Source organism: Streptomyces sp. CC224B, assembly GCF_030010595.1.
GTDB lineage: Bacteria > Actinomycetota > Actinomycetes > Streptomycetales > Streptomycetaceae > Streptomyces > Streptomyces longispororuber.
In genome coordinates this window covers 56,910-101,633 of record NZ_JASCXL010000018.1, presented here as the reverse complement: position 1 = coordinate 101,633, position 44,724 = coordinate 56,910, and the positions used below count along the sequence as shown (strand labels likewise).

The following is a 44,724-nucleotide window of genomic DNA, read 5'->3' as shown; positions in this document are numbered from 1 at the left end:
ACCTACCCATCCACGGCGGATCGCTACACCCGACCGGCCACAGTGTGTGACGCCCTTGGCACGGCCAACATACCGATCTGGCATGAGAGTTGCAGTAGGTGCCGAAGACGGCGCGGCGCTCGGGGCCGAGACAGCGGGTGCGGACCTCGTCTACGACGTGGCGCCAGTCGGCGGGTTCGAGGTCGCCGGTGGCGCCGCCGGAGGCGAGGCCGATCGCTCCGCCCAGCTGGATGATCTGGTCGAGGTCCCGGGCGACCTGGTCGCGGTCCATCCAGTGGTAGGCCGCGCCCATGACGGTGAGCAGTACGGGACCGATGTCCATCGTCGCCAGAGTCACTCGCTCTCCCGCCCCGCGATGAGATACAGGCAACCACCGGATCCGTCCGTGGCGAAAGGGACAAAATGCGGGGGGGGAACGGGGAGGGGAAATCTGCAGGCCAGATACTCGTCCTCATCTCCCAGACGGGCAGGATCTCGCTACAGCTAATCATTTGAAAGCGTGGCGGACATGCAAAGATCCCGCTTCCATTGTGACAACTGAGCGAATCAGCGAGCTCCGGAGGAATCGGGAAACCGAGATGTTCCTCCATGAGAGAAATTTCGTCAGGCGCGGCAGGGGGCCAGTTCGCCCTCCTCTCCTCGGCCGCGGAGCCAGTTCTGGATGCGCCACCAGGAGTGACTAATGGAACTATTTGTCACACTGCCCCCCCAAAAATTGCCCGATTCTGCGCGCAGATGGTGACACTCCACGATGTCTCTACAACCTCTTTGGCACCCGCGAGGCGCTTATCGACGAAGTGGTGGCCGGCCTGGCCGCGGACCGTCTCGACGAAGCCGCCGAGCACGCCCTGTCCTTCGAGGAGGTCGGGGAGGGGTTCGCGTACTACATCGAGAGGATCTGCGAACTGCAGGCCACCGATCCCGCGGTCGCCGATGTCGTCAGCGGACGTTTTCCTGCTGCCGAGTGCCTGATGGCCATCTGCAGCCAGGCGCAGGAAGCCGCGACACGGATCATCGAGCGAGCCCAGCTGGCCGGCGCCGTCCGCCCGGACTTCACCGGCGAGGACCTCCTGCTCTTCTTCGGCACCAACGCCTCCCTCGCTCGTGCAGGCGCCGACACCGCCCCCGACGCCTGGCGCCGCCAGGTGGCCTTCTTGCTCCAGGGACTGGGCACGGGAACAGCGCAAGAACCGCTGTCCGTCGCCCCGCTGACCCCGCAGCAGGTGTACGAAGTGATGGGCAGACTCGCCAGCGCGCCGTAGCAGGTGGGGGCCGTTTTATGGGGCGGAAGGACGCGGCCGACGACCTCAGCCCCTTGCCCGGCCTACGGGGAGTGGGACGCGCGGTGGCCGCGGTGCTCCTGCGGCTGCCGGAGACGGCCATCCCTGAAGACCCGCCGCCGCGCGGGACTGCGTCAGCCCGTACCACCTTCGACCGCATCCTGGAGACCTTGGCATGACCGTCAACTACTACGCATTAGGCCCGTTCCCTGGCGGAGAGCTGGGTGGCGAAGGGCGAGCTTCGCCGAATGGAAGAACTTCCTGTTCCGGAAGTACGTCACGATTCGAGCCGAGTCCGCCTACGAGGTCAGTCCCAGGTGATCGAGGTGCTCATCCTCTAGCGCCAGGACCATGCAGGCCAGCCGTTGCGGGCACGCTTGGGGATCCGCGGCCCTTCCCGGCCCGGTCAATTCCGCGACGCTGAGGGCTACGAACTGTACGACGGCGAGCTCCGCTGAGCACAACCCGGCGAAAAGCTAATCGCCCCCCGCCTGGACAGCCGAGGCGCGGCCCAGTACGGCCACCGCCCCGAGGAGCCCTGCGACTCTGGGATGCGCCGGTCGACATCGTCGAGAGCAGCCAAGGCGCGGCTCCCGGTTCACCACGACCACGGGGTTTCCGTGGAACGGGCTTAGTGGAGTCGGCGAAGCTGGAGCTGTGCCTTGGCCCGCGCGTCCGGCACCTTCCTGTCTTTCTCCCAAGGCGGCGGCGTCGGTGGGGGCGTGCTGCGGGAGCGGATGATGCGTTCACCGTGCCCATCGTGTGGTGGCCGCGACCACTGCGCCTGCCAGCAGCGGGAGGGCGGCCGGGATGAGGGTGGCGGACACGGACACATGTTCGGTGAGCAGTCCGGCCGTCAGTGGGCGGGCCGCCAGCACCGCGTCGAAGGCAAACGTTCCGCCGAAGAGGCGCGGGCCGCACTGGCCGGGCTCGTCGGCGAGGCGTACGACGAGCAGTGGCGCACCTGGCGCGCGGCCGCCGAACGCTTCCAGGCCGCGGTCCCGAGTACGCCGCACGCGACGAGGTCTCCCTGTCGCGGTACGAGTTGGTGCAGGCGGTCAAAGAAGGCCGTACGCCGCGTGGAAGTGGGCCTGCCGGAGGAACCTCAGCCGAATTGGACATACGTCGGGAACGGGGCCGCGTACTCGTCCGACTGCCGAGACCCGAGGAACCTGCTGGACGACGTGCAACTGCTGTTCGTGTACAGGCGGGCATCCGTGTCGGTGTCGTTGGTCGCCTGGCGGGCGCCGCCCGGGATGGCAAGGCACTGACCGTTCGGCGTCGAGCCGAGGAAGGTCTCGCGTCCCGTATCGGCGCGCGTGTAGAAGAACGTCCCTTCGGCGGCCTGGGCGGATGTAGCCATACCGGTCACCGCCATCAGCGCCGCCGCGCCAGTCATGGCGGCGATCCCTGCCGAGCGCCTCAGTGCATGCATGGTCAGATCTCTCTTCCTCCGAAGGGACCGCTGGTCCGGAGAAGCCCGCCCCCGGCTGACCAAGCGTCTCCCGCTCACCCCTGAAGGACAATCACTCACAAGAGGGGCGTTCCCCCGAACGGCGGAGCCACCGCCCGCAGCACGATCACGTGACCCGTCAGACACCCCCTAGGCGCGCTCTCTCCTGGCCTCCTTCCCGCCATGAGGTCGACCAAGTGCTCGCAGAGCGGGGTCACCTGGTGCGTGCGATGTGGTCGAGCTGCGCGTCGAGCGCGGCGAGGCAGGGGCGGTTCCTGGATCAACGACCAGACTCGCAACCGGGAGAGCCGCCGGGCCCGGATGTACAACCCCAGCGGCACCATGATCTACAAGACGCCGACGGCGTACAGCTTCGACGCCCACGGCGACTGGAACCCCGTCCGCTACGTCATCCCCTGCGGCTAGGACCCAGGTCGTCTGTGGCCGGAGTACGGCACCTACACGCCGTACTCCGGCCACAGACACGCTACGGCCGACGAGGAACACCCGGTTGCGGCTCCACGGTGCCATCGACCCCTGCGAGGAGGCGAGCGTCCGCCCGGTCGGTCAGGGGCCACGCCCACGGCCGCTCGGCGAGCCACGGTCTTGCCGACGTCGCCGCCCTGGTCTGTGGCGGGTACGTTGGCGGAGGTCTTGATGCTCTGCGCATCGATCACCATCGTGGTTGGTCGGCGAAAGCCATTCCGGAGGAAGTTGAGAGCCGCGGGCCGCGGCCCGGGATCGTCGTCCGTGACCACGACCTCAGGGGTTGCCCACGTAGAGAGTGCGGCGTGGCGTGAGGATGACGGTGGCCTCGGTGTTGCCGGTCCAGGTGTGGCCGTGGCCGTTGTAGCGCGGGGTGATGTACGACCATTCCAGGTTGCCGGCGATCATCCACCGCAGGGCTTCGATGTACGGGCCGGCCGCCGGGTCCCGGCCGCACGCTCCGCGCAGCAGGCGCTGGCTGAGGGCGCAGAACTCTTTTTCGGTGGCTTCGACGGTTTGGGCGATGCGGTCGACGGCGGCTTGGAGGTCGCCGCCGTTGGTGGCCAGGACGAGGGCGATCTCGTTGACGGTGTCGCCGCTGTAGAGCTCCTTGCGGTAGGAGAAGATGTCGTTGACGGCGACCCAGTGCCGGGCCACCAGGTGGCCGAGCCGGGCGAGCTCAGGGAAGGCGGGTAACCGGTCGCCGAGGTCGATGCGCAGCCCGTACTCCAGCAGGGGGAAGCAGCACGCGCCGATGCTCCGCATCCGGGACGCCTCGTAGGCGGCCGGGTCCACGGCCGTGCCGGCGTCCATCCAGGCCCGCTCGTTGCGGCAGGCCACGAAAAACCCGCGCATCTCCCTCGCGAAACGGCCCCACAGCCCGCCTGGCATCCCGGCGCGCAGGTGCTTTGCCAACGCCGCCAGCACCGTGGGGTACGGGGCCCGCGGCGCGGGCTGAGCGTAGTCGAAGACGGCGGGAAGCCGGTGTAGGCCCAGGCGTTCCAGACGTGCGTGGGGTGCGTGGACGAAGAGGTCGTCGATGCTGAACAGGACGTCGATCCAGTGGCAGATGGTCCTGGTGCGCTCGGTGCCGGTCGTGGGATACGTCAGTAGGTTCCACAAGGTGGTGCGGTGGTCGAGGAACTCCTCGAACGCGCGGTGGTCGTCCGGGTCGTCGGCGTGGGCCGGGCGCAGCGCGTCGTCCAGCCAGGCGCGGCAGGACGCCTCCAGCTCCTCCAGGCCGGGACGGCGCATCGCCGGCCGGAACCGGGAGAAGGACGGCAGCCTGAAGCTGGGGTAGGCCTTCGGGTCGCCGTCCTCCCGTGGCGGGCCGGGCGCCGGGGAGGCGGTCACCGCTGGACCGCTCGGGGGGCGCGCCGATGCGGGACGAGGGGCTGTTCGGCGGGGACGAGGAGGAACCGCGGCACGGGATGGACGGGGCCCGGCCGGGTGGGGTGCAGGTGCCAGGCGCGGGCGATGGACGCCAGGGCGACGGTGGTCTCGGTCATGCCGTAGAACTCGCCCATGCACCGGCGGCGCCCGGCACCGAAGGCGAGGAAGGACCGGCGCTGGGCTGGGGTGAGGCGTTCGGGCAGCCACCGGTCCGGGTCGAGGCGGCCGGGGTCGGGGAAGACGGCGGGGTCGCGGTGCAGGGCGTAGGGACTGATCAGTACGTCGGCCCCCCGCGGCAGCACGTGGCCGCAGATCTCGGCGGGTTCGACGACGATGCGGCTGAGCAGCCAGGTGGGCGGGTACAGGCGCAGCACCTCGGTCAGCAGCCGTCTGGTGAACGTCAGGCGGGGCAGGTCCTCGAAGGCAACCGGGTCCTCGGCGAGTTCGCCGTCGACTTCCTCCCACAGCCTGCGTTGGACGTCGGGGTGGTGGGACAGGAGCTGGAAGGTCCAGGCCAGCAGGGAGGCGGAGGTCTCCACGCCGGCCGCCAGGACCGACATCACTTGGTCGCGCACCTCCGCGTCGCCGGGACGGCGTCCGGTGTCCTCGTCTCCCGCGATAATCTGGGACAACAGGTCCTGCTTGTGCTGGTCGGCCTGCCGGTACTGGGCGATGACGTCCCTGACGGCCGCATCCAGGCGGAGGCGGGCCGCGTCGAAACGCCGGTTGGCCGGTGTCGGCAGCCGGTGCACCCACGCCGCGGGGATCAGCATCCGGCGCAGCAGCCCGCGCAACAGCTCAGGCAGCGCCTCCCCCATCACCTGTGCCGCCTGCCTGCCAACTGGCGCCGACACCAACGTCCGCGCGACCACCAGGGCCGCCAGCCGGTACATCGCCGCCCCCACGTCCAGCCGCCGGCCATCCTGCCACGACCTCGTTGTCTCCTCCACGCAGGAGCGCATCACCTGGGTGTAACCGGCGACCCGGCCGCGGTGGAAGGCGGGCTTCATCACCGGACGCTGTAACCGGTGCTCCGCCGCGCCGCAGGTGATCACGCCGTTGCCGACCAGCTGACGGGCCGCTTCCATGAACGGGCCGCCCTTGTCGAAACAGTCCTGTCGCGTGACGAGCACCTGCGTCGCCGCCTCGGCACCGTTGATCAGGTAGCACTCCCGGCCCATCAGGCGCAGTACGACCACCGAGCCCAAGGCCCGCTGCCGCTCAAGGAAGCCCAGCGGGTCAACTGCCAGCCGCGCCACGTGTCCGACCAGCGGAAGCTCTCCCCTGGCTGCCGGAGCCGTCTGTCGCATGCGTTGCCCCCATTGACACCGAGCTTGGCGGGCAGGTTGACCGAGCCATCAGTGCCTACCCGTCACGACCGGCGTCCGCACGCGCGCACACGGAAAATGCAAGATCACATTGCATATCCGGAAAAGACCGCTCAAACCTTCATAACCCAGCCGGTTACGTCGGATGCACGCAGAGGGTAGCCGGTCGCGGCCCATGCGTGAGAGGCCCTGTCGGCCGATTCCGCCGGGGCGCCGACGGCCGGGTTCGACGTCGCGGGGAGGCCACTTGGCTGGGCGGACGCCCAGCTGGTGGCCGCAGTCCGCGACCTTCTCGGCCGCGAGCCGGACGCCTCGACCGGGACGCAGTCCCGGCTGATCCGCCGCGTGATCAAGACGGTAGAGGCGGTGCACAGCGATCGGTACTGGGGGCGGGGTACCGGGCCGCCACGGCCGGCCCGGCCTGCGGTCGGCCGGGGAAGGCTGCTGAGGGGCTGGCATGGGCCCGGGTTTTCGCACGACAGCGGAGGCCTGGCCTTCTGCCGGTCGGCCGGCAGGGGCGAGCCCATTATCTGGTTTGCGTGAGAAGTCTGGGGTGTCCTACCGTGGAGGAGTTCCTGTGCCGTGGTGTCGGTGACAGGGGCCGGATTTCCTTTTCCTTCTGTGTCGATCTTGAGGTGACGACTTATTAACCGGGCCATGTAGTCGTCCGCGTTCCCCGCGTGCTGTCGTGTCGCACGTGTCTGAGGGGCGGACGTCGCGCTGGCCTGAGTTGCGTCACCCTTCCTCGCAGTTTTCTTCCCGGGTGCAGCTCTGCCGTCTGCCCCGGGTTTCGTGTTTTCCGGCCCCGGTGCGGCTGTCGGCAGGGCTCCCCGATCCGTTTGGATCAGGAGTTTTCCGTCGTGTCTTCCTCCGCGCTCGGCAACGAGCCACAGCACACCACCTCGTCCCCGGACGACCCAGCACCTCACCGCCCGAACATGGCCCTGGCTGCCCGCATCGCCCTCTTAGTGCTCTTGGGGGCCGAGCTTCTGAACCTCCTCGACCAGTCGGTCGTCCTGACCGCGCTGCCCGCGATCCAGGAGTCGACCGGCGCGGGACCGGCGGCCCTGCAGTGGCTGACCACCGGCTATTCCCTGCCCGTCGCCATCGGGCTGATCACCGGCGGACGCCTCGGCGACCTCTACGGCAGGCGCAGGCTCCTCCTGATCGGCACCGTCGTGTTCACCGCGGCCTCACTGCTGTGCGGCCTCGCTGCCGGGCCGGGCATGCTGATCGGCGCCCGCCTGCTCCAGGGCGTGGCCGTGGCCCTGATGATTCCGCAGGTCCTGGCCACCCTCCATGTCACCTTCGAGGGGCAGAGCCGCAGCAAGGCGTTCGGCCTGTACGGGGCCGTCCTGTCCATCGCGAACGTCCTGGGCCCGGTGATGGGCGGCCTGCTCACCGAGGCAGACCTGTTCGGGCTGTCCTGGTGGCCGATCTTCCTGGTCAACGTGCCCGTCGGCCTCGCCGTGTTCCTCCTGGGGCGCATGTTCATCCCCGAGTCCACCGCCCGGAAGGCCGACCGGCCCGACCTGACCGGTATGGCGTTGTCCGCACTGGCCATCGTCCTGATCGTCTTCCCGCTCTCCGAGGGGCACCTGCATCACTGGCCGCTGTGGTGCTTTGCCATGCTCGCCGCAGGTCTCCTCGTCCTCGGTGTTTTCCTGCGCCACCAGCAGCGCAAGCAGGACAACGCCCCGCTCGTGCCTCTGTCCCTCTTCCGGGGCCGGCAGTTCTCCGGCGGCATGGCCGCGCAGCTGATGCACGGCCTGCTGTGCGGGCTGTTCTTCATGACCTGGACGCTCTACCTCCAGCGCGGACTGGGCATGAGCCCCTTCCTCGCGGCGCTGGCCTTCGTGCTGCTCTCCGTCGGAGAGCTGGGCGGTGCGACGGTCGCGGCGAAGAGCGCCGGGCGCTTCGCCCGCCGCCTTCCCCAGGCCGGGACGCTCGTCACGATCGCTGCGATGGCCGCCTACGGGGTTCAGATCCACGCAGGCCAGGCGGGACTGACTCTGCTGGGGATGACCGCTCCGGTGGTACTGATCGGCTTCGGTCTCGGCATGGTCGGCGGCCCGCTCGCCGACCTGTCGCTGGCTAAGGTCCCACACGAGGACGCCGGTTCCGCCTCGGGCCTGTTCAACACCGCCATGCACCTGGGCATCGCCCTCGGCACCGCGCTGACCGCCCTGGTCTTCTTCGCCACCACCGGCGGCTCACCCGAGGCCGCACTCAACCGCGACGCGTTCATCACCGTGCTGTGGTGGGTCGGCGGTCTCCTCGCCCTGCTGTGGGCCCTGATGTTCTGCCTGCCCAAGCAGGCCGACAACCAGGCCGACTGAGCAGCTCCGGGCCCCGGCCGCGACGTCGGCCGGGGCCCTCAGCCTTCCTCGTCGTTCGCCCCCGCGCTCACGGGCGCCGCCAGGACACCTCCTGTCGGCGGCCGTCGACCACTGCCGTTCCCGGCGCTTCGACGTTACTGGCCAGCACTCCCGCACACCTGTCGCGGGCGCAGCGGGGTCGCCTTCGGTGACGCAGTTCATGCGGATCCGCCCAGGCCCACCAGCTGCTCGCGGTATCGGTGCGGGACGAAGGTGTCGGTGCGGTCAGCGGCCTCGGACATGCCCATGGTCGCGCTTCTTGCACACAGTGGCCGGTGGCCCGGTGCGGGGCAGCGGCGTGTAAGTGAGTGTTTGGGGTCCCGTGTGGCGCCTGGCGAGGGAATGTCAGAGGCCCGACTGGGCGTCCCCGGTCGGGCCGCACGGAGCGACGCCCGGCGCTCGTTCAGTGCCCCTGGGGGAAGGCGGCGCGCAACGCGGAGCCGCGGGTGATGAACGCGACGCGGATGACGGGCAGCATGCAGACGACCTGCATCGCGGCGTACCACGGCGGACAGACACCTGGGATCAGGTCGACGCCGATGATCGCGATCGGCATGATGACGGTGAGAGCCCTCCCGCGCTCGAAGGCCCGTCGAGATCCGCGGGAAGCGGATCCGGTCATCCGGTGGAGCAACACGGCGACTACGGGCAGCAGGACTGCACGGACCCACATGAACGTGTTCACCATGTGACCGCTACTCGACACCGCGATGACCGCCAGGAGGGCGACGACGCTCAGTACGCCGTACACCTTGATGCTGCTCTTCGCTGTGCCGAAGGCTCCTTGGGCGCGGGGGCCGTTGAGGAGTGCCGCATCGGCCGTGGTGGGCGCGTTGGTTTCCATGCTCACCGACGCTATGAAGCGCCTGGTTGACGCGGTATCCGCCTGGACACACAGGCGGGTGGGGGTAGCCCCACTCCCTGGCCGACCAGGGAAGTAGCGGGCTCCGCGCGGTGCACAGTGGGAGCACCGGACGGCGATCGAGGGAAGAGTCATGAGACAGCTGGGTTCGTGGGTGGCGCGCGTCGGCGTGGGGTTCGTGCGGGCGTGCGTCGTGGTGGTCGTCAGCATGCTGGTCCCGGCCGTGTGGGCCGTGGCCGTGGCTCTGGGGTGCTGGTGGGGGGCGGCCAATCCGTGGTCGTGGGTAGCGCCGCTCGTGCTGGTGTGCGGGGGCACGTTCGCGTTGTCCCGCCCGGTCTGCCAGATGGTCCGCTTCCTGGTCGCACGGTGGACCGCCACCGTCATCCCCGCCGGATACCGGCAGGCCGGACCGGTGATGCGGATGTCCACAGGGTACTGGTGGAACAGCTTCTCCTACGAGCGCACCCGTCGGGACGCCCTCCTGGATCAGAAGTGGCGGCTCCGGTGGAGAGACCCCGCCAACTGGCGCGACCTGCGGTTCACAGGGATCGTGCCCCTCACCGCGGGCGTAATCGCCGCCCTCCCGCCGGCCGGGGTGGCCGCGGCGGTTCTCGGGCTCAGTCGGCCCGGGCCCGCCGCGCGCCTCCTCGGGGCACTCGGACTGGTCGTGGCCGTCGCCTCCGCACCGTTCGCTTGGCGGCTTGTCGAGCCGGTGGCCGTCCGCTTCCTGCGTCCGTCGCCTGCGATGGTGCTGGCGGACCGGGTGGATGAGTTGACCGCCCAGCGCGCGGATTCGACGGTCGCGCAGGCCGCCGAGATCCGCCGGATCGAAAGGGACTTGCACGACGGGGCGCAGGCCCGCCTGGTTTCGCTCGGGCTCTCCTTGGCCACTGCGGAGAAGCTGATGGAGACCGACCCGGAGCGTGCCAAGGCACTGATGCGGGACGCGCGGGTCGGCGCCACCGCCTCGCTGGCCGAGCTGCGCGAGCTGATCCGTGGGATCAGCCCGCCCGTGCTGAACGAGCGGGGGCTCGTCGACGCAGTGCGCGCCCTCGCCCTGGACATCCCGCTCAACGTGGCCGTCAGCGCCGACGGCCGGCTGACCCTGGACCCGCCGATCGAGTCGGCCGTCTACTTCGGCGTCGCCGAGTTGCTGACCAACGCGGTCCGGCATGCCCAGGCGTCTCGGGCGCGCGTCCGCCTCGTCAGGGACGAGGCCGAGCTCGTTGTCGAGGTTGAGGACGACGGCCGGGGCGGGGCCGACGAGCGAGCCGACGGCGGGCTCGCGGGCCTGCGCCGCCGCCTCGCGGTCTTCGACGGCACTTTGGAGATCACCAGTCCACCGGGCGGTCCGACCCGTGTCAGGATGGCGCTGCCATGCGAATCGTTGTAGCCGAAGACCTCTACCTCCTGCGCGACGGGATGGTCCGCCTGATCGAGGCGTACGGACACCAGGTGGTAGCGACAGCGACCACCGGACCTGAAACGCTCGACGCGCTGCGGACGTGGCGCCCGGATGTGTCCGTCATCGACGTCCGCATGCCACCGGACCAGTCGGACGAGGGCCTGCGGGCAGCCCTCGCCGCCCGCAGCGAGATGCCCGGACTGCCGGTCCTCATCCTCTCTCAGCATGTCGAGCAGTTGTACGCCCGCGAACTCCTGGCCGACGGCTGTGGCGGCGTCGGCTACCTTCTCAAAGAGAGCGTGTTCGACGCCGACCAGTTCATCGGCGCCTTGGAGCGCGTCGCGGGCGGCGGGACCGCCATGGACCCGGCCGTCATCGCGAAACTGCTCTCCAGCAGTTCCCCGATCCGGGGACTCGAACGGCTCACCGAACGCGAGTACTCCGTGCTGGCCCTCATGGCCGAGGGACTGTCCAACCAGGCCATCGGCCGCCGCCTCTTTCTCAGCGAGAGCGCCATCAGCAAGTACACCACCTCCATGTTCGGCAAGCTCGGCATCTCCGACGATGACGACACCAACCGCCGTGTCCGCGCCGTCCTCACCTACCTGAACAAGTCTTAGTGAGTGATTGAGGATCCCGTGTGGCGCCTCGCGAGGACATGTCAGAGGCCCGATCGGGCGTCCCCAGTCGGGCCCTATGAGTTGTGCGGCCGTCATCGCCGGCGAAGGCGGCCGAGCCTTGCGCGATCACCGTCCCAGGGTCTGGGGGTCGTCTAGTACTCCAGCCGTGGATCGCTGGTGCGACGTCCGACCGACCGCGCCTACGGGTGCGTGTCCGTGATCGCGATGACCTCGTCGAGGCGGTCCAGGGCAGCCCGCAGGTCGTCGACCTTGGCCTGGATGCGGTCGCGCTCGGCGCGCAGCATGGCTCGTTGCTCGGCGTCGGTGTGCCCGGAGTCCCCGCACGGAAGGAGTTCCGTGATCCTTCGGCTGGTCAGGCCGGCGACGAACATCTGCTGGAAGAAGCGGACCAGGGGGATGGCGTCCTGCCGTTCAACGCCGCGATGGGCCGCGCCCTGGCGGCGCTAACGGCTGCCTGAGGGGCTGTCTTTCAACCTCAGCGTTGCGGGCACCGTCCTGGTAGCGAGCGTTCGGGCCCTGGGGCATCTCGCTGGATGACACGTCCGCTGCTGCGTCCCGCCCGTCAATCCGCGCTGGGGCGGGTTCCGTCGTGTGGGTGCGTGCCCTTCTCCCGGGGTGGGGCGTTGTTCAGCGCACTGGATGCTCATGTGACTACCTGCCGATGGCATGAGCGGTATGGCGGCCAGAACATGGCCAAGAAGAACACCCTGAACCACGCGCTGGTCGACTACGCCGAGGTCGAGACCGTCACCACCCTGCTGCCCTGAGACCTCTCCCGCGAGGCCGCACGACAGCGGCCCTTCCGCACGCGGGCCCCGCCCCGCCGCTTCACTCCCTTTTCCCCCTTGCCCGAAAGGAACCACTTATGCGCACCCCCCGGCGCTTCGCCGCCACCACCCTGCTGGCCGCCACCGCCCTTGCCGTGCCCACCGCGGGCACCGCCGTGGCCGACACGAACAAGAGCGAGCAGACGTCCGCACTCAGCGGGCCCACCGCTCCAGTCCTTTCTCCGGCCGCCGGCCCCTCGGACAACGCCCAGGGCAATCAGCAACTCATGGACAAGGCCAACGCCAGCAACTGGTCCCTCATCGACTACGTCGGCCTGCCCATTGTGAACGACCTTCTGTAGACGCATGGTCTGCGCGAGCCAGCACTCTGAGTCGTGGCCTGAGACGTCCCTGAGCAGCACACCTTCGCGACTCACCCCCGCACGAAAGCAGGCACCCCTGTGAAGAAGACCACCGCCCGGGTCCTCACGCTGGCCCTGACGGCGACCGCCGCCGTGGCACTGACCTGCGTTGGTACCGCCACTGCGGACACCAACAAGAGTGAGCAGACCTCGGCGATCAACGGGCCCACCGCGCCGATCCTGTCCCCGGGCACCGGCCCCGGCGACAACATGCAGGCCAACCAGCAGGCCATGATCAAGCGCAACACCACCAACTGGTCCCTGATCGATTACATCGAGATCCCCAGCCTGCCCGGCGCCGTCGTCAACGCCCTCTGAGCCCCAAGCACGACCAGCCGAGTTCGGCGACGGGCCACCAAGCAGGGGCCCGGCGCTCCTCCCGCCGGAGCCCTGCCTCTGGGAGTCCACACGGGTCCGTACCCACGCGGGTAAGGACCCGCGACATGTCCCGGCACCACCCACGTGGCCGCAGGCACATACATGACCTTCTCCAGCTGACCCGTGTCACCTGCGGCTTCTTAGATCTGCCGGGAACAGGGAAGTGCTGATCTCCTGCGTTTCGGCTCCGGCCGTGGTTCGCAGAGCCGTCGGCGGGCCGATGGTCGGCGTCCCAGCTTTCCGCGCCGCACGCTCTTGCCGGGCCCTGCGCAGCGCGGCGGCCTGGCGGCGGCGCCGGGCGCGGGCCTGCCCCGGGGCGGGGCGGCCTGCAGCTGGCGGTCCTGGTCACCGCGGCCGGCGTCCAGGACTTCACCGCGGGCCGCACCCTCCTCAAGCAGGCCGCCGCCGACCACCCCCGCCTGCGCAAGGTGTGGGTCGACGGCGGCTACCGCAAGCACTTCATCGACCACCCGGCCTCGCTCGGCATCGACCACGAGATCGTCCAACACCCCCGGACGCGGGGGCTTCACCCCGATTCCGAAGCGGTGGACCGTCGAGCGGACCTACGTCTAGCTGATGCTGCACCGCCGCCTGGCCCGCGACTACGAGCCCCCCGGCCCGCTCCGAGGCCATGGTCCACTTCGCCATGACCGACCTCAGGGCCCGCCGCCTCCCCCAGCGAGGACACCCCATGTCCAGGCGCTGCCAGCGCAGGTGGAGCACACCGGTCGTGTCGATCTCCGATGTGGACAGGGGTGCGCTCAGCGCGAACTGGGGCGGCCCGGCCGGGACGGCCATGGCGCCCAGTTCGGTGCCGTCGCGGCGCAGGACGACGCGGTGGGCCCGAGGGGCGTAGGGCAGCCGGGCGCTAAACAGTGCCTCCTGCTGTTCGGCGCTGTCGAAGACCACCGCCGTCGGCGCGTCGGCCAGGACCTGACCGGCCGCGTCCTCCACCGACACGGTGTAGGCGGGTCCCGGGACGGTCCAGGGCGGGGACGGCTTGCGGGAGGTGCGCAGACCGGGTGCCCAGCGCACGGTGCCGGAGCGGGTGACCCTGCCGCGCACCCGCACGTACTCACCCGGGAACGGACGGCTGGTGGAGGTGAGGACGGCGGGGACGGCGGGGACGGTGCCGGGTACGGGGTGCTCGGGGGACGCTTCCCCGGCCTGGTCGCCGCGTGTGGACAGCGTGTTGAGCAGCCTCAGCCAGTGATACCCGCCGATCCACTGGGGGGCGGCGTTGCAGTAGCTCATGAAGTCGCCGACGGTGGCCGGGTGGATGTTGCCGGGATTCAGCGGTTCCACGCCGACCTCGCCCGTGCGGCCGTCGGGCGGGGTGTAGTCCTCGTCGACGTTCTCCGGGCCACCGCAGGGTGCGTGGCGCAGCCCCAGGAGGTGTCCGACCTCGTGGGCGAAGGTGATGTCGTGGTCGTACCCGAACGAGACGTGGTCGTCGTACCGGGCCTTGCCCCCGATGTCGCCCATGGGGACGGCCCGGGCGACCATGGCGTAGATCAGCTGGTCGTCGTTGCCGTGGTCCTCCTGGATGTCTTCCAGGTCGTCGAGGAAGTCGCCCTGGCCGTCCTCGTCGGTGAGGTCGCGGGTGGTGTGGATCTCGGTCAGGCCCGGGACCGTGTGGTAGACGATCCCGCCGGTGTCGGCGATGGGGTAGAGCAGGGGGAGGGTGTCGGAGACGGCGCGGTAGCGGGCCGCGCTCACCGCCGGGACGGTCGGAGTCGACACCCGCACCATCCACACGGTCACGGGCCGCGTCGCCCGGAAGTCGGCTGTGACCTCCATGGGGTTGCTGAGGGTGCCCGCGACCTCCGCCTGCACCATGATCTTGGCCGTGCCTGCCGTCACCCGGTCCGCGGGGATGAGGAAGTTCAGGGTGTGGTGGATCCGGGTCCGGTCCACCTGGGCGACGGGCCGGGCCGTGATCGGATTCAAGGAACGGGCGGTGAACGAACCCCCGTTGAGGCTCAGCGTCCCGGTCACCCCGTCGACGGTGCCGCCGCCCTCGCGCGGATCGATGCCGGAGTCCAGGTAGACGCGGACCAGCGTGGCCTTGCCCGCCGCGAGCGCGTGCTGGGGGCCGCCCGCGGGCGGAGTGAAGTGCTGCGTGGCCTGGGTGACTTCGACGCCGGTGATCTCCAAGTTCGGGGCGGCGTCGGGCGGAAGCAGCTCGCTGCTCATGGTGACCAGGAAGCCGTTGTGCGTCTGGTCGGTCTGGGTGGGGCCGATGACGTGCCGGCCCAGCGTGTCGGGGTCACCGGGGTCGATGGTGATCATCGCGCGGCCGAGGTGGTTCTCGTAGGCGCCGCCGCTCGGCCAGGCCTCGTCGTCGTGGGTGTACGCCTCGACCCAGATCCGGGTCGGCCCGCCCACGGCCAGCGTGGTGACGGGCGAGGGAAGGCCGCCGGCGAGCGGGAAGAGCGCCTCGTCGAAGACGCGGTCCCCGTTGTTGTTCCAGCGCAGGAGCTCCTGGTCGATTGCCCCGGCGTCACCCTGTGCCGGGGCGAAGGCGCGGACGTACAGGCCCATGTGCGTGAAGTCGCTGTTCTCGTCGTCGAAGACCACCACGTCCTTGAAGACGAGCCGTACGTGCCGGAATCCGCGTGGCGGGACGGTTTCGAGGAGGCCGGTGACGGCGTAACCGGTGTTGCCGTTGTCGGTGGTGGTGGGGCCGAGCAGCACCTGGCCGAGCTGGCTCGGCTCGCGGGTGTCGAAGACGACCTCCGCCTCGCCGAGGAAGTTCTCGTGATGGCCCTCGTCGGGCCAGCGCTCGTCGTTGTCCGTGTACGCCTTGACGTGGAGGCGGCCGATGCCGCCCGGTTCGCCGCCGATGTCGAACACCAGGACGCTCGGGTATTCCTGGTCGCCGTCCAGCGGGTACTGGAAGTTGTCCTCGACCTCGCCGTTGCGCCGGTTCCAGCGGAACTCCGCCACCTGGGTACCGGAGTTGTCGAGGACCTTGACGTACAGGCCCAGGCGGGTCGATCCCGCTTCTTCTTCCTCGAAGAGGTAGAGGGTGTTGAGCGTGAGACGCATGAGCGTCATGAGCGCCGCCTCTGTTCGTGAGCTTCCTCAACGCGTCCGCGCCTGCAGAGGCGCGGGGATGTCGACTATGTCGGGGGGCACGACGCGAGGCCAGCGTGCGTTCCGCTCAGCGGAACGCGGTGAGAGAGGGCCCGCCCGGGCGGGCTACTCCTGCCGAAGGAGGCCCGCCGTGGAGAGCCCGGCCTCGAAGCCGTCGGGGATGGCCCGCACGCAGGCTCCGAGGCGCACGCGGCTGCCCCCGCCGAGCCCCCTCCCCGGCTCGCCGAGGTCGGCCACCATATCGAGTACGGCGTCCCGCCGAGCCGAGAAACGGCACGACACGCATGGCGCGACGTTGTCGCAGCCTTCCATTCGCTTTCGATGTCCTGTCGTGGCGCTACACGCTGGCCTTACGCAAGAGTGCGTTGTGAGCGTCACGCGCGCGACGCGAGGTGTCGCCAGTCGTTCCACGTGTCGAGCCGCTGCCGGTAGGCCGCCTCGACAATGGGATAGGGGTAGGTGCCGAGGAAGAGCCGCAGGGGTGGTGCGTCGGTGTCGACGAGGTCGAGGACGGCGGCGGCGGTGGCCCGCGCGTCCTGGGGCGCGCGGGCGGACGCGCCGGCCCGGCGTGCGGCGCGGACGGGTTCGTAGGCGGGCAACGGCTCGGTGTGCACCGCGGAGGCTCCCGACCAGTCGGTGCCGTAGGGGCCGGGTTCGAGCAGGGTCACGTTGATCCCGAACGGGGCGACCTCCTGGGCCAGGGCCTCGCTCATCCCCTCCAGGGCCCATTTGGAGGCGTTGTACAGCCCGAGTGTGGGGAAGGCGGCGAGGCCGCCGAGGCTGGACACCTGCAGGATGTGGCCGCTGCCCTGGGCCCGCAGGTACGGCAGGGCCGCCTGCGTCACCCACAGCGGGCCGAACAGGTTGGTGTCGAGCTGGGCGCGGGCCTGTTCCTCCGTGGTCTCCTCGACCGTGCCGAACAGGCCGTAGCCCGCGTTGTTGACGACCACGTCGAGGCGGCCGAAGACTTCGGAGGCCCGGCGCACCGCGGCAGTCACGGCGGTGCGGTCGGTCACGTCGAGGCGGAGCGGGAGGACGTCGTCCCCGTGGGCTTCCACGAGGGGCCGCAGGGTCTGGGGATCGCGTGCGGTGGCGGCGACGCGGTCGCCGCGCTCGAGGGCGGCTTCGGCCCAGATGCGGCCGAAGCCGCGGGACGCGCCGGTGATGAACCAGGTCTTCATGTCATCGAGACTGCGCCGCTCGCACCTCGGCAGCCAGCACCCCCGCGGGGTTACCCTCGCATCATGGCGGCCGACAACCCTCTGGGCGACTTCCTCAAGGCCCGTCGCGGGCGGGTCACTCCGGCGGACGTGGCGGTGCCCGCCACCGGACGACGCCGGGTGACGGGACTGCGCCGGGAGGAACTGGCCCGGCTCGCCGGTATCAGCGAGCCGTACCTGGTCCGGCTCGAACAGGGCGTCGACCGGCACCCCTCGCCCCAGGTGCTGCGCTCCCTCGCGCGGGCGCTGGAGCTGGACGCCGACGCCTCGGCACACCTGCTCGCCCTTGCCGCCCCCGGCCCCGTGCCGCCGCCGTCGCGGACCGAGGTCTCCGCGGATGTACGCCGGCTGCTCGACGCGTGGGCGGACCGCCCCGCGTACGTCCGCGACCGGTGCTTCGACGTGCTGGCGGCGAACGAGCGGGCCCGCGCGCTCGCCCCGATGTACGAGCCCGGGCGCAACCTGGTCCGGGCGGTGTTCCTCGACCCGGCGTCCCGCCGGCTCTTCCCCGACTGGGCGGAGGTGGCCGCGCAGACCGCGGCGGCCCTGCGCGCCGAGGCCGATCCACGCGACCCCGGAACCGCCCGCCTGGTCGCCGAGTTGGAGACGGACGACGAGTTCCGCCGTCTGTGGGCGCGGCACGAGGCGCGGCCCGCCCGCGACGAACTCAAGCGCTTCGCGCACCCGGTCGTCGGCAGCCTCGCCCTGCGAAGGCAGGCACTCACCGTCGGCGGCGCCGAGCAACAGGTGATCATCGTGTACCAGGCGACGGCCGGGAGCCCGTCCGAGAAGGCCTTGGCGCGTCTTGTGTGACACACCGGACGTGTGCCGCCGGACATGTGCCGTGGGCCAGGGGGCCCCGCTCTTCGTCCTCCCCGTCGCAGGCCGCGACGCCTCCGGCCGGTGGCGCCACCTCGCACACCGGCATCGCGCACGGCCGTACCTCTCCCCCGCCGACGCCCGCCGCCTGACGTCGCAGCGTCCCGCCGCCTGACGTCGCAGTGCTGAGAGCCTGATCCGTAGCGCAGCGTTGTCCCGTACGGGATGACGGTCCGGAGCGGTGCGGTCCGGCGGCTCGGGATCGCGGTCCGGAGCGGTGCGGTCCGACGGCTCGGTATCACGGTCCGGAGCGGCGCGGCCCGACGGCTCCTGACCCGCAGGCCCCCGGGCCCGCTGTCAGTCCCGCCTGGCAGGATCACGCTCATGACCAGCGGCACCGGGACTCCCATTCCCCTCCCCACCCATCACCGCAGCTCCGAGACGTACGCCGACTGGGCGCGCACGCAGGGGCCGGGCGTCGAGAGCGGCGCCCGCGACGTGCTGGAGCGGGCGGGCAGCAGTCGGCACCGGTCCTGGGAGAAGCCCGGCCGGTTCGTGGACGACGCGGAGCGCCTGGCCCGGGGCCTGCCGGCCGCCCACCTGCCCTGGTTCTGGGACACCATCGGCCATTGGATGCTGGAGACGCACCGCCGTTCCGCCGCCCGCGCCTACGGGCAGGCACGCGCCGCCGAACGCGCCCACGGGCTGCCGGTCGACCCCGGCTGGCGGCGGGCGAACCTCCTGCTGTTCGCCCGGTTCGGCGCCCTGCCCGCCAGCGAACTCAGCGGTGCGCCGGCCTGGTTGGCCGGTGTCCTCGAACCGGCCGACGCGCACCACGAGTTCGTCCGCCTGCTGACCGCCTGGGCGGCGTCACCCGGCGAGCTTCCCGCCGACCTGGCCCGCCGGGTCCGGGACTCGGCCCGCGCGGCAGGTCTCGGCACCGCGGAGGAGGCCCGGGTGCTGGGCGGGGTGCTGGCCGCCGCCCGAGGCAAAGCCGTGCCCGACCGGCTGCTCGACGCGGCCGTCGGCCCGCTCACCGCGCACCCGCCCGCCGACGAGCAGGCCACCGCCCTGCTCGACCTGTTTCCCGAGTCGAATAACGGTGCGGCGGCCTGGCTGCGGCTGCTCATCGCGTGCGGCGCCGCGGACGCGGCCGCAGCCGGGCGGATCGCCCCGCAGGACGGCCTCGGCGACTGGCTGCGCCGGTACGCCGCCGGTTACTCCCACCGCACCGTCGCCGGCGGCGGGGTGACCCGCCAGGCCATGCCCGCGGAACTCCTCGACCTGGTGCGCCGGTTCGCCCCGGCCCTGCGCGCGGACGGCACCCCGGTCCGGCTGCACGAGGACCGCTACGGCTGGCCGCATCTGGACGCCGACCTGCTCGACCTCTGCCTCGCCGAGGGCATACCCGTGCACGACCCCGGTGCCGCGGTCAGCCTGGAGTTCTGGGGTGACCGCTCGCAGCGCGACCTCAAGGCGCTCGCCGCCGACCCGGTGTTCGGCCCCCGGCTGGAGGGCACCGTGCACGCCGGGCTCCGCACCCGCGGTGGCACTGCCATCAGCCGGCTCCCGCACAACCCGGGCATCACCGCCGAGGTGCACGCCCGCGTCGAGAAGCTGCTCGAAGCCCTGCGCGGAGGCGGCCTCGCCGCCGCCGACGAGGCCGTCGACGAGCTGCGGGGCCTCCTCGACCGGCCCACCGCCACGGCCCTGGACGGCATCGAGGAGGCCCTTGACGCGCTCGACCTCACCGGCCCGCTGGCCCGCGCCCTGCGGGCCGGGCTCCCCGAGGAGCTGGGCTGGCCCGCCCTGGAGCAGGCCCTCGCCGAGTTCGGGCCCGACGAAACCGTGCACGTCACCTGCACGTGGCCGGTCCTCACCGTGTACGGGGCGACCCGCGCCTTCGCCGTCGACCACGCCGGGCTGTGCGGGGACCACACCTTGGCGCTGCCCGACGGCGCACTGGGCCACAGCGTGCACTGGGTCGGCGGCCAGTTCCTCGTAGCCTGGAACGAAGAGCACGAGGAGAACTTCGCCGACACCGCCTACTGGTCCGACCGCCCCGGCGAGTGGTCCGAACCGGAGCAGACGTACGGGCTGCGTCCGTACGGCGGCAGCATCCAGGGCGGCCTGGGCTACCAGTTCGCCACCCCGGACGGTGACGGCCGGTTCGACGGCGAGCGCGTCCTCCGAGCCGGTGGCCGTGAGGGCATCGGCCACCGTGACTACCAGATGCACGACGGCCGCGCCTTCTGGAGCGCCCCGGTGTTCAGCGAGAACCACGGCGGCTGGTACCGCCTCGACCCGGCCACCGGTGTTCCCACCGCCGACTGCGCCCTGCCCGCCTTCCACGACCCGGCCCACTTGCCGCCCGGCACGAAGCCCTTCGTCGACCACAGGATCCTCGCCGCGCTGCCGCCCGGCGCCCCGCCCTCCCCGCTCGGCCAGGACGGCACGCTCACCGGCTGCCGGGTCGCCTACCGCACGCCGTACGCGGGTCCCTCGCCCCGCGAGTTCGTGCTGGAGTCCATCGACGGCCGCACCGCCTCCTACCGCAGCCGCACCTGGGGCCGTCGCCCGTGGGGAATCCTCGCCCTGCCGCTCGGCGGCGAGGACGCCGTCCTGACCGGCGGGACCACCATCCGCTGCCATTCCGCCGCCGACAACTCGCTGCTCTGGCAGGTGCGAGGCTTCCCCGGCAGCCGCGACAGCTCCCGCGGCCGCGCCACGCTGGGCGAGCTGGCCGGACCGGTGCCGCCACCCGCTTATTGGCACTTCCTCACCCCGCGCGACGAACGCTCGTCCCAGGCCCTCAGGACGGTCACGGACACCGCGGTGCGCGAGCTGCTGCACCAGGGCACCGGGAGCGCCCTGCCCGGGGTGACCCACCCGCGGGTCCAGGAGGGCGTCGACCGCGCCGTCCGGCTCGCCGCCGACGTACTGCGCCGCCGCCGGGAGCTGTCCCACCGCGTCGCCGTCATGCGGGCCGGGCCGGTCGTCGACCTGCCCGACCCGGCGCCGGACAACCGGCTCGTCCCGGCCCTCCACGGCCTGCTGCCCCAGGTGCGCGCCTACGAGGAACGCCGGCCGCAGCCGCAGCCCGCCCTCCTCACCGCGGTCGCCGCCGACGGCCGGTACCTGCGCGGCGAGATCGACGACGAGGTACGCGTGCTCGCCCTGCCCGCACCGCCCCCCGAGTGGGCGGTGCTGACCGGCCGGATCGATGCCGTGGCCTGGCGGACCGTTGTCGCGGCCACCCCCGACGAGCAGCGCCAGGCGCTCGCGGCGCTGCTCGGCGTATGGAGCCGGCAGCCGTTCGCGGAGGCCGGCTCCTCCTGGCGGACCGGACGGGCCCCGGAGCAGCGGATCGCCGAACTCCGCGCGGACGGCTGCGCCGTGGCTTCCGGGCCGGACCGCAGCGGCCTCGCCCCCTTCCTCCAGCGAGCAGCCGACCCGGTGCCCGCCGACGCCGAGGAGTGCGCCACGCACACCGTCGCCGGCGACGACACCACCCGGCTCCCGCGCCTGCTGGCCCTGCTCGTTGAACAGGGCCCGCTGCCGGTGCCCGAGGAGGCCGTGGACCTGTTCCGCTGGCGCACCGGGGTGCCGCGCGCGATCGCCGCCCTGGTCCTCGACGGATTCGCCGGCAGCGACGACTACGACGCACACCGCAAGCTGCTCCGCGCCAAGCCGTACAAGGCGGACCGGACCGCCTCCCACGCGTACGCCGAGTTCAGGCGACGGCTCGGTCCGGCCGGCCGACGCGCCGTGCTCGCCGCGGCCATGCCCGGCGACCCGGCGGAGCTCTGGGCCCCTGGCGGGATGACCGCGGCCGCGGAACGCATGGCCGCGGTCTGGACCCAGTTGCTCGGCAGGGCCCCGTACACCGATGACGGCAGCCATGCCGCCGCCCTCGCCGAGGCCCACGGGCTCCCGGAGGTCTGGGCCACGGCCCTGCTCACCGGCCGCCTCCAGGCGCCTCTGGACGCCGACGGCCTGCGGGCCGCCGCCACCGCCGCCGCCTGGGCTCTCACCGAGCGCCCGGTCGCGGATCCTGCGGCGCGGGGTGCCCGCGCCCTGCTCGACCGGCTCACGGACCTGCCCGCCGATCACCTCGCCGCGCTGCGCAGGCTGGCGGACCGGTCCGCCACCACCCCCGTTCCGCCGGGCCAGTACGAGGCCAACCCGCTGTTCAGCGTCCCGGACCTGGTGGACGAGGTGGCGGCGGCCCTCGGCGTCAGCCGCGACGCGGCCGCCCTCCACCTCCAGTTGCACACCTTCAACCGCCCGGCCGACCGCACCGTCCGCCGCTGGAACACCTGGTCCCTCGCACGCCACCGCGCCAAGGCCGCGGAGTTGAGAACCGCGAAGGCTCCACGCCCCACACCCACCGCCCGAACGGAAGCCCCCACCACCATCCCGGCACCCGCGCACGAGCTGTTCGTCCGGGCCTGGACGAAGGGAGGGGCCCGGCCGGGGAGGAAGGCGTGACGCTACGCCTTTCCAGACGCCGACGCCCGCGTAAGACTTCTGAGGGTGCCGCCCTCCGCACGCGGGCCCGTGGTCGTACTCGGCGCGGAGGGCGTTCGTCCAGCGCGCCTCAACGAGGCACTCGTACGGCTCGCGGTCGAGCGGGAGCTCCGCCTCGATCAGCCTCTCGGTCGTATCAGGACCGTGTGCGTGCTGGTGTGCATGGCGGGACTCACTACCGGGAGCGTCGTGTGCGGGTGGCCGGGGGTCACCGCTGAGGGCCCTCGCCGCCGTCGGCTCCGTCGTCCTGGTCCCCGTCGTGCTGGCCGAGGAACCGGACGAAGCCGCGGTCCGTGCGGGCGAGTGGGGTCGGTGAGGGGGCGCCCCAGGCAGGCGACCGGAGGCCGCGGCCCTCCGGGGCCGGGGCGGTGCTGTCGGTGTGCGCGCATGAGGCCCCGCCTCTCCGGCTGGAGGTCCGTGGAGGCCATTGACACTACGCACGCCATGGTGCTCTGTCCTTCTCTTGCTGTGCCCTGCGGTCTTGCCCGGCAGGGCTTCAGTCCCGCAGGCCGGCCGCCTCGGCGATGCGGCGCAGCTCGCTCAAGTGGGCGGTCAGGGCCTTGCGGCCCTTGGGGGTCAGTGCCAGCCAGGTTCTGACGCGGGAGTTGTGGGTCTCCTTGCGCACGGCGAGATAGCCGGCTTCCTGCAGGACCTTAACCTGTTTGCTCAGTACGGAGTCACTGACGCCGAGGGCGTCGCGCACCTCGGAGAAGCCGAGCGATTCGACCGAGCTGAGCATCGCGCAGACCTGGAGGCGGTTGTACGGATGGATCACCTCATCGAAAGCCGCCCCCGTCATCCCCGCCCCTCGGTCTCCCGCAGCTCCGCCGCCCGGGCCCGGTCGAGCCGCCGGCCGGTGACCACCGTGACCACGAGCGCCGCCACTCCGCACACCGCCATGGGCCAGCGCAGGTCCGCCACCCGGTCCAGGACCAGGCCGACGGCCGCGAGAGCCGCCGTCAACATCACGAAGGCATTGCTGATCCCACGCGTCGCCGGTGTGGTGTACACGCGGTACGGCGAGGCGCCTGCCGTGTTCCTGGCCACCATGTCAAGCGTGACGGGACCGATCACGGCACCCAGCGGGACACCGAAGGTGCCGAGGCCGAGACTGAACGACGCGAACGCGAGGAACAGGCTGAGCCCCATGGCCGGGTAGTACCACCCAGGACGCATGCCGTGTGCGGCGCCGCGGGCACGAGCACTCGTGGCCTGGTCCAGCGCGGTGCGCGCCTCTTGCGGATTCATCGATCCCATTGCCTTCCCCTCTCTTTCCGCTATGGAAAGTCTAAGGGCGGCTTTCCATAGCGGAAAGAGAGGAGGGCGGGTTGTGCCACCAGGCCACCGCCCGGTCGCCCAGCTCCCGTTCCCGTACGCCCGAAACGCGCTCTTGCCCCGCCGCCGAAAGGGTGTTGAGTGAGAGGGCAGGAGCACGTCCCTTCGCCCTCCGGGAGGGTTTATGACGAACCGGATCGACCAGCCGCGCAAGCTCGACCTGGTGGACGACGCCGTCCACGTGGGCGGCGTCGGCACCGGTCACGAAGCGACGCTGCACTACCGCGTCGGCGACGGGCACGACGAGGTGACCGGCCACTTCTCGGTCGGTGGCGGCACCGGTGAGCACGGGCAGTTCCACGTGCGGGTCGATGTCCGCCGGGCGGCGTTCCGGGCCGACCGGCTGCTCGTCCAGGTCTTCGACATCAGCGCCGAGGACGGCAGAGAGATCAACGTCGCGACCGTCCCGGTTCTCTACGGGCCGCGCATCGTGCCCGGTTACTACGGCTACCGCGAACACAAGGTGGTCAGGGGCGACACCCTGTCGGCGCTCGCCAAGACGTACTACGCGGACGCCTCCCTGCACCGGCGCATCATGCGGGCCAATCCGGACCAGCTCACCGACCCCGACAAGATCGTGCCGGGTCAGGTGCTGCGCATCCCGATCGGCTCCTAGGGGCGCCCCACCGGCCACGGGAGAGAGATGAGGCGGATGGAACTCCCGCTCGTCGTGGGCGTCGACGGCTCCGAGCACAGCCTGCGCGCCGTCACGTGGGCCGCCGACGAGGCAGCCCTGCGCGGGGTGCCGCTGCGTCTGGTGCACGCCGCCTCCCGGGAGGACGAGGAGGAGACGGCGTTCCCCGGGGAGCCGGGCCGGTTCGCGGGTGCCTTCGCGTTCGCGTTCGCGTTCGCGTCGAAGGAACGGGCCGACGCCGTCGTCGACGCGGCGGCACGGCGTGCCCGGCGGGCGCACCAAGACCTCAGGGTCTCCGTCCGCGTCCGGGACGAGGAGCCGGTCCCCGCCCTGGTGCGGGAGGGCCGCAACGCGACCGCGCTGGTCGTGGCCTCCCGCGGCCGCAGCGGCGTCGTGGAGCTGCTGCTCGGCTCGGTCAGCCTCGGGGTCGCTGCCCGCGCGGCCTGCCCGGTGATCGTGTTGCGCGGCAGCCACGACAACCAGGCCCGCGCCGGGACGCGGCAGCGCGTCGTGGTGGGCGTCGGCGAGGGGCCGGAGTGCGCGGCCGCCGTCGGGTTCGCCTGCGCCGAGGCGGAGCGCCGCCAGGTCACGCTGGAGGCCGTACGGGCCTGGCGGCGACCGGTCCGGTACGACGCCTCCGGGCCCGCGCGCTCCCCCGAGGAGCCGGCCTCCGCCGCGCGGCGGCGAGCCGCGGACGGGCTCGCGGCGGCGCTGCGCGGCGCCGTGGCGGACCATCCGTCCGTCGCCGTCCTCCAGCACCCCGTCGAGGGCTTCGTCCGCAGGGCGCTGCTCGACGCCTCGTACCGCGCGGACCTGCTCGTCGTGGGCGTCCGGCGGCGCCGCGCGCACCTCGGGCCCGGGCTCCAGCTCGGCCGGGTCGCGCACGCGCTCCTGCACCACTCCGCCTGCCCGGTCGCCGTCGTACCGCAGCGGGCGTGAACTCCGCGAGGGGGGTGGCCACCCGATGACCGGCCCTGCCGCCCACGGTCGCGGCCACCCCGTCCGCGAGGACCGCTGCGGCCCGCCGCGACGCGCGAGGCGCGAGACCTGAGACGCAGCCGAACGGGCCGTCCGTACGCCGTCTACTGCTCCGTGACCGGTACCCGCCACACCAGCGTCGTGCCGCCGCCCTCGGGGCTCGCGCAGTCGAGGGCTCCGCCGAGCTGCTGGGCCCGTTCGGCCATGTTGCGCAGCCCGCTGCGGCGGCCTCCGGCCGGGATGCCCACGCCGTCGTCGGAGACCCGCAGCCGTACGTGGCGCCCGTCGGTCTCCAGGACGACGTCGACGCGGCTCGCCCGCGCGTGCCGGGCGACGTTGGTCAGCGCCTCGGACAGGACCGCCATCACGTGGTCGGCGGTCTCCTTGGGCACATGGGTGTCCAGCAGTCCCTCCATGCGCACGCTGGGCGCGAACCCCAGGACCGGCGCGCTCTCGCCGACCGCCCGTACCGTCCGTGCCCGCAGGCCGGGACCCGCGGTCTCGTCGCGCGAGCGCAGCCCGAAGATCGTGGACCTGATGATTTTGATGGTCTCGTCCAGGTCGTCCACCGCCCGCGCCACGCGCTCCGAGGCCTCCTGGTGCTCGATGAAACGGCCGGCGCTCTGCAGGGTCATGCCGGTGGCGAACAGCCGCTGGATGGCGAGGTCGTGCAGGTCCCGGGCGATGCGGTCGCGGTCCTGGAGCACCGCGATCTGCTCCGCGTCCCTGCGCCGCTCCGCCAGCTCCATCGCCACCGCGGCCTGCGCGGCGAAGCCCTGCAGCGGTTCGGTCTCCCCTGCGGAGAACACCGTCCGGCCCGCCGCCCGCACCAGCAGGACCACGCCCCGCAGGCCGTCCCCGGAACCGACGGGAACGGCGACGGCCGGCCCGAGGCCCGTGAACCGCGACGGCTCCACGGAGATCCGCGGGTCGCACGAGATGTCCGGGCTGGAGACCGGGGTGGCCCCCAGGAAGGCCGCACCGATGAGGCTGCCGTCCACGGGCAGCACGAGGCCGCGGTGGGGCTCGGCGTGTTGCCCGATGGCGAGTTCCACCGTCAGCGAGTCGGTGCCCTCCATGGGCACCGCGACCACGGCCAGGGCCGCGCCGGTGATCTCCCGGGCCCGCTCGGCGATGAGCCGCAGCACCTCGCCTCGGTCGCTGCCGGACATCAGGCTGTGGGTGACCTCGGCGCTCGCCCGCAGCCAGCGCTCCTGGAGCCGGGACTCCTCGTACAGGCGGGCGTTGTCGATCGCCACGCCCGCCGCCACGGCCAGCGTGGAAAGCACCGACTCGTCGTCCTCGTCGAACTGCGCCCCGCCCCGCTTCTCGGTCAGGTACAGATTGCCGAAGACCTGCTCGCGCACCCTGATCGGGACGCCGACGAAGCTGTTCATCGGCGGGTGGTGGGGCGGGAAGCCGTACGACGACGGGTGCTGCGAGAGCTTGTTCAGCCGCAGGGGCTCGGGGTGGCGGATCAGCTCCCCGAGGATGCCGTGGCCCTGCGGGAAGGGGCCGATCTTCGCGATCTGCTCGTCGGTGACGCCCACCGTGAGGAACTCCGACAGCCGCTTGCCGTCCGGCCCGATCACGCCGAGCGCCGCGTACTCGGCGTCCACAAGGACCGCCGCGGCCTGCACGATGCTGCGCAGCGCCTGTTCCAGGTCCAGTTCACGCCCCACCGAGAGGACGGCCTCCAGCAGGCTGTGCACCCGGTCCCGGGTGCTGCGGGCCGCGTCCAGGCGGGCCTGGAGCTCCTCCAGGAGTTCGTCCAGCCTCAGCTGCGGCAGCCGCACGCGGGCCACCCGAGCTTCCTCGGCGCTTCCCACCGGCTGTCCTCCACGTCCCCTCAGCATGCTGACGGCGGACCGTCCCCGTGGTGTCACGGTAACGGTCGGCCGCAGGGGACGGTACAGGATCAGGTGGACGCGCCGGGGGGCACCCGGCTTGGGCCTCCGGGTGCGGACGGGCCCGGCGTCGTGCGGCAGGGCCCACCGGCGCCCGGCATGACACCGCGTCAGCGGCCTTACCGCCGCAGCCGGTCGCGGGCCTCGGTGGCTATCACGGCGGCCTGGATGCGCCGTTCGACGCCGAGCTTGGCAAGGAGTCGGGAGATGTGGTTCTTGACCGTCTTCTCGGCCAGGTACAGCCGCTGGCCGATCTGGCGGTTGGTCAGCCCCTCGCCGACCAGGGCCAGGATCTCCCGCTCCCGTTCGGTCAGCCCCGGCAGCACCTCCGGCTCCTCCTGCTTCCGCTGCTCGCCGCGCAGCCGGGCCATCACTTTGCCGGTGGCGCTCGGGTCGAGCAGCGACTGGCCACGGGCCACCGTACGCACGGCCGCCACCAGGTCGGAGCCCTGGATCTGCTTCAGCACGTACCCGGAAGCGCCCGCCATGATCGAGTCGAGTAGGGCCTCCTCGTCGTCGAACGAGGTCAGCATCAGGCAGGCCAGGTCCGGCATGCGGGAGCGCAGTTCCCGGCAGACGGTGACGCCGTCGCCGTCCGGCAGCCGGACGTCGAGGACCGCCACGTGCGGGCGCAGCGCGGGGACGCGGACGAGCGCCTGCTCGACGGTGGCGGCCTCCCCGACCACGGTGATGTCGGCCTCGTCGTTCAGCAGGTCGTGCACCCCGCGCCGGACCACTTCGTGGTCGTCCAACAAAAAGACCCGGACCGGGGTGTCGGGGCCGCTCTGCTCACTGTCCGCCATGTCCGCCATCCCAAGCTCCTGTGCCGTCGGCGTCTGACCGTTTTCCCCTCGCGGGGTCGCGAGGGGCTGTTCCCGCGCGAGGGCACGCGGAAGGGGTATCCCGGTGGAGATCCTTCTCGGTTCGGGGCCGGACGACCAGGGCCGATCGGCCCTGTCCGCGCGGCCTGACCGAACAGTCTGCCAAGACAGGAGCACCGTACGGACACCGACCACGGCGGCGGCAGCACGGCACCGGCAGGCCACCCGGCGCGCGGGACGGCCTGCGGGCGGACAGGCCTCCTCCCGGGCAGGCCCCCGGAACACGGGCCAGGGCCGAACGGCCCTACCGCCGCCCGTACCAAGGGCGTTCGAATGACGTGACCCGCGCCCGTCGCGATCCCCGGGCGGAGACGTCCGGGGGCGTGGCGGGCTCCGCCCCGATGCGTGAAAGGACGCACGGATGCCGTACCGCCCGGCGGGAAGCGACACCGCGGCCCTCGGCGCCGTCCCGGGACCGGCACCGACACCGGCACCGGCACCGGCACGCCTGCCGAGGACACCCGGCAGTACGTCACGAGCCCGTACGGAAGCCTCCCCATGACCGCCGACAGCAGCCTGCGCCCCGCCGCGGGACCCCGGCACAGCGTGCACCTCGACAGCGCCGAAGCCCTCCGGCTGCTGGGCAGCGTCTCCCTGGGCAGGGTCGTCTTCACCCAGCACGCGCTCCCCACGATCCGCCCCGTCAACCACCTCGTCGACGGCGGGGACATCGTCATCCGCACCCACGAGGGCTCGGCCCTGACCTCGCGCACCCGGCACTCGGCGGGCTCGGGCGTCGTCGTCGCGTACGAGGCCGACGCCATCGACCCCGTACGGCACCTCGGCTGGAGCGTGGTCGTCACCGGCTACGCCCGCCTGGTCACCGACCCACGCGAACTGGCCCGCTACCAGGCGCTGCTCCACCCCTGGGTGGACCGCACCATGGACTACGCGGTACGCATCCACCCCGACTTGGTCACCGGCATCCGCCTGACCCCTGCGGACGAGCCCACCGACGCCTGAACTCCGGCCCCTTCACCGGACGCGCTCGCACCGGCGCGTGTCGGCGATGCCCCGCCAAGCGTCGGGCGTCGGGCGTCCGGTGGGCGGTGCCGGCCAGGGCTTGGCGCAGGTGCCGTCCGGTCGACCCTTCGGGCTGGTCCCGGCCTCGGCCGTGCGAGAGCGCGTGCCGACGCGGGCACGCACACGGCGGATGTCCGGGACGGCAGGGGTGCCCGGGGCCAACCGGCCCCTCGGAGGGGACCGCCGGCACCTGCCACGCACCGCCCGGCACGCCCGAGGCTGAGACGGTCACCCGCGCTGGACGAAGCCCATGGAAGTGACAGCAGGTGAGCGTCATGGAACCGACGTGGAGGAGAGAGCGCCGTGACCGTACGCACCGTCGGCGAAGTGATGACGAGGGACGTGGTGCAGACGAGCCCGACGACACCACTCCAGCACATCGTCCGGCTGCTCGACCACCATCGCCTCAGCGGACTGCCCGTGGTGGACGAGGACGACAAGGTCCTCGGTGTGGCCTCCAGGACCGACCTGGTCCGCACGCGAACCGGCTGGTTGAATTGGTCCCCGGCCGACGCGGTCACCGTCACCGTCACCGTCGGGGGCGTGATGTCGAGCCCCGCAGTCACGGTCCACCCCGAGCAGACCGTCCCCGACGCGGCCCGCCTGATGGAGCGCCGCGGCGTCGAACGCCTCCCCGTGGTCGACGAGGAGGACCGCCTCATCGGCATCGCGACCCGCAGTGACCTGCTCCGGGTGTTCCTGCGCACGGACGACGACATCCGCCGCCAGGTGACCGAGGAGATCCTCGTCGGCGTCCTGGGACTGCCGCCCGACGCCGTACGGCCCTCCGTCCGCGACGGCGTCGTCACCCTCGACGGCCACGTCGACCTAGGCGGCCAGGCCGCCGAGGCCGTCCACCGCACGTGGCGGCTCGACGGTGTCGTCGGCGTCGTGAACGGCCTGACGTACGGAAGCGGGAACCGCGAGAAGAGTGGCGTCGCAGGCGGGCGTACGGCCCCGATGTGATACGAAGGCGAGAGGCGGGCGCGCACCCGAAGGCTTCCAGGACATCACCCGCAGCCACGGACCCTCCACCATAATGCGGCCTGGATAGAACGCTCGTTCCAGCCCGTCTATGGAGACGAGCAGGCGCCCCCCGACGCTCCGCCCGTCAAGCGGACGGCGCGCCCCCCTGCGGCGCGACGGTCATCGCACCGGGAAGCCGAAGGAGTACCCCTGCTGCTTGAGCCAGGGCAGCAGGCGGCGCAGGGCCTCGACGGTCTGGGTGCGGTCGCCGCCCGCGTCGTGGAAGAGGAGGGTGGGACCGTTGGGCAACTCCCGCTGGACGGTGGCGACGATGGCGTCCGTACCCGGCCGCTCGAAGTCCTTGGTGTCCACGTTCCAGCCCAGCGGGCGCATGCCCCGGGAAGCGGCGAGCTTACGGCTGTACGGGGTGAAGGCCCCGCCGGGCGCCCGGTAGTACATGGGCCGCACGCCCCCGGAAGCCTTCGTGATCATGCGCTCGGCGTCGAGGATCTGCCGCGACTGGTAGGCCTGGGTGTCCTTGTCCATGGCGGTGTTGTGCGACACCGAGTGGTCGCACAGCCGGTGCCCGGCGGCGACGACCTTCTTCACGAGGTCGGGGTGCGCCTGCGCCTGCGTCCCGACCATGCAGAACGTGGCCTTCACCTTGTACTGGCGCAGCAGGTCGAGGACCCGGGGCGTCCACACGGGATCGGGGCCGTCGTCGATTGTGATGTTGACACCGCGCTTCCCCGCCTCCGAGGCGTGCACGATGGACGCGTCGACCGGCTTGACGTCACTGCCCGGCGCGGCCGACGCGGAGGCCTTCGGCGCCGGCTCGTCCGCGCCACCGGCCTGCGCGGTCCACACCGAGGCCCCGGTGGCCAGCACCGTCACCCCCAACGCCGCCCCGATCACCTTGCTGTACCAGCTCCGCCCACCACGATGCCGTGTCATGCCCCGCCCCTCTCACCCATGTCCTAGCCGATCCCCCGGGCCACCTTGCGACCACCCCGCAGGACGAAACCCACAGGCCAAGGGCTCCCTTCGTTACCGATCACGGACAATTCCGTGAGGATTCCCGGACAACTCCCGGGCTCGACGGGGCTACGCGACCGCGGCCGAGCAGCGACGCACGGGCAATGCGAGAGCGTGAGGCCGACGGCCCCGCGTGCGATCCGCTCGGATCACGGCCCTGTCTCTCCGAGTTGCTCTGAGCATGTCTTGCGGGTCAGTGCGGCAGAGTACGAGCGGGCCGGGAGGGTGCGGATCCGGGCGGCAACGCCGGACCGCCTCATGACCGCCTCACCGTTTCGCTGCGGAATCCTCATCTACCAGGTAGTAGAGAAGCCGGTTCAGGCGACGTAGGTGCGCCTGCGGAACATCTTGGAAATCTCGGCGAAAGGGGTGTCGAGCGCATAGACGGCGATGTGTTCGAAGGAGCCCCATACGCTTCCGGCGTTCTGTGCATTCAGCAGGATCCGTTCCCGCTCAAGGTAGGGCCAGACGGCCAGCCACACCTCACGGAGGAAGCGGTAGTAGAGAGCCACGACCAGGTACTCCGGAATGACCCCCAGGACGACCAGGGTGCCTACATCCTGGTAGAAGCCCCCGACTTTCTTGACCCGGCTCTGCAGGGGCTCGGGGAGGCCGGAGATGCCCCCGTGCGGATCCGGCGCCGTTTCACTTCTCAGTTCCGCCACCACGGCGCGCTGGCAGTCCTGGAAGTCCTCCGTGCGGTACGTGACGCTGAACTCGGCCACCAAGCGCATGATGGCCGCCTTCTCGGCGTCAGCGGCCTGCCGACGGGCGGACCATAGCGACACCAGCAGGGCCGAGAGGGCGAGCAACAAGCTCAGGCCGGTGGCAGCCCATGACGCGGACTCCATGCGGGCAGTATGGACAGCCCTCGCGGCCGGTGGAAGCACGCTGCCGCACCTGACCGACCCCATCATCCGGAGCGCGGCGTGCCAGTTGAAGGCACTGATGGCGACGGGGGCCGGAGGGAGCGTGAGACTTCCTTCCGGGGGTTTTCAACTGGTGGGGTCGACGCTCTCCCACCCTCAGCGTGCTGGGGCACACCGTCGGCCCCGCCTGCACCGGCGACTGAGACCGTGGGCGGGGCGGTGACGGTGCCCGTGTGAGGTGTCGTCAAGCTTTTGTCTGTGGGCTCACCCTGGCGCTTTTGTGAGGTCTGGCGTGGGGCGGTGGGGTGTTTATCGTATGGGTGGTCATCACATTGGTGGCTGGTCGTGTGTCCGGTGCCGGTGTGGTGGGCGTGGTGGCCGCCGAGGTTCGCAGGCCCAGCGGGGCTGCGGTGCGGGGGCGGTGGTGTGGTGGAGGGCCGCAGGGCGAGGATGCGGGCGAACAGGCCTTCTGGGGGCGCGCGTTGGCGTCGGGCGGACGCCCGTACGAACGGTGACGCCTCGGCCCGGTGAACCGCGCGCGTCACGCCCCGAGGCGTTTGACTCGACGCACCCCCTTCTTCATCGTTACTCAGCGCATAAGTTGCGCACGGTGCGTGACTGTGCCGGGAGGCGGGATGATGGGGACTCTGCCCAAGACGGACGCGTTCGCCATGGTGGGGCTGGGGTGTCGGCTGCCCGGCGGGATCACGGATGTGGCGGGGTTGTGGGAGGCCCTGGAGGCCGGGCGCGACCTGGTCGGAGAGGTGCCGGACGGGCGGTTCGAGGTGGCGCGGTTCGTCGACACCGCCATGGCGCGGCCGGGGAAGTCGTACACCGCCAAGGGCGGTTTCCTGGGTGATCTCGGTGAGTTCGACGCCGACTACTTCGGGATCTCGCCGCGGGAGGCGGCGAAGATGGACCCGCAGCACCGCCTGCTGCTGGAGACGGCCGTCGAGGCGCTGGACGACGCGGGCATCGACCCCGGGACGCTGGCCGGCTCCGACACGTGTGTGTTCGTCGGCATTTCGGACTTCGCCTACGGCGGCCTGCAGATGGCCAGGCCCCGGCAGATGAACGCCTACTCCATGGCGGGCACCGCCCACTCCATCGCGGCGAACCGGCTCTCCCACTTCTTCGACCTGCGCGGGCCGAGCATGGCCATCGACACCGCGTGCTCCTCCTCGCTCGTCGCCGTCGAACGCGCCTGTCAGGAACTGGCGTCGGGCCACAGCCGCCTGGCGCTCGCCGGCGGGGTCAACGTCCTGCTGAACCCGAACGTCTTCGTCGGCTTCAGCCAGGCCTCGATGCTGTCCAAGCGGGGCCGCTGCGCGGCGTTCTCCGCGCACGCCGACGGGTTCGTCCGGGCCGAGGGCGCGGGTGTCGTGGTGCTCAAGCCGCTGGCCGACGCGGTGGCCGACGGCGACCGGGTGCACGGGGTGATCGCCGCCGCCGGCAGCAACTGCGACGGGCGCACGCCCGGCCTCGCCCTGCCCAGCGCGCGGGCACAGGAGGATCTGCTGCGACGGGTGTACGAGGGCGCCGGAATCGCCGCGGACGAGGTCGTGTACGTGGAGGCGCACGGTACCGGTACGCAGACGGGCGACCCGGCTGAGTGCGTGGCGCTGGGCCGGGCGTTGGGTGCAGCCCGCACGGTGGGCCCGCTGCCCATCGGGTCGGTGAAGTCCAACCTCGGGCACCTGGAGCCCGCCTCGGGCATGGCGGGCCTTTTCAAGGCCCTCGCCGTACTGCGGTACGGCAGCATCCCGCCCTCGCTGCACCTGGACCCGCTCAACCCCGACATCGACTTCACGGGGCTGAAGCTGGAGCCGGTCGCCGCGACGCGTCCGCTGGCGCCGACACCGACACCGTCCCCGACACCAACACCGACACCGTCCCCGACACCGACACCGACAGCGGGCGAGGGCCGGCGCTTCGTGGGCGTCAACTCCTTCGGGTTCGGAGGGGCCAACGCTCATGTGGTCGTCGCGCCACCGCCCGCCGCCTCGTCTTTCAGTCCCCCGTCCGCCGCTTCGTCCTTCAGTCCCCCGTCTGCCGCCTCCCCCTTCAATCCCTCGTCCGCCGCCTCGTCCTTCGGTCCCTCGTCCGTCGCCTCTTCCTTCGGTCGCCCGTCTGCCGTCTCCCCTTCCAGCCCCCCGTCCGACACCACCCCCCTCGGGCCGTCGCCCGCCATCCCCCACCCCGCCCCGGCCCCGGAGGCAGCACCGCGCCCCCTGCCCGTCATCGCCTCGGGGCGTACCCCACGGGCGGCCGAGGAGGCGGCGCGGCGGCTGGCCGCCCGGCTGGCGGACGCCGGGCCGCGGGAGTTCTACGACATCGCAGCCACCACCAGCCTCCGCCGGGCTCGTCACCGCTGTCGCCGGGTCGCGCTGGCGGAGTCCGCGCACGAGGCCGCGCGGCTGCTGTCCGACGCCGCCGCGGGAGCCTCCGGCGAGGCAGTCGGGCGCGGGCGCGTCGCGCTCGTCTTCGCGGGCAACGGCTCGCAGTGGGCGGGCATGGCCGCCGACCTGCTCGGCGACCCGGTGTTCCACGCCGAGGTGGACGCGGTGGACGTCGCGCTGGCGCCCCGGCTCGGCTGGTCGGTGGCCGAGCAACTGGGCCGGCCCGCGGACGAGTGGGCGCTGGACGCCACCGAGGTCGCGCAGCCGCTGCTGTTCGCGGTGCAGGCCGGGATCACCGCGGTGCTGCGTGAGCGGGGCCTGCGGTGGAGGGTCGCGCTCGGGCACAGCGTCGGGGAGGTGGCCGCCGCGTACGCCGTCGGGGCGCTGACCCTGCACGAGGCGGCGTGGGTGGTCGCCGTGCGCAGCCGGGCCCAGGCGGTCACGGCCGGGCGTGGCCGGATGGCCGCGGTGGGGCTGCCGCTAGCCGAGGCGCGAAAGGCTCTGGAGGCGTACCCGCGCCTGGTCGTGGCCGCGGAGAACAGCGCGCAGGACGTGACGGTCGCCGGGCCGCCGAACCAACTCAAGGCCTTGGGCGATGAGTTGACGGGCCGGGAGGTGTTCTTCCGGCTCATGGACCTGGACTACGCCTTTCACAGCCCGGCCATGGAGGCGGCCCGGGCGCCGCTGGCCACGGGGCTGGCCGGGCTGGCCCCGCGCGGCGACGCCGGGGCGCTTCTCTCCACGGTGACCGGGGGCCCGGTGCCCGCCGACGGGCTGGACGCCGACTACTGGTGGCGCAACGTGCGCGAGCCGGTGCGGTTCGCGGACGCCGTCGGGCACGCCCTGGACACGGGCGTCGACGTACTCCTGGAGGTCAGCCCACACCCTGTGCTCCGGACGTATCTGCGCCGGATCGCCGCCGGCCGCGAGCGGGTGGCCGTGCTCGGCACGCTCAGCCGCGACACCGACGGCCCGGGCGCCCTGCGCCGGTCGGTGGAAGGGCTGCTCGCGGCGGGGGCGGAGACGGACTGGGCGCGCCTGTTCCCCCGGCCCGCGCGCGTGGCGGAGCTGCCCGCCTACCCCTGGCAGCGCGAGCGACACTGGAGCGGCACACCGTCACAGTGGATCGCCAGCAGCGGAGCCGGGCACCTGGACCACCCGCTGCTCGGCGAGCGACTGCCAAGTGCGGAACCCTCCTGGCAGGGGCCGGTCGAACCGGCGCTGGTGCCGTGGCTGGCCGACCACAAGGTGGCCGGGTCCGTGGTGTTCCCCGCGGCGGGGTACGTCGAGATGGCCCTGGCCGCGGCCCAGCGGGTCCTTGACGGCCCGGTGGAACTGGCCTGGCTGGAGATCAGCCGCCCGCTGGTCGTCCCCTGGGACCGGGCCGGGGACATCCGCGTCCAGCTCGCCTACTCACCCGACGACGGCATGGTGACCCTCACCAGCACCGAGGCCTCCGAGGGCGACGACGGCGACCCGCCGCCCCGGCCGCACGCCCGGTGCCGCGTCCGTGAGCTGATCGGCCGCTCCCCCGCGCGGGTCTACCTGACGCAGGTGCGCGCCCGCTGCCCGCGCCGGGGTGACGCGGACGCTCAGTACCGTGCTCTGGCGGCCAGCGGTCTGGACTACGGTCCCGCGTTCCGCCAGCTCGTACGGCTGCACACCGGGCAGGGGGAGGCGCTGGCCGCCTACCGGCACACCACGGATGCGGCCGACGCCGCCCGGTACGTGGCGCATCCGGCGCTGCTCGACGGCGCGTTGCAGGCCTGCGCGCCGCTCGTGGCCGCGCGGGCGGGCGACGGGCCCGGCGGGTGGCTCCCGGCCTCCATCGGGGCCGTCCGGGTGTGGCGCAGCCCGGCCGCGGCGGGAGTGGTGCACGTCCGCGATCGTACGAGTACGAGTACGAGCGCGAGCACCGGCAGCGGCACCGGCACCGGCACCGGCACCGGCACCGGCACCGAGCTGTGCTTCGACATCACCGTCGCCGACCCGGACGGCAGTGTCAGCCTGGAACTGGACGGCGTACGCCTGCGCCGCGTGCCCGGTCCGGCCGCGCGGGCGCCGCAGCGGTACGAGACCGTGCTGCGCGCCGTACCCTACGAGCGTCTGCCGGCCGCGCCCTCGCCGCTGCCCGGCAACCAGGATCTCGCCGGGGCGGTCGCCGTGCGGGTCGACGCGGCCCGGGCCGAGGTGCGCACCACGCGCTTCGGGGACTTCCTGGCCCAGGTGAAACTCCTGACCGCGCATACGGCCGCCGCCGCGTTCGCGGACCTGGTGCCCGCGGAGGCGGACGGGTTCACGTTCGCCGACCTGGTCGGGCAGGGGATGCTGCCCGGGCACGAGCGGTTCGCCCGGGCGCTGCTGCGCCTGATGGCCCGCCACGGCCTGGCCGGCCTCGGGGACGACGAGCGGTGGCGGCTGACCGGCACCCCAGGCCCGCAGCCCCTCGCGGCCCGGCTGCCGCTGGACTTCCCCGCCTGCACCGCCGAGGTGCAACTGGCCGTGCGTCAGCTCGCCCAGCTCCCCCGGGTGCTGCGCGGCGAACAGGACGCCCTGCACCTGCTCACCGACCACGGCTCCCGGGGCGCTCTCGAGCAGTTCTACGACACCGCGCCGACCTGCCGGGTCCACAACGCCATCTGTGCCGCGTTCGCGGCGCAGATCGCGCGGGACTGGCCTCAGGACCGGCCGCTGCGGGTCCTGGAGATCGGCGCGGGCACGGGAGGCACCACGGCCGCGCTGCTGCCGCTGCTGCCCGCGGAGCGCACCGTCTACCACTTCACCGACGTGTCGGCCGGCTTCCTCGCCCCCGCACGGCACCGCTTCGACGATCACACCTTCGTCGACTACCGGCTGTTCGACCTGAACGCCGACCCCGCCGGGCAGGGGTACGCCGACGGCACCTACGACCTGATCGTCGCGACCAACTCCCTGCACACCGCCGCCGACCTGCGGACGGCCCTGCACCGGGTGCGCGCCCTGCTGGCGCCCGGCGGCCGGCTGCTGGCCGCCGAGACCCACGACACCGAGTACCTGCTGCCCTTCTTCGGCGCATTGAGCAGCTTCTGGGGACACCAGGACGAGCTGCGCCCCGATGCGCCGCTGCTAAGCCGTGAGCAGTGGCTGGAGGTGCTGCGCGCCTGCGGCCTCACCGACGTCGTCTGTGTCGAGGACGCCCTGGGCACGGGCACGGAGGTCGCCTCGGTGCTGCTGGCCTCGGCGCCCGCGGACCAGATGGTCGCCGAGCCCGCGCTGCCCCGCGCCGAGGACGGCACCCGGTGGATCGTCGCCACCGAGAGCCCCGGGGAGGCGCCACTGGCCGAGCACCTCGCGACCCTGCTGGGCGGCGACGGCCCGGCGCCCGTCCCCGTGCTGGACCTGCCCCGCGACCCGGCGGCCTGGACGACACCGCTGACCGGCGCGGGCCACCCGGCGGTCGTGCTGCTCCTGGGCGAGGCCCCCGACGACCCAGGGGCGATGCTGGACCAGGCCGTGCGCCGGGCGGCTGCGCTGGGCGCCGTGGCCTCGGCCTGCCAGGGCCTGCCGGAGGAGGCCCGCCCGGCCGTGTGGCTGGTGACCCGCCCCAGCGGCGCGCTGCCCGCCCCGGAACGCCCCGGCCACCCGCAGGACGCCGCCGCCTGGGGCATGGCCCGCACCCTGGCCAACGAACAACCCCGGGTGCGCGTGACCCGAATCTCGCTGGAACGCCTCGGCGACCCGACCGCCGACGCACAGCGCCTGGCCCGCGAACTGCTGGAGTCCTCCGCGTCGGCCGACACGGACAGCGGAACGGCGCCCGAGGACGAGATCGTGCTCACCGCGAGCGGCCGCTTCGCCCCGCGCGAGCGGCAGCTCCCGGCCGACGAGCACGTCGAGCCGAGCGGCGAGGCGCCCTTCGCCCTGGAGATCCGCGCGCCAGGGCTGTCGTACGAGACGGTCTGGGCGCGCCGGGAGCCTCGTACGCCCGCGGCCGGCGAGGTGGTGGTCGCGGTGCGCGCCGCGGCGCTCAACTACCGGGACATCATGCAGGCGACCGGGCTGCTGCCGCCGGAGGCGACCGAGGGGACGCCCGGTGAGGACGGGCCCGGCCTGGAATGCGCGGGAGTCGTCACGGCCGTGGGCGAGGGCGTCCACCACCTGGCCGCGGGGGACCGCGTGTGCGCGGTGGTCCCGGCCTGCCTGGCCTCCCACGCGGTGGTGCCCGCGCCGTTCGTCATGCGCATCCCCGATCGCCTGGGGTTCGCCGAGGCCGCCACCCTGCCGGTCGCGTTCCTGACCGTCCACTACGCCCTGCACGACCTCGCGCGACTGACGGCCGGAGAGACCGTACTCGTCCACGGCGCCGCGGGCGGGGTCGGCCTCGCCGCGATCCAGTACGCCCGCCTGGTGGGCGCCACAGTGATCGCCACCGCGGGCAGCCCCGCCAAGCGGGAACTGCTGCGCGCGCTGGGCGTCGAACACGTCCTGGACTCCCGCACCCTGGAATTCGCCGGCCAGGCCCTGCGCCTCACCCGGGGCCACGGAGTCGACGTGGTGGTCAACTCACTGGCGGGTCAGGCCATCGACCGGGGCCTGGAGATCCTGCGGCCGGGCGGCAGGTTCGTCGAGCTGGGCAAGCGCGACATCTATGCCAACAAGCCGCTGCTGATGCGGCCCTTCAGCCGCAACATCGCCTTCTTCGGCGTCGACGCCACCGCCCTGATGGCCGACGAGGCCGCCCTCGTGACCGGCCGGCGCATCCTCGCCGAGCTCGCCGAACGGGTGGCGGACGGCCGCTACCGGCCGCTGCCGCACACGGTGTACCCCGCCGCCCGCGTCAAGGAGGCGTTCGCGCTGCTCCAGCACTCGCGGCACGTCGGCAAGGTCGTCGTGGACCTCGACCCGCTCACCGGGCCGGTCCCCGTCCGGGCCCGCCCCGAACCGCTGCGGCTGGACCCGGACGGCAGCTATCTGGTCACCGGCGGCCTGAGCGGCTTCGGCGCCGCCACCGCCCGTTGGCTGGCCGAGCGCGGGGCCCGCCACTTCGCCCTGGTCTCCCGGCGGGGCGCCGACGGCCCCGAGGCGGGCGCCGTCCTGGCCGACCTGGCCGAGCAGGGCGTGACGGCGACGCCGTACGCCGCTGATGTCACCGACGCCGCCGCCATGGCCGAGGTGATCGACGCCGTCGACGCCACCGGGCACCGGCTCGCGGGGGTCGTCCACGCGGCCATGGCCCTCGACGACTGCCTGCTCACCGAGCTGACCGAGGACCGGGCCCGCACCGTCCTGGCCCCCAAGACGGCCGGGGCGGCCGTCCTCGACGCGCTGACCCAGCGGCACGACCTGCGGCTGTTCTGGACGTACTCCTCCTTCACCACAGCCGTCGGCAACATCAAGCAGGCCGCCTACGTCGGCGGGAACCTCTACGCCGAGGCCCTGGCCCGGCACCGCGGCAGCACGCGCCCGGCGCTCGCCGTCCAGTGGGGCGCGCTCGGCGAAGCGGGCCACGTGGCCCGCGCGGGCCTGGTCCCGGCCATGGAGGCCCTCGGCGCCCGGGCCCTGGGCTCCGCCGAGGCGCTGGCCGCTCTGGAGGGTCTGGCGGCGTCCGGCGTCGCCGTCGCGGGGGTCGGCCGCTTCGACTGGACCCGGCTGCGCACCGTGCTGCCCGCCCTGGCCGCGCCGCGCTTCGCGGCCCTGCTGCCCGACGACGAACTCGCCGGACACAGCCGCCAGGACCTCGCGGCCGCCCTGGCAGGCCTCAGCGCGGACGAGGCCCTGCGGACCGTCAGCCGGGCCCTCGCCGAGATGCTGGCCCCGATCCTGCAGACCGACGCCGACCGCCTCGACCCCGGGCAGCCGATCCAGGACTACGGCGTCGACTCCCTCATGGGCGCCGAACTGCTGACCACGCTGCGCCGACGCCTGGACGTCGAGATCCCGCCCATGGAACTCCTCCAGGGCGGCATCACCCTCACCGACCTCGCCCGCCACGTCCTGCTGCGCCTGGGCGTCCGCCCCGCCGACACCGGCACGGGCGCCGACACCGGTACCAGTACCAGTACTGACATCAGTACCAGTACCGATGCCGACTCCAGCACCCACGCCCACACCGACCTCGGCACCGGCACCGGCACCAACGCCCACCCCGGCACCCGCGCCGACGCCGCCAGCGGCACCACCCCCCGCGTCACCACCGGCTGAAAGGAGACCGCCATGACCACCTGTCAGGCCCCGGACGGCCCGGCGGCGCACACCGCCGAGGACGTGCTCAGCTTCGGCCCGCTCGTCGGCGGCGTCACCGCCCCGCACCACGGTGCGTGGGTCTACGCGCTGCGCGCGGGCGCGCTGCTCGACGACCCCGTCGGCGCCTCCTGCTACCGCAACGCCCTCAACGCCGGGCGCATGGGACCCGACGCCCACCCCGGCACGGTCCTGGGCCGCTGCGCCCTCGCCGGAGCCGACCACATGAGCGCCGCGCTGGACGCCGCCCGGCGGGCGGCGGACGAGTGGGGCGGCAGCCCGCTGGCCCAACGCGCCGCCCTCGCCGAGGCGTTCCGCGCCCGGGTGCGGGAGCACGCGGACGCGCTGACCGGGCTGCTGGTCGAGGAAGGGCACCCGGTCCGGCTGGCCCGGGGCGAGGTCGACGACCTCCTGACGTTCTTCGGCCCCGAGACCACCGACTGGTGCCTGCGGCAGCTCGACACCCGCCACCACCCGGAGGGCCGCACGGTGGTGCTGCGCCGGGTCCCGGACGGCGTGGTGTGCGTCCAGCCGCCCCTGAACACCCCGGCGCTCGGTGTCGCGGCGGCCTTCCAGTGCGTCCTCGCGGGCAACGCCCTGGTGGTGCGGCTGTCCCGGCAGGCGCCGATCGCCGCGATGTACCTCCTGGAGCGGATCGCCGTGCCGGCGCTCGCCGAGGCGGGCGCCCCGCCCGGCGTCCTGTCCGCGCTGTGCACCGACCCCGGCCAGGCCCTGGACGCCTGGCTGGCCAGTCCGCTCGTGGACGACGTGCTGTACTTCGGCGACTCCGTCCGCGGCGAGCAGCTGGAGAAGGCGTGCCTGGCCGCGGGCAAGAAGCCGGTCCTGGAACTCGGCGGCAACGACATGGTGCTGGTGTGGCGCGACGCGCCCCTCGACCGGGCCGTCGAGACGCTCCTGGAGGCCTACCACGGCAGCGGCCAGATCTGCTGCGCCCCCAACGTCGCGCTCGTCCACCCCGCGATCGCCGACCCGCTCACCGAGCTGCTGGCCGAGCGCGTCCGGGCGTTGCGGCCCGGCTTCCCCGACGACCCCGGCGTGGTGCTCGCCGCCTCGCCGCAGACCGCCGGGTACGACGCCGCGCTCGCCGACGCCCGGCAGGCGGGCGCCCGCGTGCTGACCGGCGGACGCCACCTGGACGTGCACGGCCGGGAGAGCGACATCGCCGTCTTCGCCGAACCGGCGCTCGTGCGGATCGACGGGCTGGCCCGCGCGCGGGAGCTGCGCTGCGTGCGGCACGAGACGTTCTTCCCGGTGCTGACCCTGGTCGTGCCCGAGCCCGCCCCCGACGACGACCTCCTCACCGGCATGACGTCGTTCGTCGCCTCCGGCTCCTACGGCCTGCGCAACTCCCTGCTGGCCCAGGACCCGGCGGTCGTCGACCGGTTCGTCCGGGACGTCCGCTCCTGCGGCCAGCTCCGCGTCAACGACGCGCATCTCGCGGGCGTGCCCTACCTCTCCCACCACGGCGGCCCCGGGCTGAGCGGCGACCGGTACGGCGAGCTCAACTACCCGATGCTGCGCACCAGCCGCCTGCAAGGCGTGTCCCTGGCGCAGTCCCCGCCGCAGCCCCGCGCCGCAGCCCCTTACGTCCCCGCGCAGCCCCGGCCGAGGGTCGAGGCGCCCCGGAGCTATCCGCCGGGCTGGCCGCCCGAGGACCTGCCCGGTGGCCTCCCGGCCCCGTTCACCGAGGCGTTCCAGCACGACCCGTACCCCACCCTGCACTGGCTGCGCGCGCACCGGCCGGTCAGCCGGATCGTCAGCCCGGACGGCCCGGGCTGGCTGCTCACCCGCTACGACGACGTCCGCCGGGCCCACACCGACCCCCGGGTGACCTGCGCCAGCACCCGTACCACCGCCGGCCGGACGTGGCTGCGGCACTGGCCGGACGAGCTGCGGGAACGGCTCTTCGTCCATCTCCTCGACAGCGACGACCCGCGCCACGCCGAACTGCGCGCGCTCATGCGGCCCTTCTTCACGCCCGCCCGCCAGGAGCAGTGGCGCGCCCGGGTGCAGCGCCTCGTCGACGCCCGCATCGACCGGATCGCGGACCGGGGCCGCGCCGACCTCATGGCGGCCGTCGCCTATCCGCTCGGCGGCAACGTCCTGTTCTCCGTCCTGGGCGCCGCCCCGCCGCAGATGGACCACCTGCGGGCGATGATCTGGCGCACCGCCGAGTGGAACAACGACGTCCCCTACGTGGCGGCGCTCGCCCACGAGATCGACGCGTTCGTCCGCAAGGCCGTCGCCGGGAAGCGCCGCTCGCCCGGCGACGACCTGATCTCCCTGCTCGTGACGGCCCGCGACCGCGACGGCCTGCTCAGCGAGGACGAGCTGCACGGCCAGGTCATGATGATGCTGGTGGCGGGCCAGGACCCCAGCATCAACAGCGTCGGCAACGGCCTGCACGCCCTGCTCACCCACCCCGAGCAGCTCGCCGCGCTGCGCGACGACCCGTCCGTGCGGGACAGCGGCGTCGGCGAACTCCTGCGCTACGAGAGCCCGTTGCCGTTCACGAGCTGGCGCGGCACCCTCGAGCCCGTCACGTTCGGCGACGTGACCGTCCCCGCGGACGAGTCCTTGTTCCTGTGCCTGGGCGCGGCCAACCGGGACCCCGCGCGCTTCCCCGAGCCCGACCGCCTCGACCTGCGCCGGGCCACGACGGGGCACCTCGCCTTCGGCCACGGCCCGCACTACTGCCTGGGCGCCCACATCGGCCGGATGACCGCCGAGACCGCCGTCACCACGGTCCTGCGCCGGCTGCCCGGCCTGCGCCTGGACGGCACGCCGCGGTGGCGGCCCAGCATGTTCGAGCGCGGCCTCAGCGCCCTGCCGGTCGCCTGGGACGTGGCGGGGAAGGGGGCCGCGCGGTGAACCGGGCCGACATCCTGGCCGAGGTGAAGGCACTGCTCGCCGAGTGCGGCGGCGTCGATCCGCGGCACGTCGACGAGCAGACCGCGTTCGTCGCCGACCTCGCCCTGGACTCCCTCGTCCTGGTCCGCATGACCGTCCTCGCCGAGGAGCGCTTCGGGCTGCGCATCCCCGACGAGGTCGCCTGGGAGCTGCACACGGTCGGCGCCGTGGTCGACCACGTCGAGGAGACGCTGGCCGGGCGGATCGGGGCCGAGCGTGAGTGAACTCGTCCGGTTCCTGCGCGAGAAGGTGTGGATTCTCGGCGACACCCGCTGGTACGCGCGCGTGGACAGCGTCCGCGGCGAACTCGTGGAGGTGGAGCGCCTCGGCTACGCCCAGCTCGACGCGCGCGCCCGCGCGGTGGGCGCCTGGCTGACCGAGCGGACACCGCCCGGCGCGCGCATCCTGCTGATGTACCCGGCGAGCCTGGAGTTCCTGGCGGTCTTCCTCGGCTGCCTGTACGCCGGACGTATCGCCGTCCCCGCCCCGCTGCCGGACACCGACCGGCGGGCCCTGCACCGCGCCGAAGGCATCATTACCGCCGCCGAGGTCGCGCTGGTCCTCACCGACACCGCGCACCGGCCCGCGCTGGAGGCCTGGCTCGGGGGTCCGGACACCGCGCACCGAACGCCGTGCGCCGCCACCGACACCGCCGCACTACCGGATCCCGATACCTGGAGTCCGCTCGCACAGGACCTCTCGGCGACCGCCTACGTCCAGTACACCTCCGGATCGACCAGCGAGCCCCGCGGCGTCGTCCTCACCCACCGCAACCTCCTGCACAACCTGCTCTCCATCAGGGAGACGATCCTGACCGAAGAGGTCCGGGACGAGCTGCGCCACGACGCGTCACCGGCCGGCGCGGGCTGGCTGCCGCACTACCACGACATGGGCCTGGTCGGGATGCTGCTCAGCCCGCTCACGGCCTACGGCAACCTCGTCTTCTGCTCCCCCGTCACCTTCATCGCCCACCCGCTCCTCTGGCTGCGGATGATCAGCCGCTACCGGGCGTTCTACACCTTCGCCCCGAACTTCGGCTACGACTGGCTGCTGCGCAACCTCCCCCACGGCCGCCTCACGGAGCTGG

Annotated in this window: 29 protein-coding genes and 4 pseudogenes (1 of these 33 cut by a window edge); 17 read left to right on the top strand and 16 right to left on the bottom strand. The window is 72.6% G+C overall.

Features of this window, described 5'->3' with window-relative positions; translation table 11 throughout:
* Nucleotides 1–337 (bottom strand): annotated as a pseudogene (locus tag QK440_RS10035) (hypothetical protein); the annotation flags it as partial.
* Nucleotides 338–800: 463 nt separating this feature from the next.
* Here QK440_RS10035 and QK440_RS10030 point away from each other — a divergent pair.
* Complete coding sequence (locus tag QK440_RS10030; protein WP_282792666.1) at nt 801–1,262, top strand: TetR/AcrR family transcriptional regulator; 462 nt, start codon at nt 801–803, stop codon at nt 1,260–1,262.
* Nucleotides 1,263–2,026: 764 nt separating this feature from the next.
* Here the strand turns inward: QK440_RS10030 and QK440_RS10025 are convergent.
* The 5 genes and pseudogenes from QK440_RS10025 to QK440_RS10010 form a co-directional block, all read right to left on the bottom strand.
* Nucleotides 2,027–2,296, bottom strand: a complete 270-nt coding sequence (locus QK440_RS10025; RefSeq protein ID WP_282792665.1) for a hypothetical protein — start codon at nt 2,294–2,296, stop codon at nt 2,027–2,029.
* An 89-nt stretch (nt 2,297–2,385) separates the two neighbouring features.
* Complete coding sequence (locus QK440_RS10020) at nt 2,386–2,679, bottom strand: hypothetical protein (RefSeq protein ID WP_282792664.1); 294 nt, start codon at nt 2,677–2,679, stop codon at nt 2,386–2,388.
* Between the two features lie 629 nt (nt 2,680–3,308).
* Nucleotides 3,309–3,422, bottom strand: a pseudogene (locus QK440_RS41370) (IS5/IS1182 family transposase); the annotation flags it as partial.
* 73 nt (nt 3,423–3,495) lie between these two features.
* Nucleotides 3,496–4,572: a terpene synthase family protein gene (locus tag QK440_RS10015; RefSeq protein WP_282792663.1), complete on the bottom strand. Its 1,077-nt coding sequence runs from the start codon at nt 4,570–4,572 to the stop codon at nt 3,496–3,498.
* Nucleotides 4,569–5,921 (bottom strand): cytochrome P450, encoded by a 1,353-nt coding sequence (locus QK440_RS10010; RefSeq protein ID WP_282792662.1) that lies wholly within the window; start codon nt 5,919–5,921, stop codon nt 4,569–4,571. Before QK440_RS10010 ends, QK440_RS10015 begins: the two co-directional genes overlap by 4 nt.
* Nucleotides 5,922–6,799: 878 nt before the next feature.
* Here QK440_RS10010 and QK440_RS10005 point away from each other — a divergent pair.
* A complete protein-coding gene (locus tag QK440_RS10005; protein ID WP_282792661.1) occupies nt 6,800–8,278 on the top strand; it encodes an MFS transporter in 1,479 nt (492 codons plus the stop codon).
* Nucleotides 8,279–8,720: 442 nt separating this feature from the next.
* Here the strand turns inward: QK440_RS10005 and QK440_RS10000 are convergent, their stop codons facing one another.
* Nucleotides 8,721–9,161, bottom strand: a complete 441-nt coding sequence (locus QK440_RS10000) for a hypothetical protein (RefSeq protein ID WP_282792660.1) — start codon at nt 9,159–9,161, stop codon at nt 8,721–8,723.
* Between the two features lie 151 nt (nt 9,162–9,312).
* Here QK440_RS10000 and QK440_RS09995 point away from each other — a divergent pair, with 151 nt between their 5' ends.
* Both QK440_RS09995 and QK440_RS09990 read left to right on the top strand, forming a co-directional pair.
* Nucleotides 9,313–10,572, top strand: coding sequence for a sensor histidine kinase (locus tag QK440_RS09995; RefSeq protein ID WP_282792659.1), 1,260 nt, complete (start codon nt 9,313–9,315; stop codon nt 10,570–10,572).
* The gene (locus QK440_RS09990; protein WP_282792658.1) at nt 10,557–11,204 is read left to right on the top strand and encodes a response regulator transcription factor; all 648 of its coding nucleotides are present in this window, start codon (nt 10,557–10,559) and stop codon (nt 11,202–11,204) included. The genes QK440_RS09995 and QK440_RS09990 overlap by 16 nt, the downstream gene beginning before the upstream one ends.
* A gap of 200 nt (nt 11,205–11,404) precedes the next feature.
* Here the strand turns inward: QK440_RS09990 and QK440_RS09985 are convergent.
* Nucleotides 11,405–11,635: pseudogene (locus QK440_RS09985) on the bottom strand (MerR family transcriptional regulator); the annotation flags it as partial.
* Between the two features lie 455 nt (nt 11,636–12,090).
* Here QK440_RS09985 and QK440_RS09980 point away from each other — a divergent pair.
* The 3 genes and pseudogenes from QK440_RS09980 to QK440_RS41365 all read left to right on the top strand — a co-directional run.
* Nucleotides 12,091–12,354: a hypothetical protein gene (locus tag QK440_RS09980; protein WP_282792656.1), complete on the top strand. Its 264-nt coding sequence runs from the start codon at nt 12,091–12,093 to the stop codon at nt 12,352–12,354.
* 99 nt (nt 12,355–12,453) lie between these two features.
* A complete protein-coding gene (locus QK440_RS09975) occupies nt 12,454–12,732 on the top strand; it encodes a hypothetical protein (protein WP_282792655.1) in 279 nt (92 codons plus the stop codon).
* 383 nt (nt 12,733–13,115) lie between these two features.
* Nucleotides 13,116–13,465, top strand: a pseudogene (locus tag QK440_RS41365) (IS5/IS1182 family transposase); the annotation flags it as partial.
* A 2,531-nt stretch (nt 13,466–15,996) separates the two neighbouring features.
* Here the strand turns inward: QK440_RS41365 and QK440_RS09965 are convergent.
* Nucleotides 15,997–16,131 (bottom strand): hypothetical protein, encoded by a 135-nt coding sequence (locus QK440_RS09965; protein ID WP_282792653.1) that lies wholly within the window; start codon nt 16,129–16,131, stop codon nt 15,997–15,999.
* 134 nt (nt 16,132–16,265) lie between these two features.
* Nucleotides 16,266–17,072, bottom strand: coding sequence for an SDR family oxidoreductase (locus QK440_RS09960; protein ID WP_282792652.1), 807 nt, complete (start codon nt 17,070–17,072; stop codon nt 16,266–16,268).
* Nucleotides 17,073–17,135: 63 nt separating this feature from the next.
* Here QK440_RS09960 and QK440_RS09955 point away from each other — a divergent pair, with 63 nt between their 5' ends.
* Both QK440_RS09955 and QK440_RS09950 read left to right on the top strand, forming a co-directional pair.
* The gene (locus QK440_RS09955) at nt 17,136–17,924 is read left to right on the top strand and encodes a helix-turn-helix transcriptional regulator (RefSeq protein ID WP_282792651.1); all 789 of its coding nucleotides are present in this window, start codon (nt 17,136–17,138) and stop codon (nt 17,922–17,924) included.
* 390 nt (nt 17,925–18,314) lie between these two features.
* The gene (locus QK440_RS09950) at nt 18,315–22,421 is read left to right on the top strand and encodes a hypothetical protein (protein WP_282792650.1); all 4,107 of its coding nucleotides are present in this window, start codon (nt 18,315–18,317) and stop codon (nt 22,419–22,421) included.
* A 535-nt stretch (nt 22,422–22,956) separates the two neighbouring features.
* Here the strand turns inward: QK440_RS09950 and QK440_RS09945 are convergent.
* Nucleotides 22,957–23,235 (bottom strand): transcriptional regulator, encoded by a 279-nt coding sequence (locus tag QK440_RS09945; RefSeq protein WP_282792649.1) that lies wholly within the window; start codon nt 23,233–23,235, stop codon nt 22,957–22,959.
* A 20-nt stretch (nt 23,236–23,255) separates the two neighbouring features.
* A complete protein-coding gene (locus QK440_RS09940; protein ID WP_282792648.1) occupies nt 23,256–23,717 on the bottom strand; it encodes a hypothetical protein in 462 nt (153 codons plus the stop codon).
* 202 nt (nt 23,718–23,919) lie between these two features.
* On the opposite strand from QK440_RS09940, the gene QK440_RS09935 reads away from it, so the two are divergent.
* Both QK440_RS09935 and QK440_RS09930 read left to right on the top strand, forming a co-directional pair.
* The gene (locus QK440_RS09935; protein ID WP_282792647.1) at nt 23,920–24,411 is read left to right on the top strand and encodes a Gmad2 immunoglobulin-like domain-containing protein; all 492 of its coding nucleotides are present in this window, start codon (nt 23,920–23,922) and stop codon (nt 24,409–24,411) included.
* Between the two features lie 36 nt (nt 24,412–24,447).
* The gene (locus tag QK440_RS09930; RefSeq protein WP_349239279.1) at nt 24,448–25,368 is read left to right on the top strand and encodes a universal stress protein; all 921 of its coding nucleotides are present in this window, start codon (nt 24,448–24,450) and stop codon (nt 25,366–25,368) included.
* Between the two features lie 143 nt (nt 25,369–25,511).
* Here QK440_RS09930 and QK440_RS09925 read toward each other — a convergent pair whose 3' ends face one another.
* Nucleotides 25,512–27,236: a GAF domain-containing sensor histidine kinase gene (locus QK440_RS09925; protein ID WP_282792645.1), complete on the bottom strand. Its 1,725-nt coding sequence runs from the start codon at nt 27,234–27,236 to the stop codon at nt 25,512–25,514.
* A 197-nt stretch (nt 27,237–27,433) separates the two neighbouring features.
* Nucleotides 27,434–28,117, bottom strand: coding sequence for a response regulator transcription factor (locus QK440_RS09920; RefSeq protein WP_282792671.1), 684 nt, complete (start codon nt 28,115–28,117; stop codon nt 27,434–27,436).
* A 576-nt stretch (nt 28,118–28,693) separates the two neighbouring features.
* Between QK440_RS09920 and QK440_RS09915 the strand changes: the two genes are divergently transcribed.
* Nucleotides 28,694–29,158: a pyridoxamine 5'-phosphate oxidase family protein gene (locus QK440_RS09915; RefSeq protein WP_282792644.1), complete on the top strand. Its 465-nt coding sequence runs from the start codon at nt 28,694–28,696 to the stop codon at nt 29,156–29,158.
* A 363-nt stretch (nt 29,159–29,521) separates the two neighbouring features.
* Nucleotides 29,522–30,184, top strand: coding sequence for a CBS domain-containing protein (locus QK440_RS09910; protein ID WP_282792643.1), 663 nt, complete (start codon nt 29,522–29,524; stop codon nt 30,182–30,184).
* A gap of 180 nt (nt 30,185–30,364) precedes the next feature.
* On the opposite strand, the gene QK440_RS09905 is transcribed toward QK440_RS09910, so the two are convergent.
* On the bottom strand, nt 30,365–31,138 hold the full coding sequence (locus QK440_RS09905) for a polysaccharide deacetylase family protein (protein WP_282792642.1): 774 nt from the start codon (nt 31,136–31,138) through the stop codon (nt 30,365–30,367).
* A 398-nt stretch (nt 31,139–31,536) separates the two neighbouring features.
* The gene (locus QK440_RS09900; protein ID WP_282792641.1) at nt 31,537–32,070 is read right to left on the bottom strand and encodes a hypothetical protein; all 534 of its coding nucleotides are present in this window, start codon (nt 32,068–32,070) and stop codon (nt 31,537–31,539) included.
* 653 nt (nt 32,071–32,723) lie between these two features.
* Between QK440_RS09900 and QK440_RS09895 the strand changes: the two genes are divergently transcribed.
* The 4 genes in view from QK440_RS09895 to QK440_RS09880 are tightly spaced (at most 12 nt apart) and all read left to right on the top strand, a layout consistent with a single transcriptional unit that may run on beyond the window.
* Nucleotides 32,724–40,667: an SDR family NAD(P)-dependent oxidoreductase gene (locus tag QK440_RS09895; RefSeq protein ID WP_349239278.1), complete on the top strand. Its 7,944-nt coding sequence runs from the start codon at nt 32,724–32,726 to the stop codon at nt 40,665–40,667.
* A 12-nt stretch (nt 40,668–40,679) separates the two neighbouring features.
* The gene (locus QK440_RS09890) at nt 40,680–43,598 is read left to right on the top strand and encodes an aldehyde dehydrogenase family protein (protein WP_282792640.1); all 2,919 of its coding nucleotides are present in this window, start codon (nt 40,680–40,682) and stop codon (nt 43,596–43,598) included.
* The gene (locus QK440_RS09885) at nt 43,595–43,861 is read left to right on the top strand and encodes a phosphopantetheine-binding protein (protein WP_282792639.1); all 267 of its coding nucleotides are present in this window, start codon (nt 43,595–43,597) and stop codon (nt 43,859–43,861) included. The genes QK440_RS09890 and QK440_RS09885 overlap by 4 nt, the downstream gene beginning before the upstream one ends.
* On the top strand, nt 43,854–44,724 hold the beginning of the coding sequence (locus QK440_RS09880) for a fatty acyl-AMP ligase (RefSeq protein ID WP_282792638.1). 872 nt of this gene lie beyond the right edge of the window; the window shows 871 of its 1,743 coding nt (coding positions 1–871); it begins with the start codon at nt 43,854–43,856; its stop codon lies beyond the right edge, outside the window. The genes QK440_RS09885 and QK440_RS09880 overlap by 8 nt, the downstream gene beginning before the upstream one ends.

What these genes read in the sequence shown, in the direction of transcription:
- QK440_RS10020 (WP_282792664.1), bottom strand. Translation starts at nt 2,679, where the DNA reads ATGACTGGCGCGGCGGCGCTGATGGCGGTGACCGGTATGGCTACATCC.
- QK440_RS10010 (WP_282792662.1), bottom strand. Translation starts at nt 5,921, where the DNA reads ATGCGACAGACGGCTCCGGCAGCCAGGGGAGAGCTTCCGCTGGTCGGA.
- QK440_RS10000 (WP_282792660.1), bottom strand. Translation starts at nt 9,161, where the DNA reads ATGGAAACCAACGCGCCCACCACGGCCGATGCGGCACTCCTCAACGGC.
- QK440_RS09995 (WP_282792659.1), top strand. Translation starts at nt 9,313, where the DNA reads ATGAGACAGCTGGGTTCGTGGGTGGCGCGCGTCGGCGTGGGGTTCGTG.
- QK440_RS09990 (WP_282792658.1), top strand. Translation starts at nt 10,557, where the DNA reads ATGCGAATCGTTGTAGCCGAAGACCTCTACCTCCTGCGCGACGGGATG.
- QK440_RS09980 (WP_282792656.1), top strand. Translation starts at nt 12,091, where the DNA reads ATGCGCACCCCCCGGCGCTTCGCCGCCACCACCCTGCTGGCCGCCACC.
- QK440_RS09965 (WP_282792653.1), bottom strand. Translation starts at nt 16,131, where the DNA reads ATGGTGGCCGACCTCGGCGAGCCGGGGAGGGGGCTCGGCGGGGGCAGC.
- QK440_RS09960 (WP_282792652.1), bottom strand. Translation starts at nt 17,072, where the DNA reads ATGAAGACCTGGTTCATCACCGGCGCGTCCCGCGGCTTCGGCCGCATC.
- QK440_RS09955 (WP_282792651.1), top strand. Translation starts at nt 17,136, where the DNA reads ATGGCGGCCGACAACCCTCTGGGCGACTTCCTCAAGGCCCGTCGCGGG.
- QK440_RS09950 (WP_282792650.1), top strand. Translation starts at nt 18,315, where the DNA reads ATGACCAGCGGCACCGGGACTCCCATTCCCCTCCCCACCCATCACCGC.
- QK440_RS09940 (WP_282792648.1), bottom strand. Translation starts at nt 23,717, where the DNA reads ATGGGATCGATGAATCCGCAAGAGGCGCGCACCGCGCTGGACCAGGCC.
- QK440_RS09935 (WP_282792647.1), top strand. Translation starts at nt 23,920, where the DNA reads ATGACGAACCGGATCGACCAGCCGCGCAAGCTCGACCTGGTGGACGAC.
- QK440_RS09930 (WP_349239279.1), top strand. Translation starts at nt 24,448, where the DNA reads ATGGAACTCCCGCTCGTCGTGGGCGTCGACGGCTCCGAGCACAGCCTG.
- QK440_RS09920 (WP_282792671.1), bottom strand. Translation starts at nt 28,117, where the DNA reads ATGGCGGACAGTGAGCAGAGCGGCCCCGACACCCCGGTCCGGGTCTTT.
- QK440_RS09915 (WP_282792644.1), top strand. Translation starts at nt 28,694, where the DNA reads ATGACCGCCGACAGCAGCCTGCGCCCCGCCGCGGGACCCCGGCACAGC.
- QK440_RS09905 (WP_282792642.1), bottom strand. Translation starts at nt 31,138, where the DNA reads ATGACACGGCATCGTGGTGGGCGGAGCTGGTACAGCAAGGTGATCGGG.
- QK440_RS09900 (WP_282792641.1), bottom strand. Translation starts at nt 32,070, where the DNA reads ATGGAGTCCGCGTCATGGGCTGCCACCGGCCTGAGCTTGTTGCTCGCC.
- QK440_RS09895 (WP_349239278.1), top strand. Translation starts at nt 32,724, where the DNA reads ATGATGGGGACTCTGCCCAAGACGGACGCGTTCGCCATGGTGGGGCTG.
- QK440_RS09890 (WP_282792640.1), top strand. Translation starts at nt 40,680, where the DNA reads ATGACCACCTGTCAGGCCCCGGACGGCCCGGCGGCGCACACCGCCGAG.